This window comes from Frischella japonica, from assembly GCF_014489845.1.
Lineage (GTDB): Bacteria > Pseudomonadota > Gammaproteobacteria > Enterobacterales > Orbaceae > Frischella > Frischella japonica.
In genome coordinates, this window is sequence record NZ_JABURY010000008.1 from 1 (window position 1) to 57,671 (window position 57,671).

At 35.5% G+C, this 57,671-nt stretch carries 61 protein-coding genes, 1 tRNA gene, 1 other RNA gene and 3 pseudogenes (1 of these 66 running past the window's edge); 47 read left to right on the forward strand and 19 right to left on the reverse strand.

What is annotated here, in order from left to right:
- The 9 genes from FcAc13_RS03700 to FcAc13_RS03740 all read left to right on the forward strand — a co-directional run.
- Positions 1-406: ParB/RepB/Spo0J family partition protein (locus tag FcAc13_RS03700; RefSeq protein ID WP_187754866.1), on the forward strand; the 406-nt coding region annotated here is incomplete at its 5' end.
- A gap of 1 nt (position 407) precedes the next feature.
- Positions 408-797: a DUF6896 domain-containing protein gene (locus FcAc13_RS03705; RefSeq protein WP_187754867.1), complete on the forward strand. Its 390-nt coding sequence runs from the start codon at positions 408-410 to the stop codon at positions 795-797.
- A 419-nt stretch (positions 798-1,216) separates the two neighbouring features.
- Positions 1,217-2,017 (forward strand): hypothetical protein, encoded by an 801-nt coding sequence (locus tag FcAc13_RS03710; RefSeq protein ID WP_187754868.1) that lies wholly within the window; start codon positions 1,217-1,219, stop codon positions 2,015-2,017.
- Positions 2,018-2,118: 101 nt separating this feature from the next.
- Positions 2,119-2,194, forward strand: a tRNA-Lys gene (locus FcAc13_RS03715).
- Positions 2,195-2,355: 161 nt separating this feature from the next.
- Positions 2,356-3,582 carry an integrase domain-containing protein gene (locus tag FcAc13_RS03720; RefSeq protein WP_187754869.1) on the forward strand — a complete coding sequence of 409 codons (1,227 nt, stop codon included), beginning with the start codon at positions 2,356-2,358 and terminating at the stop codon, positions 3,580-3,582.
- Between the two features lie 448 nt (positions 3,583-4,030).
- Positions 4,031-4,870: a hypothetical protein gene (locus tag FcAc13_RS03725; RefSeq protein ID WP_187754870.1), complete on the forward strand. Its 840-nt coding sequence runs from the start codon at positions 4,031-4,033 to the stop codon at positions 4,868-4,870.
- A gap of 102 nt (positions 4,871-4,972) precedes the next feature.
- A complete protein-coding gene (locus tag FcAc13_RS03730; protein ID WP_187754871.1) occupies positions 4,973-5,155 on the forward strand; it encodes a helix-turn-helix transcriptional regulator in 183 nt (60 codons plus the stop codon).
- Between the two features lie 11 nt (positions 5,156-5,166).
- Entirely contained in the window at positions 5,167-5,454 is a 288-nt protein-coding gene (locus tag FcAc13_RS03735) for a helix-turn-helix transcriptional regulator (RefSeq protein ID WP_065798220.1), read from the forward strand.
- Positions 5,441-5,980 carry a BRO-N domain-containing protein gene (locus tag FcAc13_RS03740; protein ID WP_187754872.1) on the forward strand — a complete coding sequence of 180 codons (540 nt, stop codon included), beginning with the start codon at positions 5,441-5,443 and terminating at the stop codon, positions 5,978-5,980. Before FcAc13_RS03735 ends, FcAc13_RS03740 begins: the two co-directional genes overlap by 14 nt.
- Before the next feature lie 192 nt (positions 5,981-6,172).
- Here the strand turns inward: FcAc13_RS03740 and FcAc13_RS03745 are convergent, their stop codons facing one another.
- A complete protein-coding gene (locus FcAc13_RS03745) occupies positions 6,173-6,340 on the reverse strand; it encodes a hypothetical protein (RefSeq protein ID WP_187754873.1) in 168 nt (55 codons plus the stop codon).
- 142 nt (positions 6,341-6,482) lie between these two features.
- Between FcAc13_RS03745 and FcAc13_RS12495 the strand changes: the two genes are divergently transcribed.
- From FcAc13_RS12495 to FcAc13_RS03810, 13 genes are all read left to right on the forward strand, one after another.
- Positions 6,483-6,701, forward strand: a complete 219-nt coding sequence (locus FcAc13_RS12495; RefSeq protein ID WP_187754874.1) for a host cell division inhibitor Icd-like protein — start codon at positions 6,483-6,485, stop codon at positions 6,699-6,701.
- Entirely contained in the window at positions 6,694-6,927 is a 234-nt protein-coding gene (locus FcAc13_RS03755; protein WP_187754875.1) for a hypothetical protein, read from the forward strand. Before FcAc13_RS12495 ends, FcAc13_RS03755 begins: the two co-directional genes overlap by 8 nt.
- Positions 6,920-7,141: a hypothetical protein gene (locus FcAc13_RS03760; RefSeq protein WP_187754876.1), complete on the forward strand. Its 222-nt coding sequence runs from the start codon at positions 6,920-6,922 to the stop codon at positions 7,139-7,141. The genes FcAc13_RS03755 and FcAc13_RS03760 overlap by 8 nt, the downstream gene beginning before the upstream one ends.
- Positions 7,128-9,527, forward strand: coding sequence for a phage/plasmid primase, P4 family (locus FcAc13_RS03765; RefSeq protein WP_187754877.1), 2,400 nt, complete (start codon positions 7,128-7,130; stop codon positions 9,525-9,527). The genes FcAc13_RS03760 and FcAc13_RS03765 overlap by 14 nt, the downstream gene beginning before the upstream one ends.
- Before the next feature lie 2 nt (positions 9,528-9,529).
- Positions 9,530-9,862, forward strand: a complete 333-nt coding sequence (locus tag FcAc13_RS03770; protein ID WP_065798214.1) for a hypothetical protein — start codon at positions 9,530-9,532, stop codon at positions 9,860-9,862.
- A 222-nt stretch (positions 9,863-10,084) separates the two neighbouring features.
- Positions 10,085-11,242: a phage major capsid protein gene (locus tag FcAc13_RS03775; protein WP_187754878.1), complete on the forward strand. Its 1,158-nt coding sequence runs from the start codon at positions 10,085-10,087 to the stop codon at positions 11,240-11,242.
- A gap of 32 nt (positions 11,243-11,274) precedes the next feature.
- Complete coding sequence (locus FcAc13_RS03780; RefSeq protein ID WP_065798212.1) at positions 11,275-11,829, forward strand: HK97 family phage prohead protease; 555 nt, start codon at positions 11,275-11,277, stop codon at positions 11,827-11,829.
- Between the two features lie 2 nt (positions 11,830-11,831).
- Positions 11,832-13,031, forward strand: coding sequence for a phage portal protein (locus tag FcAc13_RS03785; RefSeq protein ID WP_187754879.1), 1,200 nt, complete (start codon positions 11,832-11,834; stop codon positions 13,029-13,031).
- A complete protein-coding gene (locus FcAc13_RS03790; protein WP_187754880.1) occupies positions 13,028-13,360 on the forward strand; it encodes a phage head closure protein in 333 nt (110 codons plus the stop codon). The genes FcAc13_RS03785 and FcAc13_RS03790 overlap by 4 nt, the downstream gene beginning before the upstream one ends.
- The gene (locus FcAc13_RS03795) at positions 13,350-13,646 is read left to right on the forward strand and encodes a head-tail connector protein (RefSeq protein WP_065798209.1); all 297 of its coding nucleotides are present in this window, start codon (positions 13,350-13,352) and stop codon (positions 13,644-13,646) included. Before FcAc13_RS03790 ends, FcAc13_RS03795 begins: the two co-directional genes overlap by 11 nt.
- 7 nt (positions 13,647-13,653) lie before the next feature.
- The gene (locus tag FcAc13_RS03800) at positions 13,654-14,022 is read left to right on the forward strand and encodes an HNH endonuclease (RefSeq protein WP_187754881.1); all 369 of its coding nucleotides are present in this window, start codon (positions 13,654-13,656) and stop codon (positions 14,020-14,022) included.
- Between the two features lie 142 nt (positions 14,023-14,164).
- Positions 14,165-14,509 (forward strand): phage terminase small subunit P27 family, encoded by a 345-nt coding sequence (locus FcAc13_RS03805; protein WP_187754882.1) that lies wholly within the window; start codon positions 14,165-14,167, stop codon positions 14,507-14,509.
- Positions 14,493-16,160 carry a terminase large subunit gene (locus FcAc13_RS03810; RefSeq protein ID WP_187754883.1) on the forward strand — a complete coding sequence of 556 codons (1,668 nt, stop codon included), beginning with the start codon at positions 14,493-14,495 and terminating at the stop codon, positions 16,158-16,160. The genes FcAc13_RS03805 and FcAc13_RS03810 overlap by 17 nt, the downstream gene beginning before the upstream one ends.
- On the opposite strand, the gene FcAc13_RS03815 is transcribed toward FcAc13_RS03810, so the two are convergent.
- From FcAc13_RS03815 to FcAc13_RS12365, 5 genes and pseudogenes are all read right to left on the reverse strand, one after another.
- On the reverse strand, positions 16,155-16,448 hold the full coding sequence (locus tag FcAc13_RS03815) for a hypothetical protein (RefSeq protein ID WP_187754884.1): 294 nt from the start codon (positions 16,446-16,448) through the stop codon (positions 16,155-16,157). The two genes, FcAc13_RS03810 and FcAc13_RS03815, sit on opposite strands and share 6 nt — an antisense overlap.
- A gap of 452 nt (positions 16,449-16,900) precedes the next feature.
- On the reverse strand, positions 16,901-17,233 hold the full coding sequence (locus FcAc13_RS03820; RefSeq protein ID WP_187754885.1) for a hypothetical protein: 333 nt from the start codon (positions 17,231-17,233) through the stop codon (positions 16,901-16,903).
- Positions 17,234-17,236: 3 nt separating this feature from the next.
- Positions 17,237-17,434, reverse strand: coding sequence for a hypothetical protein (locus FcAc13_RS03825; protein WP_187754886.1), 198 nt, complete (start codon positions 17,432-17,434; stop codon positions 17,237-17,239).
- On the reverse strand, positions 17,427-17,696 hold the full coding sequence (locus FcAc13_RS03830; RefSeq protein WP_187754887.1) for a hypothetical protein: 270 nt from the start codon (positions 17,694-17,696) through the stop codon (positions 17,427-17,429). The genes FcAc13_RS03825 and FcAc13_RS03830 overlap by 8 nt, the downstream gene beginning before the upstream one ends.
- Positions 17,675-17,836: pseudogene (locus FcAc13_RS12365) on the reverse strand (integrase); the annotation flags it as partial. The pseudogene FcAc13_RS12365 and the gene FcAc13_RS03830, both read right to left, overlap by 22 nt.
- A gap of 198 nt (positions 17,837-18,034) precedes the next feature.
- Here FcAc13_RS12365 and FcAc13_RS12370 point away from each other — a divergent pair.
- The 6 genes and pseudogenes from FcAc13_RS12370 to FcAc13_RS03860 form a co-directional block, all read left to right on the forward strand.
- Positions 18,035-18,703 (forward strand): annotated as a pseudogene (locus FcAc13_RS12370) (phage integrase); the annotation flags it as partial.
- Between the two features lie 666 nt (positions 18,704-19,369).
- Complete coding sequence (locus tag FcAc13_RS03840; protein ID WP_187754888.1) at positions 19,370-21,937, forward strand: type VI secretion system Vgr family protein; 2,568 nt, start codon at positions 19,370-19,372, stop codon at positions 21,935-21,937.
- A 50-nt stretch (positions 21,938-21,987) separates the two neighbouring features.
- Positions 21,988-22,884 carry a hypothetical protein gene (locus FcAc13_RS03845; RefSeq protein WP_187754889.1) on the forward strand — a complete coding sequence of 299 codons (897 nt, stop codon included), beginning with the start codon at positions 21,988-21,990 and terminating at the stop codon, positions 22,882-22,884.
- 37 nt (positions 22,885-22,921) lie between these two features.
- The gene (locus FcAc13_RS03850) at positions 22,922-24,754 is read left to right on the forward strand and encodes a hypothetical protein (RefSeq protein WP_187754890.1); all 1,833 of its coding nucleotides are present in this window, start codon (positions 22,922-22,924) and stop codon (positions 24,752-24,754) included.
- Positions 24,755-24,983: 229 nt separating this feature from the next.
- A complete protein-coding gene (locus FcAc13_RS03855) occupies positions 24,984-25,250 on the forward strand; it encodes a PAAR domain-containing protein (RefSeq protein ID WP_187754891.1) in 267 nt (88 codons plus the stop codon).
- Positions 25,250-26,461 (forward strand): hypothetical protein, encoded by a 1,212-nt coding sequence (locus FcAc13_RS03860; protein ID WP_187754892.1) that lies wholly within the window; start codon positions 25,250-25,252, stop codon positions 26,459-26,461. Before FcAc13_RS03855 ends, FcAc13_RS03860 begins: the two co-directional genes overlap by 1 nt.
- Before the next feature lie 737 nt (positions 26,462-27,198).
- Here the strand turns inward: FcAc13_RS03860 and greB are convergent.
- Positions 27,199-27,675: a transcription elongation factor GreB gene (gene greB, locus FcAc13_RS03865; RefSeq protein WP_187754893.1), complete on the reverse strand. Its 477-nt coding sequence runs from the start codon at positions 27,673-27,675 to the stop codon at positions 27,199-27,201.
- A 54-nt stretch (positions 27,676-27,729) separates the two neighbouring features.
- On the opposite strand from greB, the gene FcAc13_RS03870 reads away from it, so the two are divergent.
- From FcAc13_RS03870 to uvrB, 6 genes are all read left to right on the forward strand, one after another.
- Positions 27,730-30,024 carry a Tex family protein gene (locus FcAc13_RS03870; protein ID WP_187754894.1) on the forward strand — a complete coding sequence of 765 codons (2,295 nt, stop codon included), beginning with the start codon at positions 27,730-27,732 and terminating at the stop codon, positions 30,022-30,024.
- A gap of 12 nt (positions 30,025-30,036) precedes the next feature.
- Positions 30,037-31,053 (forward strand): UDP-N-acetylmuramate dehydrogenase, encoded by a 1,017-nt coding sequence (gene murB, locus FcAc13_RS03875; RefSeq protein ID WP_187754895.1) that lies wholly within the window; start codon positions 30,037-30,039, stop codon positions 31,051-31,053.
- An 89-nt stretch (positions 31,054-31,142) separates the two neighbouring features.
- Positions 31,143-32,285, forward strand: a complete 1,143-nt coding sequence (locus FcAc13_RS03880; RefSeq protein ID WP_187754896.1) for an MFS transporter — start codon at positions 31,143-31,145, stop codon at positions 32,283-32,285.
- On the forward strand, positions 32,278-33,255 hold the full coding sequence (gene birA / locus FcAc13_RS03885) for a bifunctional biotin--[acetyl-CoA-carboxylase] ligase/biotin operon repressor BirA (RefSeq protein ID WP_187754897.1): 978 nt from the start codon (positions 32,278-32,280) through the stop codon (positions 33,253-33,255). The genes FcAc13_RS03880 and birA overlap by 8 nt, the downstream gene beginning before the upstream one ends.
- A 240-nt stretch (positions 33,256-33,495) precedes the next feature.
- A complete protein-coding gene (modF, locus tag FcAc13_RS03890; protein WP_187754898.1) occupies positions 33,496-34,953 on the forward strand; it encodes a molybdate ABC transporter ATP-binding protein ModF in 1,458 nt (485 codons plus the stop codon).
- 417 nt (positions 34,954-35,370) lie between these two features.
- Positions 35,371-37,374, forward strand: a complete 2,004-nt coding sequence (uvrB, locus tag FcAc13_RS03895) for an excinuclease ABC subunit UvrB (protein WP_187754899.1) — start codon at positions 35,371-35,373, stop codon at positions 37,372-37,374.
- Positions 37,375-37,441: 67 nt separating this feature from the next.
- Here uvrB and rdgB read toward each other — a convergent pair whose 3' ends face one another.
- The 3 genes from rdgB to dsbB are packed head-to-tail and all read right to left on the reverse strand — an operon-like array spanning position 37,442 to position 39,324.
- Positions 37,442-38,044 carry an RdgB/HAM1 family non-canonical purine NTP pyrophosphatase gene (gene rdgB, locus FcAc13_RS03900; RefSeq protein WP_187754900.1) on the reverse strand — a complete coding sequence of 201 codons (603 nt, stop codon included), beginning with the start codon at positions 38,042-38,044 and terminating at the stop codon, positions 37,442-37,444.
- Positions 38,045-38,065: 21 nt separating this feature from the next.
- Positions 38,066-38,725 (reverse strand): bifunctional tRNA pseudouridine(32) synthase/23S rRNA pseudouridine(746) synthase RluA, encoded by a 660-nt coding sequence (gene rluA / locus FcAc13_RS03905; RefSeq protein WP_187754933.1) that lies wholly within the window; start codon positions 38,723-38,725, stop codon positions 38,066-38,068.
- Positions 38,726-38,784: 59 nt separating this feature from the next.
- Positions 38,785-39,324, reverse strand: a complete 540-nt coding sequence (gene dsbB, locus FcAc13_RS03910; protein WP_187754901.1) for a disulfide bond formation protein DsbB — start codon at positions 39,322-39,324, stop codon at positions 38,785-38,787.
- Positions 39,325-39,463: 139 nt separating this feature from the next.
- Between dsbB and rluC the strand changes: the two genes are divergently transcribed.
- Positions 39,464-40,441 (forward strand): 23S rRNA pseudouridine(955/2504/2580) synthase RluC, encoded by a 978-nt coding sequence (gene rluC, locus FcAc13_RS03915; protein ID WP_187754902.1) that lies wholly within the window; start codon positions 39,464-39,466, stop codon positions 40,439-40,441.
- Positions 40,442-40,498: 57 nt separating this feature from the next.
- Complete coding sequence (locus FcAc13_RS03920) at positions 40,499-41,149, forward strand: histidine phosphatase family protein (RefSeq protein WP_187754903.1); 651 nt, start codon at positions 40,499-40,501, stop codon at positions 41,147-41,149.
- A 68-nt stretch (positions 41,150-41,217) separates the two neighbouring features.
- On the opposite strand, the gene FcAc13_RS03925 is transcribed toward FcAc13_RS03920, so the two are convergent.
- The gene (locus tag FcAc13_RS03925) at positions 41,218-41,931 is read right to left on the reverse strand and encodes a DUF554 domain-containing protein (RefSeq protein ID WP_187754904.1); all 714 of its coding nucleotides are present in this window, start codon (positions 41,929-41,931) and stop codon (positions 41,218-41,220) included.
- Between the two features lie 21 nt (positions 41,932-41,952).
- Positions 41,953-43,404: a beta-barrel assembly-enhancing protease gene (gene bepA, locus FcAc13_RS03930; protein WP_187754905.1), complete on the reverse strand. Its 1,452-nt coding sequence runs from the start codon at positions 43,402-43,404 to the stop codon at positions 41,953-41,955.
- Between the two features lie 242 nt (positions 43,405-43,646).
- Here bepA and folE point away from each other — a divergent pair, with 242 nt between their 5' ends.
- From folE to ispH, 6 genes are all read left to right on the forward strand, one after another.
- Positions 43,647-44,306 carry a GTP cyclohydrolase I FolE gene (gene folE / locus FcAc13_RS03935; protein WP_187754906.1) on the forward strand — a complete coding sequence of 220 codons (660 nt, stop codon included), beginning with the start codon at positions 43,647-43,649 and terminating at the stop codon, positions 44,304-44,306.
- Between the two features lie 21 nt (positions 44,307-44,327).
- Positions 44,328-44,831, forward strand: coding sequence for a hypothetical protein (locus tag FcAc13_RS03940; protein ID WP_187754907.1), 504 nt, complete (start codon positions 44,328-44,330; stop codon positions 44,829-44,831).
- A gap of 164 nt (positions 44,832-44,995) precedes the next feature.
- A complete protein-coding gene (gene ribF, locus FcAc13_RS03945; RefSeq protein WP_187754908.1) occupies positions 44,996-45,934 on the forward strand; it encodes a bifunctional riboflavin kinase/FAD synthetase in 939 nt (312 codons plus the stop codon).
- Between the two features lie 158 nt (positions 45,935-46,092).
- Positions 46,093-48,900, forward strand: coding sequence for an isoleucine--tRNA ligase (gene ileS / locus FcAc13_RS03950; protein ID WP_187754909.1), 2,808 nt, complete (start codon positions 46,093-46,095; stop codon positions 48,898-48,900).
- Between the two features lie 66 nt (positions 48,901-48,966).
- Positions 48,967-49,479, forward strand: a complete 513-nt coding sequence (gene lspA, locus FcAc13_RS03955) for a signal peptidase II (RefSeq protein ID WP_187754910.1) — start codon at positions 48,967-48,969, stop codon at positions 49,477-49,479.
- Positions 49,460-50,407 carry a 4-hydroxy-3-methylbut-2-enyl diphosphate reductase gene (gene ispH / locus FcAc13_RS03960; RefSeq protein WP_187754911.1) on the forward strand — a complete coding sequence of 316 codons (948 nt, stop codon included), beginning with the start codon at positions 49,460-49,462 and terminating at the stop codon, positions 50,405-50,407. The genes lspA and ispH overlap by 20 nt, the downstream gene beginning before the upstream one ends.
- Here the strand turns inward: ispH and FcAc13_RS03965 are convergent.
- The 6 genes from FcAc13_RS03965 to FcAc13_RS03990 form a co-directional block, all read right to left on the reverse strand.
- On the reverse strand, positions 50,404-50,658 hold the full coding sequence (locus tag FcAc13_RS03965) for a YfhL family 4Fe-4S dicluster ferredoxin (protein WP_187754912.1): 255 nt from the start codon (positions 50,656-50,658) through the stop codon (positions 50,404-50,406). The two genes, ispH and FcAc13_RS03965, sit on opposite strands and share 4 nt — an antisense overlap.
- Positions 50,659-51,206: 548 nt before the next feature.
- Positions 51,207-51,602: a DMT family transporter gene (locus FcAc13_RS03970; RefSeq protein ID WP_187754913.1), complete on the reverse strand. Its 396-nt coding sequence runs from the start codon at positions 51,600-51,602 to the stop codon at positions 51,207-51,209.
- Positions 51,602-51,958 carry an EamA family transporter gene (locus FcAc13_RS03975; protein ID WP_187754914.1) on the reverse strand — a complete coding sequence of 119 codons (357 nt, stop codon included), beginning with the start codon at positions 51,956-51,958 and terminating at the stop codon, positions 51,602-51,604. The genes FcAc13_RS03970 and FcAc13_RS03975 overlap by 1 nt, the downstream gene beginning before the upstream one ends.
- Before the next feature lie 13 nt (positions 51,959-51,971).
- A complete protein-coding gene (gene zur, locus FcAc13_RS03980) occupies positions 51,972-52,457 on the reverse strand; it encodes a zinc uptake transcriptional repressor Zur (RefSeq protein ID WP_187754915.1) in 486 nt (161 codons plus the stop codon).
- Positions 52,441-52,719, reverse strand: coding sequence for an RnfH family protein (locus tag FcAc13_RS03985; RefSeq protein WP_187754916.1), 279 nt, complete (start codon positions 52,717-52,719; stop codon positions 52,441-52,443). The genes zur and FcAc13_RS03985 overlap by 17 nt, the downstream gene beginning before the upstream one ends.
- A gap of 3 nt (positions 52,720-52,722) precedes the next feature.
- Positions 52,723-53,160, reverse strand: coding sequence for a type II toxin-antitoxin system RatA family toxin (locus FcAc13_RS03990; RefSeq protein WP_187754917.1), 438 nt, complete (start codon positions 53,158-53,160; stop codon positions 52,723-52,725).
- 72 nt (positions 53,161-53,232) lie between these two features.
- On the opposite strand from FcAc13_RS03990, the gene smpB reads away from it, so the two are divergent.
- From smpB to FcAc13_RS04015, 5 genes are all read left to right on the forward strand, one after another.
- Positions 53,233-53,715 (forward strand): SsrA-binding protein SmpB, encoded by a 483-nt coding sequence (gene smpB, locus FcAc13_RS03995; RefSeq protein ID WP_187754918.1) that lies wholly within the window; start codon positions 53,233-53,235, stop codon positions 53,713-53,715.
- Between the two features lie 280 nt (positions 53,716-53,995).
- Positions 53,996-54,430 carry an META domain-containing protein gene (locus tag FcAc13_RS04000; RefSeq protein ID WP_187754919.1) on the forward strand — a complete coding sequence of 145 codons (435 nt, stop codon included), beginning with the start codon at positions 53,996-53,998 and terminating at the stop codon, positions 54,428-54,430.
- Between the two features lie 73 nt (positions 54,431-54,503).
- On the forward strand, positions 54,504-54,872 hold the full coding sequence (locus tag FcAc13_RS04005; protein WP_220679144.1) for a DUF488 domain-containing protein: 369 nt from the start codon (positions 54,504-54,506) through the stop codon (positions 54,870-54,872).
- 48 nt (positions 54,873-54,920) lie between these two features.
- Positions 54,921-55,285: a transfer-messenger RNA gene (gene ssrA, locus FcAc13_RS04010) on the forward strand.
- 90 nt (positions 55,286-55,375) lie between these two features.
- On the forward strand, positions 55,376-56,074 hold the full coding sequence (locus FcAc13_RS04015; protein ID WP_187754920.1) for a helix-turn-helix transcriptional regulator: 699 nt from the start codon (positions 55,376-55,378) through the stop codon (positions 56,072-56,074).
- A gap of 484 nt (positions 56,075-56,558) precedes the next feature.
- Here FcAc13_RS04015 and FcAc13_RS04020 read toward each other — a convergent pair.
- A pseudogene (locus FcAc13_RS04020) lies at positions 56,559-57,671 on the reverse strand (IS256 family transposase); it runs 71 nt beyond the window's last position.

Sequence of the window (57,671 nt, forward strand, 5' to 3'; positions counted from 1 at the left end):
GACCGAAGTGACAATATCCATTGACAAAATCAGCTTAAATCAGAAGAATGTGATTGAACTAAAGGAATTTAATGCTGGAAAGGAGGCAAGTGTAATATCTAATACAGAGCAAGCCATTAAAAATGTAGATCCTAAAAGTTTAATTAGTCGGCAAAACTCAAATGAGATTTCAGGCTCAGATATTAAAAGATTAGTAAGGGATATGAAGGCTAATGGATTTGATACCACTCAACCTATCGATGTAGCTATCGTTAATGGTAAGATGATTATTATTGATGGTCATCATAGAGCAGCGGCAGCAGTTAAAGCTGGCATAAAAGATATACCAATTAGAATAAACAAAGTTACAGAAGCCCAAGGTAATCAGCTCTTATTAGAAGCAGCAGAGGCTCGCTCGAGGTACTGATATGAAAGAATATATTGAAGAATTAATTAAATTACAAAATAACTTAATGTCTGTTTTTAAGAGGGTTTATCCAGAAGTTAAGGATTATAATCTGTTATTAGATTGCCCTCGAAAAGGAGAATTAGAGGTTAATGGGCAAAAATGGCTATTTATAAAGCATGGTAAGGGACTAAAATTTATTAGAAATAAGCCTTTACCCCAGCTCGTTGTCAATATTCATAGCTATTTATCAGAGTCAGATGTGTTGGACGAATGGCGATTGGAGCAATATTTTGAATCACTGAAAATATCTTATTCTAAGAGTGATATCAGTAAATGTCTAAATGAATTAACATTAACTCAAGTACTAAAAAAAATATCTGAGCAACAATATAAGTTAAATGGGAGTTAATCACAGGAACATAACTATAGTAAAGATTCTATGTTTTACTCAATTATGGTAATCATTGATCAGCTGTCGCTTGCTGCTCAAAAATACTGTGATACCGGCACTATCAGCTCCAATGATATTCAAAAAAATCTGACTTTAAAGTAACCTAAGTTGTGTTTAGAGGTGGCACTTGGGCTGCCTATGCTACCTTGGATAGCGGAACAAATCAAAAAGCATACCGGTCATGCAAATGAATACTTTAAAAAATTAAGGATAAATCATCTAAGTTGATTCTGGATATTGCTATATAAAAATTAGTTCAGTTGCCGGTGATTAATGGCTATTGTGGCACGGTATCTTATTCTGACGCAATTAAAGCCATGCCAATAGTTAAAAAAGAGCCGACTTTTGAGCCGGATGACAGTTGGTTGGTGGTGGATTTGCTCAATCACCCGCCAGAGCAGATTCAAATCTTTGATGCAGCAAATAACCACATCGTCACAACCACACCAACCAGCGCCGACGAGATTTTTTTAAAACATGGCGAGGTGTTTTCCCCCACTCAGGTTTTACCAAAGGTACATATCGTTTTAGGCGGTTTAGGCGGAAGCGTTGATTTGGCGCTGCGTGGTGATAAACCACTGCGGGTTAAACAACGGGCACAAAGCTGGGTTGATGAATTGTCGAGCCTGCTGGCGTCAGGTAATTCGCCGTTTACCATTGAGCTTGATGAGGCAATGGCAAGTTTGATTAATCAAAAAGCTTTACCGCAACGAGGACTACAAGCCAAACCGGTTGATGAACAAGCCGCTTTTCGTCCGGATGAGACGGTGGGGGTGTTTTTTTATCACATGCTGGCTTTACTTAATCATACGGATTTTATTATTGCAAGGCAGCGTATCGGTAGCTGCGGTGCGGGTGAGGGTGAAGGGGCAATACCGGATGTTAAATGGCTTAAACGCGCCCTGAAAGCCCTGCATGCTATCCGCCACAGTGAAGGTCAGGACAAGCCAGACTATGCGTATCACAGTGATGTGTTATCTCAAACCGCCAGCCACTATTTAGGCAGTCCGGTTGTGATGGATGGCAGTGGTGGTGATAACGATGCGGAATTAGCTTTAGTGAGTCAGGTAAAACAGGCTACGGCGGACGACCAGCTGACGGATATTGCATCGCTCTATCTTAATGCCATTAAACTGCTAAATAATGTCGAATTTATGTTATGCCATATTAAAGACTAAATAATAATGTTTAGGCCTGAATATCAAAGGTGAAAATTGAATAATAATTTAGGTTGAATATTTACAGTAGATCCATTAGAATTAGCAGCGTTCGTTTAAGTGGGTTGTTAGCTCAGTCGGTAGAGCAGTTGACTCTTAATCAATTGGTCGCGGGTTCGATCCCCTCACAACCCACCACTCCTTAATTCATCCAAACTCAAAAACGTTCAAAAAACCTTTATATAACAAGCTTTATAGCTAATTTACTGTTTAACTAAGTTCAAGAAGATTTAGCGAAATTCAAACTTTTATGTTATATATTATGTTATACGCTCAAATATAACTTAAATTCGTATAACATGGTCAAGATTATAAAACCCCTAAATGATACTCAAATCAAGTCAGCCAAGCCAGAGGAAAAGGATTTTACTTTATCAGATGGCAATGGTTTATATTTATTAGTTAAGTCTAATGGCTCTAAAATTTGGCGGTTTAATTATATTAGTCCTGATTCAAAAAAACGTACATTAGTTAGCTTTGGTAGTTATCCAGAAATCACATTACTTAACGCAAGACAAAAAAGAGATGAATATCGTTCTTTGGTATCTCAAGGAGTAGATCCACAACAGCATAAACAATCTATACAAATCCAAACAAAAAAAGAGAAAGATAATACATTTTATAAAGTGGCTGAAAGATGGCTTGAACAACAGAACTCAAGAGATATCACTAGTGGAACAATTAGGCGAATAAAAAATTCATTTGTTAATTATATTTATCCTATCCTTGGCGATATACCCGTCTCACAGCTAAAGGCAAAAGATTTTATTGAAGCTTTAAAGCCTCTTGAATGTGCCGGTAAACTAGATACAGTTAAGAGGATATCACAGCGAATTAATAGAGTAATGACTTATGCTGTTAACAATGATCTGATTGAATATAATCCAACGGGTAAAATAGGGGCTGTGTTTAAAGTCGCCCATAAACAAAATATGCCCTCGTTACCTCCGTCAGAGTTACCAAGAGTTATGAAAGCTATTTCTTTGGCTAGTATTGAATTACAAACAAGATGCTTGATTGAGTGGCAACTACTTACCATAACAAGACCAATTGAGGCAGTATCTGCATTATGGAGCGAAATAGACCTAAAAAATGAATTATGGACGATACCTGCAGAGAAAATGAAAATGAGAAGAGATCATACTATTCCACTAAATAAACAGGCAATAAAGATAATTGAGATAATGAAGCCTATTAGTGGTCATCGTGAATATGTCTTTCCAACATTAAAAGCACCTTTCAATAAACATATGAATAAAGAAACAGTCAATACAGCATTAAAACGAATGGGCTTTAAAGGTGAGTTAGTTGCTCATGGCTTTAGGTCATTAGCATCTACAGCATTAAATGAACATGGCTTTGATTATGATTTGATTGAAGTCTCACTTGCCCACGTCGATAGGAATGCAGTGAGAGCAATTTACAACAGAGCAACCTACCTAGATAAACGTAGAGATATGATGCAATGGTGGGGGGATTTTGTAGAGCAAACTAGCCAAGGAAATATATCCTTGTCAGGTAGTTAATATTAAAACTATAAATTTAATTTTGTCATATTCACATATTTAAGCCAGTCAGTTAGACTGGTTTTTTATTGTCTCTTATATAAGAATTACTTTATATATATTTTTAATAACACTAACAACACTAATAACATAATATAATTGATTTATATATATTTTTTTTAGTGTTATTAAAAGATAATAATAACATATATGACATAAAATTATGCCATTAAATTGATTCCAAATTCGTGCAGTTTCCTAAATGAGATCCTTTCCTTTGGCTAGCTAAATTCCACTAAATAGTGGTATTTAAAATGCATGTAATTTTATCCAGTAGTGGTATAATTATATTCAAACTTATTTAATAGATTAAATTAGTTACGCCTAGGGTAGCTCCCGAACGTTCGTAACCCTAACGGACTGGCGTAACTTCACCGTTAGGGATTTTGTTTAAGGGAAGCAAATAGTAATGTCAAATAAATTGTTTCAATTGAAAAAATATTTATCTATTGATGATACGGCTAAATTATTAAGTATTTCTTTGGGAGAATCTATAACCAATAAAGATATATTAGACTTAATTTTAGATAATCATATTTCTCTTAAAGTTAAAGCTACCCATTCGAAAGTAAAAGCTATTCCATTATCAGTCTGTGAACCATTAGCAACCATGGGTAATCTCATTAAGATATATAAATCTGCAACTGATGACGAAATGATAGACGATGTAAAATGTGGTGAAAATTTTACTCGCAATATCAAATTAAAAGGGGATAAGCATTTTATTGTAGATTTAAGACTTAATGATTATTGGCTCTTTCCGATGATTGGGGGTAATAGATTAGCAATAGAAAACTATAAAAGAAAATTGAATGGTCAAAGCTCAATAGATTCTTTTGATGGTTATATTTATCTGAAGGGAGACAATGATTATTGCAAATTATATACATTAAAGAAAGAAAAAAATCTTATGGAACTAGTTAGCGAACATCTAGATTATGACATAAATAATTATATACCAGCTACAGAAATTAATAATGATATTGAGTTATTTATTGAGGCGGAAGAAATAAAGAAATTTGAACTATCATTATTAGATCATCCACAAGAAAAAAAACAAGATACAGAACCTACCAATCTTCAAATTGAGTTTATTAGAAATTTATTACTGTTGAAATATGGTGACAAAGCTATAGATAACCCAAGAAATTTTATTGAAAATAAGCGAAGTGAACTTGTAAAAGAATTTCAATTAAACGCCTTAAAATACCCGTCAGGTAAAATACTTGAAAGCTGGTTAAAAAAATAATTTCGGAATTTCCGAACTGATTTTGGATATTTCCAAAAACTAAAAAATTCTATCCTAAAATCCTCATTGTATTAAACATTATTAATTCAGTGAGGAAAAACAATGCAATTAAATACAATACAAAAATACTATTCCTTAGATGAACTAGCTTTAATGCTAGGCTGTTCAAAAAACACATTACGCTATAATCCTAAATTCCCTAAAGGTATTCAGTTATCAAAACGTCGAACTGTTTATGATATAACCGAAGTACAAGCCTATTTAGAAAGCAACCGAGTACAGTAAGGGGGCTTTCAATGACTTATTCAATCACTCCAGAACAACACAAAGCAACCAGAGATAAATACGGCATTCAATATGATCGCCTGGTTCGTGAAAATGAAAGATACAAAATTACTAGTATCGCCCGTTCTACTGCTTGGCAACTTGAGAAAGAGGGTAAATATCCATTAAGAAAATCGTTAGGTGCTAACTCTTGCGGTTGGTCATTAGTGGAATTACTTCACTGGATAGATAATCCGCCACCAGTAGAAAAGATTAATCAACCGACTAAACGCCGAGGATTTGCCAATGGGAGCTACTAAGATGATTGTTAAACAAGATGAATTAAGCGTAATTAAATTCGATGGTATCGAAGTGCGAATTATTACTCGATTGGGCGAACCGTGGTTTATAGCAGCTGATGTTTGCAAGGCTTTAGAAATTAAGAATGTTACTAACGCAATTAAAGCACTAGATAAAAATGAGAATACCCTATGTTTAATAAAGGGTATTAAATCGGAAGCTGGTAATCCTATTTTCAATATTGTTTCAGAATCAGGATTTTATAAGCTCATTTCACGAAGTAGAAAAGCAACTCAACAAGGAACATTTGCTTATAAATTTAGTAACTGGGTATTTGGTGAAGTCATTCCAACTATTCGCAAAACTGGTGCTTATGGTGTGCCTTGGGCTTTCTTGAATGATCATGCAAAACGTGAAAAAGAATATCGCATTGAATCAAGCAGAAGAGGACGTAATTTAGAAGCTTGCAAAAAATGGAAAGCTAATTTAACCGCAGAGGAAAGGGCATTATGGGCAAAATACCAACCCGAATTGGCTTTGATATAAATAAAAAAGGCAACCTGTCACAGTTGCCTCTATTCAATCACTCAAATCAATTAACAAGGAATTTTCAATGACAATAAAACTTACTAGATGCATTGAATTTGTGCCAAAGCGTCACGCATTTAAAGCACGTTTTTATAATAGCGCAGAGTTAATAAAGTGGGTAGATTTCGGAAGCGTTCGAAAGGATTTTAGTTATTTATCTAATAATCCTCGTGAAGCTAATTCTTTGCGGAGTATTCTTTTCATCCAGCCAGCAAGCGATTCGTCGCCATCTTCTTTTTGTGCTTTTTCCATGGCAAGCCGTAAATCAGGATCTAATCTAAATTGGAATGGTGGATTTCCTCGTCTTTTTTCTGTCATGTGTATTGACACCTCTATTACGTTAATGGTAATGTATTTATGTGTGATGACATATTACTATCACATGAAAGAAAAAACAATCCCCCGAAGTGGTGGAACACTATCGAGGGATCTAACCCAAGCATTATACGGAGTAATGATTATGGCTAACCGCTATGATAACGCACACCTATGTGCAAGACAATCCAAACTATACAAATTCTATGACCTATCAACGGCTCAAGTAGTACAAACAAAGGCAACAACCGAACGTGAAGCCAGAAAGAATTTAGGTAAGCAATCCCTGATATTTATTTCAAGAATCCGCTTATATCCATTCATTGAAGACACTAGAAGCTTTGGAGGTTATCTTTATGAGTAATAATAATATTCAGATAATAAATAATATCGAAGCTAAATTAGCGCAAACTCAAAGCATGGTTAAGGTGGTCTTGGATAATCATAATTATAAAGATGAGGGATTGGATAAGCCTTTCATGGAACACTGCGATACAGGTAACTTACTTTGGGTTATAGGTGACTTAATCGAAGATGCCTATAAAGAACTATTAAAAATTGATTTCAAAGGAGGTAATAATAATGGCTAATACCTCACTGGATGCGATAGATACAATTAACTCTAAACTCGGTCAAGCCAATGCTATTTCAATTCTCTTAATGATTGAGTGTGATTCTGGAAGTCAGCTAAATGATGAACTACGTTCTTATGCCCTTAGCGCCATATCTGATTTAGTTAGTGATTCTAAAGCCTTATTTAGAAGCGAGACAGAACGTAAGGGGTTGCAAGATGAAAATAAGTGATATTACGACCCAAGCTGTAGGTAAATGGGATTATATTTTGCATTCATTAGGCATTGAAGTAGGTAATGGCAAGCATTGCGCTTGCCCAGTTTGTGGCGGTAAAGATAGATTTAGATTTGATAATCAAAATGGACGAGGTACTTATATTTGTAATCAATGTGGTAGTGGTGACGGCTTAGAACTGATTAAGAACTATTACCATCATAGTACTAAAGAAGCATCAATCAAAGTGGCGGAATGTTTGAATCTGCCTAATCAGAGTAACCAAATACGAGAAAAAACCGTATTTAGAAAAAGAGATTCCGAACAGTTGCATAATAACAACATACCAGAAAATTCCGTATGTAAAAAAGTCGAATATTTACTCTCTAAAACAACATTAGGGCAATCTGAGTACCTCACCAAGAAAGGATTAATCTTTGACTTACCTTTACTGGATAACGGGCGTATTTTTGCGCCTATTCTGAATCTTCATAATGAATATGCAGGCGGTCAGTTTATCGAACCTGACGGCAGTAAACACTTAATGAAAAGCTCAAGCAAAAAAGGGGCTTTTATTTTAGTCGGCTCAATTTTGAGCAAGCCAGAGGAGGTGTGTGCAAAATTGCTCGCACATAATGAAATTATTATCTGTGAGGGTTTAGCCACAGGAATATCGATAGCGGAATTCCGTCATCAGTCTCTTGTTATATCAGCCATTGACGCAGGTAATCTTATTCATGTCGCTAAGTCTATCCGTGAAATAAATTCTACTGCTAAAATCATCATAGCCGGTGATAATGATATTGACCAAAGCCCGAATAAGGGCTTAGCTAAAGCAATGGAAGCAGCTCAAGCAGTCAATGGCTATTACTCGATACCTGAAACGGATTTTAAAGCAGATTGGGATGATTACAGGCAACAATTTGGACTTGAAAAAGCCAAGCAGGATTTTAACAAGAATATTAAAAAATCAATTAAAGAGAGTAAGAAGCATTTTACCGAAGTTAAACAAAAAGCTGTTCCTGACTTATCACAAATGCAAGCTAGCCAGAAAGCTGATGTACTGATAGAGCATTATGATAATAATCTCGCCTTAGATATGTTAACAAATGAAGTTTATTTATATAAGGATAATGTTTGGCAAATAATTTCTGAAATGGATCTAAAGCGTGAATTAGTTCAATTGTTCAGACAATCAAATGCTCACTATTCTGAAAAAGGCATTAAATCGACCATTGACACCATGAAATTACAAATACCGTTGAAAGGAGATCAAGCCAGAAATTTAATAGGATTTAGAAATGGTATCTTTGATTTAAATGATCGTGCATTTAAACCCCATGCCAAAAGACATTGGTTACAGTCAATTAATAATGTTGATTATGTTGATAGTGTAACTAATGAAAACTTGGAACTTCATGCACCTAATTTTTATCAATGGCTATCTCGTTCAGCTAAAAAAGATAAGATAAAAATGGATGCGATAAAGGCAGCGCTATACATGATTTTAGCTAATCGTTATGACTGGCAATTGTTCATAGAGGTTACGGGCGCAGGTGGTAGCGGTAAAAGTGTTTTTGCTGAGATTGCCACCATGCTAGCAGGCAAGAATAATACTGTATCGGCTAATATGGAAGCCTTAGAAAAACCAAGGGAAAGATCGCTTATTGTTGGGCAATCATTGATCATCTTACCAGACCAAGCAAAATATATCGGTGAGGGTAACGGTATCAAGGCAATTACTGGGGGTGATGATGTAGCCATAGATGAAAAATATAAGAAACCTTATTCTGCCAAAATTCAGGGAGTTATATTAGCCATTAACAATAATCCAATGACATTTAGTAATGATGATGGAGGCATTTCCAGACGAAGAGTGATCTTTCACTTTGGCGAGCCTGTCCCTGCTAACGAAAGAGATCCTAATCTTAAAGATAAAATTAGTGCAGAATTATCCGTTATTATTCGACATCTCTTTAACTATTTTGAGGATGATAGCAAGGCTAAATCATTACTAATTAAGCAACAAAAATCATCAGAAGCTATCGAAGTTAAAAGATTGACTAATCCATTAATTGATTTTTGTAGTTATCTCTTTGCAACCGACAAACCAGATGGAATGATGATAGGTAAATACTCAACACCAGTACAGTTTAAGCGGTTTTTATATCATGCTTATATTACTTTTATCGAAAATAATAACTTAAAAAATCCATTATCACTTCGTAACTTTGTTAATGCACTACCTTCAGCAATGAAAGAGTATGATGTAGAAGTCATTATACGAGCTAGACAAAGTGAAGGACGCAGAACTAACTTACATCTTGATTATGATAAATGTAATGACTGGTTTCCTGATGCAGCATTAGAAGAAAATTACATTTCACAACATAGGGGGAAATAAATATGAAAAGACTAGCAGATATTTATAATAGATTGATTGAATTAGGAAAAAAAATAGATGCAAGTTATCCAAAATACAAAAAAGATGATGACATAAAAATGGAATATGCAGATATTAAAAATGATATTAGAAAATTACAATCAGCTTTGCGTAAAAAGGTTAATAAAAACGAAGCAACACGCGAAGAAGAATACATTATTGAGCCTGCACTCAATCAAGCGTATGTTTCTGATTTGAGAGCTCGAATAGGGTGTAATGTAGGACAATCAATGGCTGATTCTGTATATTCTGCACAAAGCACAATCATGCATTATTTACCTGAAAATTTAAAATAATTTTGTTCTGATGCTTTCAGAGGGATTTTACCTAACCAATTGAATTAACAATAGTATTTTTTTTTGTTAGACTGCTTTTTGGGTTAATAGAAAAACCAATAATTAGCGCAGATATGGCAGTCTAAAACCAAAGCGCAGCACCTTTTATAGTTTAATCGCTATCACCTTTCAAAGCCTTTCATATCTCGCTGTAAATAACAATAAATACAGGTAAATAAAGATATGAAAAAACTTATTGAATTACGTCAATTAAAAGCAACCAAAGTAGCTGAAATGCGATCAATGCTTGATAAAGCCGAGCAAGAAAATCGCAGTATGACCCCAGAAGAAAAAACACAATTCGACACCATTAAGGCAAAAGTAGAAGAGTTAAACACCGAAATTACAAACTATGAAACCTTAGCCAACGAAGAGCGTAGCCTTGCGGATAAAGCTAAACCAATTGATAAAAAAATCACTAACGAAGAATTACGCAACTATATCCGTACTGGTGAGGCTCGTTCACTTTCTACTGGCGTTCCTGCTGATGGTGGTTATACGGTTATTCCTGAGTTAGATAAGGAAATCATGCGCCAGTTATCGGATGAATCCGAAATGCGTGCTATCTGTACCGTCAAAAAAATTGGCTCAAATGAGTATAAAAAACTGGTATCGGTAGGTGGTGCAGTAGTTAATCATGGCGAAGAGGGAACAGCTCGAACAGAGACAGCTACCCCTAAACTTGAAGAAGTATCAATCAAATTATACCCAATTTATGCTTATCCTAAAACGACTCAAGAAATCTTAGACTTTAGTGATCTAGATGTTTTAAGTTGGTTAACTGATGAAATCAAGGATACTTTTGTCGAAACTGAGGAATTAGACCTTATCAGTGGTGACGGCACGAAAAAAGCTAAAGGTTTTCTTGCTTATCCGCAAGCAGTAAAAGCAGATAAAGATCGTCCATTTGGTACTCTTGAAAAAATGACAATTACCGCAATCACGGCTGATAGTTTGATTGATTTACTTTTCAAACTTAAAAAGAAATACCGTAAAAATGCTGTATGGGTAATGAACTCAAATACTGCAGCAACATTACAAAAACTAAAAAATGGTAATGGTGATTATATTTGGCGTGACGGATTAAAAGCAGGTGATCCTGATATGCTTTTAGGTAAACCTGTTCATTATTTGGAAAATATGAATGATACAGGCGCAGTCGTTGCCGTTGGTGATTTTAAAAGAGGTTACTACATTGTAGACCACGAAACAGGTGTAAGAACTCGTCCAGATAATATTACAGAACCAGGATTCTATAAAGTTCACACTGATAAGTATTTAGGTGGTGGTTTGGTTGATTCTAATGCTATCAAAATCTTAGAACTATCAGCAAATAAATAATAACAGGGGCTATATGCCCCTTTGAGGTTGATATGGATAAGAAACAATATGAAATAAGAAGCACTGAGATATCACGAGATGATACTAAGCTTGTGGGTTATGTGGTTAAGTGGAATAGCCGATCACAGTTAATATGGGGTGAATTTTATGAGCAATTTTCGCCAAAAGCCTTTAGCCAATCATTAAGCAAAAATCCTGATATTCGCGCTTTATTTGAACATGACCACAAAGCACTATTAGGTCGGACAACATCTAATACATTAATTCTTAATGAGGATGATATCGGGCTAAGATTTGAGCTTACACCACCCGACACACAATTAGGACGTGATTTACTCGTTAGTGTTGATCGTGGTGATATTCGCGGTATGTCGTTTGGTTTTATGGCCACAACTGAATCATGGGATTTTAATCAAGAGCCTTGTATCAGGACTGTAAATACTGCTGAACTATTCGAAGTAACTGTTACAAGTATGCCAGCCTACCAAGAAAGTGATATCCAAATCGCTAAACGCTCAATGCTTGAAGCTAAAGCTAAATTAAAACCAGATTTAAGCAAAGCATGGCTTGACCTTATGGAGTTATAAGCATGGGATTATTTAGCCGTAAGAAGAAAGAAGAGCGAAGTATGACGGTAGACGAGTTAATCTCTTATCTTGGCTTGCCTAATACCAATTCGGGGGAATATGTCTCACCCAGTTCTGCCGAAGCATTGCCTGCAGTGATGAATGCTGTCACGGTAATTAGTGAAGCGGTTGCTTCTATGCCGTGTTATCTCTATAAGCTTAATAAAAAGGGCGAACGTGAACGAGTATCAACTCATCCGGTTGAATATTTGCTTAATGAGATGCCAAATACCAAGCAAACACCATACCAATTTAAGCGGACTATGATGCGACACTGTTTATTAGGGGGTAATGCTTATGCGGTTATTCATTGGGGTAAAGACGGACGACCTAATGGACTTGAAAGCTTTCCACCTTATGCAGTTACCCCAAAACGATTAGGAAATGGACGTTATGCTTACTCGATTGTTGATGAGGACGGCAATGTCACAAATTACTTACAAGATGAAGTATTACATTTGCGTTATGCAAGTGATGACGGTTTTATCGGGCGTTCACCTGTGACAATATGCCGTGAAGCTATAGGATTAGGGCTTGCGCAACAACGGCATGGGTCATCGGTCATGAAAAATGGTTTAATGGCCAGTGGTTATGTTTCAATGGCTGAATGGATGGACGATGCAAAAGGCAAAAAAGCCCTAAACGCATTAGAACGCTACAAAGGTGCAAAGAACGCAGGTAAAACCCCAATTCTTGAGGGTGGCATGAAGTACGAGCAATTAGGTATGAGTAATCAAGATGCTGAGTGGTTGCAGAGCAGACGATTTACAATTGAGGATATCGCTCGAATATTCAATATTAGCCCAATGTTTATACAAGAATATTCGCATAGTTCATACAGTAACTTTTCAGAAGCAACACGCTCATTTTTAACATTAACGCTAAGGCCATGGCTAACTAACTTTGAACAACAATTAAAAGACGCCTTGATGATAGATGTTAGCGAAGATAAAAGCCGTTATTTAATTGAGTTTGATACCTCCGATCTGATGCGGACCAGTCCGATAGATCGCTTTAACAGTTATAACATTGCGATTAAATCAGGGGTAATGAATCCTAATGAAGCAAGGTTAAAAGAGGGATTACTACCTTATGAGGGCGGTGAAGAGTTTAGTCAGGCATGGAAGCAAACCGTAGAAGTTAAAAAGGATAATGCCAAATGATTATAGGACGGTTAAGACAGCGTATTACCTTACAGAAATTCGAGAGCTACCGAGATCCATTTGGCCAAGTTATTAAAGAGTGGAAAGACATAGCAACTGTATGGGCTGAGGTCAAAGCAGTAACAGGTAAAGAGCTTATGTTATCTCAGCGAGAAATGAGCAGTACTACTATAAGAATTTATATTCGCTACCGTAAGGATATTGATACCACTTGGCGGATTAAGCACCTGATAGTTGGCTCACAATATTTAAATATCAAAGCAGTATTACCTGATGCCAGAAAGACTTATTTAGAATTGTTATGTGAAGGTGGTTTAAATGATAACTAATATTACCTTACAAGAAGTTAAGTTACATTGTCGCATTGATGAAAGTGACACCTTAGAAGATAGTTTACTTCAAGTCTATATAGATGCAGCCCTTGAAGCTTGTCAAAAGCATATCGGTAAATCATTTGATAAACAGGAGTTTACTCCAGCAATCAAAGCAGGTTGCCTTATGTATATTGCTCACCTATATGAGAACAGAGAAATGGTTACCACTAATGCAGTAAACGAAGTACCGTTAGCCATATCTTCACTATGGAGTGTTTACCGTGACCCAGCTATCTATTAGGTGAGTAATGCCAATACAGCCATTAAGACGTTGCTCATATCCTAACTGTCGTAACCGTGTTAAATCGGGACGATGTAACGAGCATAGAGCAGGTAAAGAACAGGATAAGGCACGAGGAACTGCAGCACAGAGAGGCTATAACCACAGATGGCAAATATATCGAGCTGAGTATCTCAAGCATAACCCATTATGCAAGATGTGTAAGGATAAAGGATTACTAACTCCTGCTACTCTGATAGACCATATCAAACCTGTTGAGTATGGGCAAAGAGATCCTTTCTTTTGGCAAGCAAGTAATCATCAACCATTATGCCGTGATTGCCATAGCTATAAGACAAGAGTAATCGATAAACGAGGATTTGGGTCATCTTCATAATAAAGACAACTGATAGCAGTCCTCAGATATGATGAGTGGGTAGGGGGGAATGTTCAAAGAAATTCAAAAAGCTAAAAGACCACCCCCCTCCTCAAATTTTTACGCACGGTGATTTTTTAGAAAGTAGAGGAAAAACAAATAAATGAAAGCACCAAAATATTTAGATAAATTAGCCAAAGAGCAATGGAAACTTAGAGCCGACCACTTAGCACAGCGTGATGATATTCAACCGGCCGATTGGACTAACTTAGAATTGTATTGCGTTAATTATTCAATGTATCGCAAAGCTATGGAAGACATTGCAAAGCGTGGGTTTTCAATCGTTAATTCACAAGGCACAGAAAGCCGTAATCCTGCATTAAGTGCTAAGTCAGAAGCTGAAAAAATTATGATTAAAATGGCTTCATTACTTGGATTTGACCCAGTAAGCCGTCGTAAAAATCCTGTAGAAGCCGAAGAGGAAGACGAGCTTGACCGCTTGGCATAATTACGCATTATCCGTTAAAAATGGGGATATTCCTGCTTGCAAACGCTTAAAACAAGCGATTAACCGCTATTTTATTGATTTAGATAATCCTATTTATTACTTTGATAGTGAAGTTGTCAGCAAGTTTATTTCTTTTTCTAAAGTCTGCCCACATGTCAAAGGTCATCTAAGAGCTAAACCTATTGAGCTTGAGCCTTGGCAACAATTTTTATTCGCCAATCTGCTAGGATTTAAGCACGTTAAAACTGGACTTAGAAAGTATCGTAGTGCCTATGTACAAGTACCGAGAAAGAACGCTAAATCAACAACAGCGGCAATACTGGCTAACTGGTTTTTAGTTATGGAGAAAGGGCAACAAGATATCTATACTGCAGCCGTTAGCCGTGACCAAGCCCGAATCGTATTTGATGATGCTAGGCAAATGGCAATACTTAGCAAGCCAATAAAGAAAAGGGTCACCATTCAACAGCATAAAGTGATCAACCCTAAGCAAAATAGCCTATTACGACCTTTAGCATCAAAAGCAGCAACTATTGAGGGGACTAACCCTAGTTTATCCATTGTAGATGAATACCATTTACACCCCGATAACAGCGTATATTCAGCCCTTGAGCTAGGTATGGGGGCTAGACCTGAGGGCATTTTATTTGCTATTACCACCGCAGGTAGTAACACAATATCAGCGTGTAAACAGCATTATGATTATTGTTGCCAGATTCTAGAGGGTGATGAAGTTAACGAATCACAATTAGTGCTTATTTATGAATTAGACGACGAGAACGAGATTGATAACCCTGATTTATGGATTAAAGCCAATCCTAACCTCGATATTTCAGTGGATAGGGTAGCCTTAGAGGACACTATTAAGAAAGCCAGAGGTATACCCTCCCAGTGGGTTGAAATGCTCACTAAACGCTTTAATATTTGGTGTAATGGGGCTACACCTTGGGTAAATATTGGAAGTTGGGCAGAGTGTAAGGCTGATTATTCGGAAGATGATTTAAACGGCTTAGATTGTTATGCCGGATTAGATTTATCATCCACCAGTGATATTACTAGCGTCTGTTATTCATTTCCGTTTGAAACTGAGGTTAGATTATTAACCAGGCATTATATTCCTGAATTTCAGCTTAATAATGTGGCTAACAAAAATAGGGAAATGTACCGTAAATGGGTTAATCAGGGTTGGATTCGAGTAACCAAAGGCGATTGTATCGATTATGACCAAATTCGAGATGATATTTTAAAAGACAGTGAGCAGTTTAATATTAAGTTAATAGGCTTTGACGTGTGGAACGCCACACAATTAAGAACCCAATTACAGAACATCGGCTTAGATGTTGAGCCATTTCCCCAAACTTATGCACGTTATAGCCCAACTTCAAAAACGGCCGAGGTATTTATTAGCCGTAAACGCATTAATCACAATGGTGATCCGGTACTCTCTTGGGCGGTAGGTAATGTGGTTATGGAAACGGATGCTAATGCCAACATTAAACCAAATAAAAAGAAAGCAGCCAACAAGATAGATCCTGCTGTTGCTTTCCTCATGTCATTTGGTACTTACTTGCTTGAGTACGGCGAGGTCGATATCAACCTATCGGATGAACAAAAACAAGCGTTAGATGAGTTTAAGGGTATTGAGTTATGACAGTGATATTGTTGCTAATAATAGCATAAAAATTATCCATGCAATAGCGATAAAAACTACTATTCTTGTTATTTTATCATCATCTTCTGATACGATTTTTTTTACATGGGGTATCGCCCATATACCCCATAGAAAAATATTAGTTCCAATAAGAGTGATTGCAGTATCTAACAATGGTTTTTTATCATATAGGACGATACTAGCAACAGTAAACAAAACAAAGGGCGTTGCATTGTTTACACTTTCAACCATTAATTCACAAAATTTAGTTATTCCTATTTTTTTCATTTTATCACCTTTCGATTTATAATAATTTATTAAATACTACCATGTTATTAATAACATACAACACTATAATAACACGAGGTTAATTTATTGATTATTTTATATAAATTTTGTTAGTGTTGTTAGTGCTGTAAAATCACAAAAATAAACTTTTCCTTTTAATCTTTCAGTTAGTCATTGGTGAATATTACTAATAATTTGATAATGATTTTAATATATTAAAACGATTTTATGTTATATGATATGTTATACGGAAAATTATAAATTTATGAATATGAATTTAAATTAATTAGTTAATTTGATAATTCGATCCCCTCACAACCCACCATTACTACCATTTAAAATCAATAAGTTACACGATTTTTTCTTGCGCTGAAATTGTTAAAAAAGACCAAGTGGCGGTGAATTTTATGTTGCCCGCTAATAAAAAAGGCTGGTAATCCAGCTTTAGGTTTTCAAAGAAAGTCAATCCCACACATTGAAGCAGCACGCAAAAAACGGATAATATTTCTGTCAGGAACACATGACAATTTTTCATATTCATCCGCAGTTAATTCAACAATGCGAGTTCCGCGAATTTTCAGACTATCTTTTTTCGCAACTAGCCTATAAATTGATTCATCTTTATTACAATATACTGCGTTTGAAATACCGTTAAGCGCCATTCTTGAAATGAAATGTGATAATTTTTCATAATTGTTTACCTTTTTAGTAATTCCGGTGTCTGCTGGGTCAGTAGAGTTGTTTCTTAACTCTGGGTATATATAATGACGCGCGCCATTAGTCAACAATTATTTTACTTTTTTTAATTTTTCTTTTAAAAGTTTTAGACCTTCAAATATTGCCGTTTTCTGCGTGCCGCAAATTTTACCCAGTTCTTTTAATAGTGCGCTTTCATCCTCTGTTAAATATGTGCCCGGTAACCGCGGACGACCGGCGTTTCTGGCTCTATATGCTTGTTCATTTTTGCGTTGTTTTTCTCTATTCATAATTTAACTCCGAATTTTTACAAATATAGCGATCGTCACCAGCTTTTGACTGAAAGCGATACACGTTAATTTTTTTACTATTACACGTCATTAGTAACAAATGTTTATTATCGTAATTCTGATCGTACAATTGCCAAAATGCGATTTTAGCAATTTCAAAATTAGTTGTGTTTGTTCGTGTGTCGAGCAATACCTCACTTCCGCCGCGACGTTGTTTTATCACATAAACTCTGTATGTTTTTAAATTCTCAGGTGATGCCATTCTCTGCCCCTTAGGTCATTGTATAAATCAGTTGTGCTACGATATTTGTGTCCGAGTAGTATTTGCGTATTAACACCTTGCTCCCGGTACAATCGTTCTGCTAGTAAACGTATTTCAAAAAAACTGGGCGGGTTATAGTCCTCTCAATGCTTTTTCGGAAATATTGTATCACCTAATTGACAAAAATCATGATTAAGTCGCCAATACTGAACCGGTTGGCCGTTCTGCTCGATAAAGTTTTCATTGCCTGAGCAACTCAAAATCGCATTTTCAATGCTCATATTAACTACATTTAATGTCAAATTTAGCAGTAACGCAATTTTTGCTCCGTGTTTGACCAATTTTCGCCGTATGTTGTCGTCACATACCGAGTTCAAGTGGTTTCAAAAAGAACTCTGAACTTAGAGTTAATCTACATTAACGGAATGTTTAACGAACTGATCAGGCTTGGGGAGTGGATGTTGAAAAAACCAATTAAGCGCATCCGACAATTTAGAATTGACGAGTAGGAAATGACGTGTCTAACACCCGATCAAATCAAAAAACTGTTAACGTCAGCAAAAAAAGTAAAGCCAAGGATCTGTTAACAATTATTAAAATATGTATAGCAACCGGCGCGCGCTGGAATGAAGCCGAATCGTTGCAAGGCAAACAACTAAAAAACCAGTCTATTACATATTTAAAAATTAAGGGAAAGCGAAACCGAACAATACCGATTGATAAAGCATTGTTTGATGAAATTGAAATAAAAAAGGATATTCGTTCACTCCGGGTTACTCTGTTTTCCGCTCAGCAATTAAGCGCGCAGAAATAGAATTACCAAAGGCCAACTATCCCACGTTTTGCGTCACACATTTACCAGCCATTTTATGATGAACGGAGGCAATATTTTAGTATTACAAAAAATACTGGGTCACACAGATATAAAAATGACAATGCGTTATGCACATTTTGCTCCTGAACATTTTGAAGATGCAATCAAATTAAATCCTTTCAACAATATTTAAATGGCGGTTGAGTTAATTAATATAGCATTTTATTAGCGTTTATTAGTTTTATAACTTATTGATAAATTTGTAAGTTATTGTTTTTTATGGCGTGTTCAGGGCACTCTTAATCAATTGGTCGCGGGTTCGATCCCCTCACACCCACCATTTCTTTTAATTAAAATCAAATAATTGTACCCATTCTTTTTACTATACCTTTTCGGCTATTATTATCAATTAAGATTAATTTCGGGTTTCTGTAGTTTTTAAACTTAGCTAATGCAAGATCTTTTATTAAAAAATATATATAGCCTTTTTGACTAGTCTTAAAATATTCATAACACTGTTATAAACACTAATGCTAAAGAAAATTTTGAAAAACTTCTTAATTTTATTTATAGCGTTAGATTAAATATGATCTATTTTTCTAAAATTCAAGACCACTTTGACTGTATTAAGTTAAATAAAATATATTATGTTTAATATTTACTTTTTCTTGGTAAGGATTAAGTGGTGATGTAACAAAGATACAGTGTAGTAGGTTGGTGAAAAATAAATACTTGCTTACAAGTTAACTATGAAAATTGATTTACTTTTATCTTTTGTGTGTATATTATTCAGATAATATATTTTATGTAACATCAACATAAAATATATTAGAAAGAATAATAATAAAGGGTAAATCAAATGGGAAATAACCACATTGATGAAAGTGTCAATTTACTTGATAAATTAGCCGGTTCAAATCAATATACCTTGTTTATTCCAGAATTAACTGCACCAATTTCCATTGTAACTATTCGAGGATATGAAAAGCTGAATGAACCTTGGTATTATGAAATCACTTTTACCTCACCTAATAAATCAATAACCGTTGATTCCATCCTCAGTCGCCGAGCAAGTTTATCTTTTCATCCTCCGTCACTTTCAGCAATCATTTCTCATCTTAGTTCACTTAATAAACCTGCTCAGCACAGAACGCTATATGGGATTATTACTGAGTTTTGTCAGTTATCTATCAGTAACGATGAGGTACGTTATGTTGTCATGCTTAAATCTCGTTTATCTTTACTCGGGCTACATCATTATAGTGCGATTTATCAAAATCAAAGTGTGGTGAATGTTGTTGAGAGTGTACTTCGTAAACATGGTTGGACAGGTATCGATTATCGATTTGATCTCAATGACGATTATCCTGCTAGAGAGTTAATTACCCAATGGGAAGAGAGTGATCTTGCTTTTATTCAGCGTATTTTAGCTGATGTTGGGATTTGGTTTCGATTTGAAAGTCATGAAAAACATCATTGTGATGTTCTGGTTATGAGCGACTATGAACAAGGTTATCATGATGCTGGGGCAATAATTTATCAAGCGCCAAGTGGTACACTTGATGGTGGTCGTTATTCTATATGGGATGTGATGTTACAAAGTAAAACTGTTGAATCATCTGTTAAAGTTAACGACTATAATTATCGTCAGGCAAGTAATAATATGCTGAGTGAAATAAATACCCAGCAAAAAGATGTGACAACACATGGCATAGATTATCTTTATGGTGAGCACTACAAAGAAAGTGGTAATATCGATCTTGTTGAAAGTGGTGCATGGTATGCCAAAATCCGTCATCAGGCAAAGCTTAGCGAACAAGTTATTATTATTGGTAAAACAAATCAATATCATTTATCGACTGGTCAACATATTTATATTGATGGTCATCCTTTAGCGAAAACTTTTACAGAAGGCTTTATTATTCTAAGTGTTGAAGGGCAAGGTGATAGAGCAAATAACTATGAAGCAAGGTTTACTGCAATACCTTTTGATGTATTAAAACCCTACAGACCGAACTCTATTCGCTGGCCTTGTGTATCTGGCACGGTTTCAGCTAGAATAACGAGTCCTGACCATGATACTTATGGTTATATAGACACTCAAGGGCGTTACCGCGTTAAATTTAATTTTGACTTAACCCATTGGCGAAATGGTGAAGAGAGTTTATGGGTCCGTCTTGCAACGCCCTATGCCGGTGAGACTTATGGCTTTCACTTTCCGTTAATTGATGGAACCGAAGTGGCTATTGCTTTTATGGATGGCAATCCTGATAGGCCGTATATTTCACATGCTATGCATGACATTAATCATCCTAACCATGTTACAACCGCAAACAAACACCGCAATGTCATTAGAACGCCGGCTAACAATAAATTGCGGATGGATGATCAGCGTGGACAGGAACATATTAAACTTGCGACCGAATATGGTAAAACACAGCTGAATTTAGGACACTTAGTTGATGATAAGAAGAAACAGCGTGGTGAAGGATTTGAGCTGCGAACAGATGAATATGGTGCTATTCGTGCTGGTAAAGGGCTATATATTAGCTCATATAAAAGAGCAGAAAAAACAGGTGTTAACAAAAAAACACTAGATGCAGATGAAACAATTACCTTGCTTAATACGGGTGTTAGTGTCTCTTATCGGCAATCAAAGCGCTCTGAAAGTCATTTAGCAGGTGAGTTGAAAGGGGTAAAGAGTTTCTCTACATTTGTCAATTACACCGCATCGGATCCAACAAATTTATCTTTTACTGAACCCAGTATGGTTATATCTAGTCCCAAAGGTATCGCTACGGTAACACCTGATAACATCTATCAATATGCCGAGCAGAATATCTTATTAACAAGCAAACAAGATACCAATATTGCTGCAAATAACTCCATGAATGTGAGTGCTGGGAATCTATATTCAGTGTTTGCTAAACAAGATATCAAACTTTTTAGTGGTGAAAGTAAGATACAGTTACAAGCACATAATGGTGATATTGAAGTGATTGCAGATAAGTCTCTTAAGATTGTGAGTAATCAAGATAAAATCGATATCAATGCTAACAAAGAAATTACTATCGCATGTGGTGGTGCTTATATTCGCATTGCTGATGGCAATATTGAACTTTATGCGCCAGGTATGGTAAAGCATGGTGCGCAAGGTTTTCCATTTTCTGGTCCTAAGTCAATGCAGCCAACCTTATATTCTTTTCCAAAACAGCAACCACTACCTCCTTGTGTTAAACAATTTGTTTTACTGGAAGAGGGGTCGAATAATCCAATTATTAATCGAGAATATCAGATTTTAAATAAAGATAACCACGTCCTTGCTGAAGGAAAAACTGATGCAGATGGTAGAACTGAGATAGTTAGTACGGGCTATGAGGAAGAAGAGGTTGTATTTAGATATAAATCAGATAACGAATTGTTATAAAACGATAATTTACGGTTATACTGTGTATATAGGATAATTAAGGATAAAAAATGGGTTGGGAATCATGGCAAATACCGCAGGGATGGATAGATGCAGTGGGTCAAACAAAAGCTCAATTTGAGAATACGGCTAATCGCCAAATAGTAGAGCCACAAGTTGTCAAAGCTCAAATTAGAAAATTAAAGAATATTATCATACGAAGAATTCCCAAAAAAGGTCTGGTGGCTGGCCATTATTGGATTGAGATTATTCATCGCGATGAAGATGAAACGGATGATTTCATGAAACAAGCAAGAAAAAATAAGTTAACCGAAGCAAATATCACTTCTCTACCAATAAAAGCATGCACTAAAGCTAATGGTTTTCGAGAAAGTTATGGTTGGTATCCTGATAGTGGTGCATTTCATGTAGAAAATACATTTAACTCCAAAAGATGGATATCAGCAAAGGGCTATTTAAATGGTGATTGTGAGATCAGGAAAGCGAAAGATAAAAAACTTGATTTGACCTATCAACGTGATCGTGAAGCAGGAAGAAAGAAACAAAATAACGAACTATCAAGCCGACCATTTGATCCGCACCAGAATGGTCGACTGCATCCGGAGAAAATTGATTTTACGACTCATCCTTATATATTGTCAAATGATTCAAGGACTGAATTAGCAATCATCAATGATATTAGAAAGTTTGCAAAGGATTTTAAAGATGAGTGGAGCTGGAATGGTGATGGATATGATGAAACCAACTGCCATACTTTTTTGTTTTTATTATTGGCTCACTGTCAATTAGCCGATCCTGATTGTATCGGAAAGCGGTATGATAAACATTTCGAAGATTATAAAAAATCTTTGGATAGAAAAAAGCAAATTAAAGATGAAAAATTTGCTAAAAGAAAAATTTTGATCCAAAAATTATCGGATATGTCGAATCTGACTAAATCGGGATAATATTAACATTATGACAATATATAATAGTATGAAATCTATGAATAATATTATAAAAACGTGCTTGTTGGTGTGTTTAGTCTGGATATCCAATGCACAATCTATTTTTGCGGAGCTAACAGTGAATAACACAACAGAAATTATCAAACGTTTAAAGGAACAAGCAATCGAACCAAACAAAATCTATTTTCAATATGATTTTAATAATTTTATTAATAAAGATGACAGTTATCCTCAAAAAAATCTATTTTCATCATTAACAGCTTTAGAATCCAAGCCAGATATGCACTCTTTAGCCATTCAAAATATTTCTGAGATAACATTGAATGAAAATTACCAATATAGTGATGTATTAGAACGAGATCGAAATATTATCGAAATATTATATCCAACAGATCTTTTTCAGTTACTTGATGATGGAGTCTATTTTTATATTTTTAATGAGCATAATCAATTAATAAAAAAAGACACTTTTGCCGAGGTATTTGAGTTACCTTGTTATGTGCGAGTTGAGAAAAAAAATGGCATGGTTGTGAGTATTCAAAAAAGACCTTTACGTTCAATTACGCATTATACTTATGATTATTGGACCAATAACAATATAAAACGCGCTATATTGGAAATGTATGATAATCATCATCAGGTTATTTATTTTGATGAGGTGTTTTTTGATGAAGCAGGAAGAAGAGTAAAAGGGGCAGAAAAAAATATTAACACAGGTAACACGGTTATCTACTCTTATATCAGGCAAGATGGTATTGAAAGGATTGAGGAGTATTTTGATGCTAAAGGGATTAAGACTAATCATGTAACTTATTATGAAAAATCACATCGTCCAGAAAACAAACGCCTAAATGAAAAAGGGGAGATAATTGAAATCACCCAGCAAAGACCAGCGGATATATTTGACTTTCAAAAAGATTTAGATGAATCCGTGCCTTATAATACACTTATAATGGATATCGAAAAAAGTGATGGTACGTTGACAAGAGCATTGTTTAAACGTGTTTTTGAATCAGATATGACATTGTGGGATCATGAAGCGATAAACCGAGCGAAATTTTTAGGAATTAAACCAAAGCAAGTTTATTATCATAAATTACCTTTTCCTGCATTCTTAGATGAACGTTATAAAAATTTCCCGCACCAAATGCCGTTAACATTAATTGAAGCAGAAAATCAAACCCCACAAACAGAATACAGCGAATTAATCAAAGTTGAGATTAGTGATAATTATCAATATAAAAAAATTATTAAAGAAAAGTGGCAACAATCACCGATTTCATTACCTGTGGAACAGTTTAAGTCATTAGAGAATGGGCTCTCTTTTTTTGTAATGGATGAGTCGGGTAAATTAAGTGAATTAAGTAGTGTAGAGCAAGCAATTGAATTACCGCGCTATATTCGCATTGAAAAGGTTATGGGGAAAATTGTATCAATATTACAAAAAACATATATACAGCGACTAATAACTGAATTCGAATACAACGGTAATGAGCAAATAGGGAGTAAATTATTCACATTTAACCGTGATGTTATGCCTGATTTAATCATAGAAACGACATATGAGAAAGGAAATTATGTTCCGTTATCTCAAATAATAAAAAATGGAGAACATACTACAATTAGAACATTCATGCACCATAAGGATGATGATATGTTTGGTATTATAGAAAAGTTTAGCAATCAAGGTGTTAAAACAAACCATATTGAAGTATCTCAAAATGGAGCGGTAAAAAATCAATATTTGGGTGCTGACGGGAAAGTTTTGAACATTACGGATAGCTTTGATGACGAAAATAATCAGGGATCTTATGATGATTTATTATTTTATTCCGATGATTTCGAAATGGTCCGGCTAAGTAGCTTTTAATGATAGAAAAAATGGAACAAGGCTTTATGAGGAAAAGCGTTATGTGTTATGGAAAAATGCTTTAGCGATTAATGAGATCCTTAAATAAAAAGCGTTAATTGAAATGTAAAAAATTTATCATCACTTTCCAGTTGATGGTAATGTTAGTTGCTGGAGATCTGAAGTGATCGAGGATATTGAACATTCTCTGCTGTACTAATATTCAAACTAATTTATCAAGGACATATAGATGAAAGGTGTTATTCGACTTGGTGATTCAACGACGCATGGCGGTAAAGTGCTCTCAGCATCATCAACCCTTATTGTTTTTAATAAGGGAGTTGCTAGGGTTGGCGATATGGTAACTTGTCCTTATAAAGGTCATGGCGTTAACCCGATTATTGAAGGTGATCCTTTATTTAATGATCAAGGAAAACCAATTGCCTTTCACGGACATAAAACAGCATGTGGCTGTAAACTAATTTCGTCATTATCTAATTTTGGTATCAAAAAATAATGGCAATAGATTTTAAATTATTACCGGATGAAATACATTTGAAGAAACCGTTTCCTTGGTGGGGCTGGGGGATCGTTTTACTTATTTTCATGTTAGTTGGATTGATTGTCTTTATCTTGTTACAGTTAGATTCACAACTAGAACTCAGAGATGTGATAATGTGGGGTATGATTTTCCCGTTCATCAGTTGGCTATTAGTTGTTTTTTGTTGGATATTTGTTCGTGGTTTTAAAGAAGTCTATACCGAAAGATGTAATAAATTGCGTCAAGAACGCAAGGAAATGCTAATTGCTTATGGACAGCGCCCATTATATATCATTCATAATGAAATCAATTCTGAATTTGGAGTATTGCAGCATGCAGTAAAACTTACTGAGCAATTGGTTGCGTTAGAAGCTAGAATTCCATATAAGGGCGGTAATCCTATTTTCCATTCAAGATTACCATTACCTATCAATATATCTCCAAACCAGTTTGAAGAAAGAATCAAACTGATTTTTGACCATTTGAAGTCAACATCTTCTATGTTTTTAACAACACCGTTTGAGATTTTTCCTTTCCATGTGCGTTTATTTGTTGATGTCCCTATTTCATCTGAGAATATAGAGAAAATGTGGAATGATATTATTGAAAATACAGAAAATTTCGCAAGTTGGCAAATTATTGACCCAAGACAAGGTACTACTTTTTTGGATAGTTGGTTAGATAATAGTGAGCATGATGATGAATTGCTTTGGTGTATTAGCCTACATTTATTTGAACATCCTAAACCTTATTATTCAGAGGCGATGACAAGCCTCATTTGCCTTGGGGGGAATATAATTAAAAATCAAAACATTATTAAATATATTACAATGAATAAAATTGAACTTGTTTCATTACATCGGACTGAAGAAGGTGATGATTTATCTAATGTATTAGAGCATGCGCAAATATGGGGGAAAGCAGATAATACAGAATTATTTTCCTCTTTATGGTTAAATCAGCTATCTCCAGATAATCATGTCAATCTATTAGCAAAATATGGCGAGCAACAAGTATTAATGGAGCACATTTATGATATTGATAGATTATTTGGTATTGCTGGTAATAACAATTATTGGCTTTCTTTGGCATTAGCGGCTGAATATTGTAATGAGGCTAAAAATAAGCAGTTAATTGTTGGGCAAGAAGGAAATCGCTTTAATGCGACAATAGTTGCAAAATTATAAACTGTTTTTTATTCATCACTTTAATCTATTTTGTTACGTGTTCTGACAATTTCAGATATTCGACATATCAAATATTGTTGAAAAGTACATTATGTTAGCAACATTTTTTAAAGCGATAAAATTCATAATCTGTTTTAATAATATCGCGATGGTGTACTTGCTTATCGAGTAAGGCTATTATCATTTTTGATTGGTAAATAAAGTCGCCCGTTCTAAAAATACTAAATTTTGTTCCATGATAATATTAACGTGTTCATCTAGTTGGTTAATCAGCTCAAATAGCAATGCTGTCCTTTTTAGGAGAGAAATTTAAAAGATAATATAATTAATAGGTTATAATAACGATAAAAAGGGTTTTGAAAATAAAATACCCGTTTATCTTGTTGCCAACAAAGTTTATTGTATATTGCGGTATCGTTTACTGCCGTGTTGGTAGTTAAATTAAAATCAGCGCTTATTACGTCGAGTGATTTTCGATTTTTAGCCTGGGTGTGATCCTCAGGGATTCTCTATAAAACTACTGGATTGCCTTGATACACTGTTCTGCATCTTTCTTAGATAATTTGGTGGCTAACTAGGTAGCAAAATGAAAAATATCGATTATCAAATAAAATGTTACATGCCCTTAAACAGGCACGCAGACATGTATAGCACGATATGAATAAAAGCCGATATCTTTAATATCAATTAAAATAAATCTTATCTAAAAGTAGAAACTAAAATTTATATCATAACACTCATTCATAATAACGTATCCCTAATACAGTATAATAAACTTGTCCATTGGGTGTCATGACGGTGATTTCGTCGTCAACTTTGTGACCAATTAGACTGCGAGCGACAGGACTATTAATTGAGATCCAGTTTTTTTTCGGGTCGAATTCATCAGCCCCGACGATACGATATACTTTTTCATTACCCTCATCATCCAATAGGGTTACCCAAGCACCAAAGAAGATTCTGCCTTCTTGCATGGGATTAGGGTTAACAATGGTAAGTTGGTCTAGACGTTTAGATAAAAAGCGGACACGGCGATCGATTTCTCGTAAGCGTCTTTTGCCATATATATACTCAGCGTTTTCACTGCGATCGCCCATGGCAGCAGCTTCAGAAACCGCTTGGGTGACTTTTGGTCGTTCTTCTTTCCAAAGATATTTTAATTCACGATCGAGTGCCAAATAGCCCTCTCTTGTTATATAATGACAGCTTGCCATAGTAATTTTATAACCTATTGATATTATTAAATTGAACAATTAAGAAATGCATTTATGATAAATACGCAAATCAGCCATATTATAGCGGGTGAACTGACCGTAAAACCAGAACAAGTTTTAGCTGCTATTACTTTATTAGATGAAGGCAGTACTGTCCCTTTTATTGCACGTTACCGTAAAGAGGTTACGGGTGGACTCGATGATACGCAATTGCGTACGTTAGATAGTCGTTTAAGTTATTTACGTGAATTAAATGATCGCAAACAAACTATTCTTAAATCAATTGTTGAGCAAGGTAAATTAACGCCAGAATTGGAAAAAACTATTACTAATACTCTAAACAAAACTGAACTCGAAGATCTGTATTTACCTTTTAAACCGAAACGTCGTACCCGTGGGCAAATCGCGATTGAAGCCGGTTTAACACCTTTAGCTGAGCGTTTATGGCAACAACCTAATTTGGATCCCGATACCGAGGCCTCTCAATATATTGATGCAGATAAAGGGATTACCGATACTAAAACTGCTTTAGATGGGGCACGTTATATTCTAATGGAACGTTTTGCGGAAGATGCTGCATTATTGGCAAAAATTCGCCACTATTTATGGAATAACGCGCATTTAGTATCGCAACTAATCACCGGTAAAGCGGAAGAAGGTGCGAAATTCCAAGATTATTTTGATCATCATGAGCGCATTGCCAAAGTACCATCGCATCGTGCGTTAGCTATGTTTCGAGGACGTAACGAAGGCATTTTACAACTGTCGTTAAATGCCGATCCGCTTTCCGAAGAGCCACCAAAAGAGAGCTATTGTGAGCAGATAATAACTGATCATCTAAACATCCATTTTAATGATCAACCTGCTGATAAATGGCGTAAAGCAGTGATCAGTTGGACATGGCGCATTAAGATTTTAATGCACATGGAGACCGATTTAATGACAACATTACGTGAACAAGCGGAAGAGGAAGCGATTAATGTGTTCGCAGCTAATTTGCATGATATGTTAATGGCTGCGCCAGCAGGTATGAAAGTGACTATGGGAATGGATCCGGGGTTACGTACCGGCGTTAAAATTGCTGTGGTTGATCAAACTGGCAAATTAGTAGCGACGGACACCATCTACCCTCACACTGGACAAACCGATAAAGCGGCTATGGTGATAGCTGCATTATGTATCAAATATCAGGTCGAATTGGTGGCAATTGGCAATGGTACCGCTTCACGCGAAACAGAACGGTTTTATTTGGATGTACAAAAACGTTACCCTGAGGTTAAAGCTCAAAAGGTGATTGTGAGTGAAGCTGGAGCATCGGTATATTCGGCATCAGAATTAGCAGCACAAGAATTTCCTGATCTTGATGTTTCGTTACGTGGTGCTGTATCAATTGCACGTCGCTTACAAGATCCACTGGCTGAGCTAGTTAAAATCGATCCAAAATCGATTGGGGTTGGGCAATACCAACATGATGTTAGTCAAAGTCAGTTAGCCAAAAAGTTAGATGCTGTAGTTGAAGACGGGGTAAATGCGGTTGGAGTAAATTTAAACACCGCATCAGTTATGCTACTCTCGCGCATTGCTGGTTTAAATAAAGTGATTGCGCAAAATATTGTTGATTATCGTAATGATAATGGACAATTTGCTGATCGTAAACAGTTATTAAAAGTCGCACGATTAGGACCAAAAGCATTTGAACAGTGTGCAGGATTTTTACGTATTATGGATGGTAAGAATCCGCTTGATGCTTCAGCAGTACATCCAGAAGCATATCCAGTGGTTGAAAGAATTTTAACCACCGTGCATAAACCCTTAAAAGAAGTCATGGGTGATGCGGTTTTGTTGCGGTCATTAAAAGCGGTTGATTTTACGGATGAGCACTTTGGTGTACCCACAGTAACCGATATAATTAAAGAGCTTGATAAGCCAGGACGCGATCCAAGACCAGAATTTAAAACCGCCCAATTTACCGAAAATGTGGAAACCCTAAATGATCTTAAAGTTGGTATGGTTATGGAAGGTGCCGTGACTAACGTGACCAACTTTGGGGCATTTGTCGATATCGGTGTACACCAAGATGGATTAGTACATATTTCTGCTTTAGCGGATCAATTTGTTGAGGATCCCCGTTCAGTGGTGAAAACCGGCGATATTGTCAAAGTTAAAGTAATGGAAGTCGATATTGCACGTAAACGGATTGGTTTATCAATGCGCTTAAATGATCAAGCTGTAGCAAATAAAAACAGTGATCAGCCACGCAAACCAGCGCAATCTAAACCGGTTAAATCGACTTCAGTGACCAATAGTGCCATGGGTAATGCGTTTGCTGAGGCATTTAAAAACAAATAAAAGGGCAGAATAATGAAATATCTGATTCCCAATACTTTTCATTTGCCAGTTTATGCTAAAGCTGTGGTAACAATTGACAGTACTGAACAGCTTTTAGCACATTATCAAACTGCGCAACAGCAAAATTGGCCTTTTTTAGTGATAGGTCAGGGGAGTAATACTCTATTTACAGAAAATTTTGCAGGTATGGTGATTATCAATCGAATTCGAGGTTACACCATTGAAGAACATGCAGATGCTTGGCGAGTTACTGTTGGTGCCGGTATGATTTGGCATGATCTTGTCAAAATGACAGTTGAACAAGCTATGCCAGGTTTAGAAAATTTAGCGATGATTCCTGGGTGTGTTGGTTCGGCAGCGATTCAAAATATTGGTGCTTATGGTGTCGAGTTTCAAAAGTTTGCTGATTATGTTGATCTGCTTGAATTATCGACCGGCAAATTAATTCGTGTTACCGATGGTCAATATGGTTATCGGGATAGTGTATTTAAATCACAGTATCTTCATGGTTATGTGGTCGTTAATGTAGGTATTAAGTTAGCTAAAGATTGGCAACCCGTATTAAGTTATGGAGAGTTAACTCAGTTCGATCCCGTTCAAGTCACAGCAAACATGATTTTAGAGAAAGTATGTGCAATTCGGTCGGCCAAATTACCAGATCCGCAGGTGCTAGGTAATGGGGGTAGTTTCTTCAAAAATCCAGTGATTGAAACTGCTCAAGCGCAAGCTATGTTACAAAATTATCCAAACATGCCATATTATCCACAAGCGAATGGTCAAGTTAAGTTAGCTGCCGGTTGGCTAATTGATCAGTGCGGTTTGAAAGGGTATCAATTGGGTGGAGCCGCGGTGCATGATAAACAAGCTTTAGTGTTAGTCAATAAACATCAAGCTACGTCACAAGATGTGATAGATTTAGCTCGTTTAGTGAGAAATCATGTTCAGCAAAAATTTGCAGTGGTCTTATCGCCAGAAATTCGTTTTATTGGTGCTTTGGCTGAATTAGATGCAGACCAATTACTTGGTTAATAATGAGAATGCTGTAACCCCATAATGAAGAGTGATATTGAACCTACAATTATGGATTTTGATAATTGTTATGTTTTAGAGATATACACATGGGCCATCGATCCTATTCTTTTCCTCTTTTATTGATAAGTCTAGTATTTTTCACTATCTCTTTATCAACTTTGAATACTCAAGTTCCATTATGGTTAAAGCATAATGATTTTTCAATGTCGCAAATTGGTATTGTGGGGTCCAGTTATTTCATCGGTAACTTAGTTGGTGCAATGCTAGCAAATTGGTTAATCGGCAAATTTAATGCCAAAAAAACATATAGTGCAGTATGTGGCTTATTTATTGTTGCTACACTCGGTTTAAGTCTATCTATGGATGTGTATAGTTGGTCATTTTGGCGATTGATTATCGGGATAGCTTGTGCAATCACTTGGGTAATAGTGGAAAGCTGCATTTTAGTCACCGGTAGCATTCATAATCGTGGTAAAATGCTCGCAGCGTATATGACGACTTACTATTTAGGTACGGTGTTTGGGCAAGCATTGTTACGTTATTTCCCCAAAAATATACTCTATTTTGGCTTAGTCATTATGACATTAATGATGCTAGCTGTTTTTTTCATCTTATTGACGTATTACAAGTTGCCACATAGGAAAAGAAATAGTTTTAATCTGTTACCAATGATTTTACATAAACCGGCTCGTTTCGGATTAGTTGGCTGTGTGATTGCCGGTATGATTATTGGATCAATTTATTCGTTACTACCGGCTTATTATTCTTACTTAGGGTATAATGATCAAATGGTGGCAAATTGGATTATTTTATTGATTATATCCGGTGTAATAGCACAAACTCCCGTAGGTTGGTGTGCCGATAAATTTGGTAAAGCACGACTATTGTTGGTGGAAATGCTTATCGCTATAGTGGCTTGTTTATTATTAATTAGCCATCATTTTACCATTTTAGCCACGATATTTTTTGGTGCTGCGATATATACGGTCTATCCAATTGCAATGGCATGGGCATGCCAAACGGTGAAAAAACAAGATATTGTTGCTATGAATCAAGCCATGTTATTAGTTAATACCTTAGGGAGTCTGATCGCGCCAGCGGTTATTGCATTAGCTATGGATTGGTTAGGCATTCAATATTTATTTATCAGTTTTATGATAATTTCATTATATTTTGCTTGGTTATTGGCATGGAATTTATTAAAAAGTAAACGGAGTGACTATGCGTGATTTATCCAACCCACTTAAACTAATTACCCTATTATCTGATGGTGAATTTCATTCTGGTGAAGAGCTTGCAATTGAATTTGGCATCACGCGAGCAGGCATAAATAAGTATATTAAGTTAATTAAACAATGGGGATTAGAGATTACTTCGACCCAAGGAAAAGGTTATCAATTAGCTTATCCTATTGATTTGTTAATGATTGATAAAATTGAACAATATTATAGAACCTTCTCGCATTCTGCACTCGATTTTGAAATATTACCAGTAATTGATTCTACGAATCAGTATTTATTAGACAAAATTGGTGAATTGCAATCGGGTTTTGCTTGTGCAGCTGAATATCAACAAGCGGGTAGAGGTCGGCGCGGACGCCAGTGGTTCTCACCTTTTGGTAGTAATCTTTATTTCTCAATGTACTGGCGCCTTGAGCAGGGCCCTGCAGCAGCGATGGGACTGAGCTTAGTTATTGGAATTGTTATTGCTAATGTGTTGCGTCAATTGTCAGGTCAAGAAATTAAGGTTAAGTGGCCGAATGATCTTTATCTGAATGATAAAAAGCTAGCGGGTATATTAGTTGAATTAGCTGGTAAAACCGGTGATGTTGCACATGTCGTGATGGGATCGGGAATTAATTTAATGATGCATAACCCAGATCACGATATTGTCAATCAAGCTTGGGCTAATCTAGGATATATTGATCGCAATTTACTAGTCGCCAATTTATTAAATCAACTTCGAGAAGCAATGTGCTGTTTTGAACAGCAAGGGTTGCATGCATTTATTAATGAATGGATGCTGTTAGATAATTTTGTTGGGCGCCCTGTTAAGTTACTGATTGGTGACAAAATTATTAAAGGGATTGCGCGAGGGATTAATGATCAAGGTGCTTTACTCTTAGAACAAGATGGTCATATAACACCATATATTGGTGGCGAGATATCATTACGGGCAGATCATGTATCAAAGGACTGATTTTCAAATTGCTTTATGCGATTGTTCTTATCAGTAGGCAAAAATTTGTTTACTGAACATAGGATTAATGTTACTAACTTATCTTCAATGTTTATAGATCACTTTATAATCTGACTTAATGAACAAACTCAATATCCATCTTTTAACACCTACTTGATAGTATATTTGTGTATTTTAAGGTCGGATAAAGCGTAAAATGTTAAGTCATTTTAGAGAAGATCTCTGCCAAGGAACTTAATAATGATAAAGATCAATAATGCCATTTATAAAATTAATGATTATAAAACGTTTTCTATTCCGCAATTAGAGATAAATCGTGGAGAAAGTTGGGCGTTTGTTGGTAGTAATGGCAGTGGTAAATCAACATTAGTGCGAGCCTTAGCTGATGAACAAACTTTACTTACCGGTGAAGTAGTCAAGCAATTTAGCCGTATTGAGCATATTTCATTTGAACAATTACAAAAGTTGGTCGAACAACAATGGCACCGTAATAATACTGATATGCTTAGTGCTGATGAGGATGATACTGGTTTAACGACAGCGCAGATAATTCAAGAAAATATCCGTGATCCGGCGTTATGTTTGAAATTAGCACAACAATTTGGTATTGGTCATCTGCTCGACCGGCGGTTTAAATATCTTTCAACCGGTGAAACGCGCAAAACCTTGCTTTGTCGGATTTTAATGGCTGAGCCCGAGTTATTAGTATTAGATGAACCATTTGATGGATTAGATATGCAATCTCGTTCACTGTTTGCTAATTTATTAGCTCAGTTGTCTCAACAATCAATCAGTATAGTGCTAGTACTTAATCGCTTTAATGATATTCCTAATTTTGTAACCCATGTTGGTGTGTTGGCTGAATGTCAATTAGTAAAAACCGGATTACGGCAAACGATGTTGCAAACTGAAGTAGTAAAAAGCTTAACAAACATTGAATTATTAAGTTGTGAGCATTTACCTGAACCTGATGTTCCTCCAACCGTTTTAGCTGATGATTTACCTCGGATTATCTTGAACAATTGTCTTGTGTATTATAATGATCAAACGATTATTAATGGTTTAACTTGGCAAGTCAATGCTAATGAACATTGGCAAATTGTTGGGCCAAATGGTGCAGGTAAATCCACATTACTAAGCTTGATTACAGGTGATCATCCGCAAGGTTATAGTAATGATTTGACGTTATTTGGTCGACGTCGCGGTAGTGGTGAAACGATCTGGGATATAAAAAAACATATTGGTTATGTTAGCAGTAGCTTGCATATGGATTACCGGGTCAGTTCAAGTGTGAAAAATGTCCTACTTTCCGGTTATTTTGATTCGATAGGAATTTATAGTGCTATTAGTGATAAGCAGCAACAATTAGCAGATAAATGGTTGGCATTACTTAATTTAACACAACAGGCTAATCAACCGTTCCGATCTTTATCGTGGGGTCAACAACGCTTAGTGTTAATTGCTCGAGCATTAGTTAAACATCCAACATTATTAATTTTGGATGAGCCCTTACAAGGACTCGATCAATTAAATCGTGAATGGGTTAAACGTTGGATTGATCGATTGATCCATAAGGGACATAGTCAATTATTATTCGTATCACATCATATTGAAGATGCACCAAATTGTATAACTAATCGCTTAACTTTCGTGCAAACGGATCGTAATAATTTTCAATATCGATTTGAACAATTATAGTGCATTCGGTATTCACTATTGATCTTAATGAAATAAATAGATAAAAAATTTAATTAAATTAAATGGTTACATTGAATTTATTTGGATCTTTTTTGTCAAAAGTCTTGAAAATAAAGTGTTTGACCCAATTTATAATTTTATCCCCTTTACCTGTGGATAACTCTGTGAACAGTTTATTGATAAATGCGCTAACCTATAGAAATTGTTAGCTTTGCGTTAATTTGTTTAGAATCTAGACATAAAATAAAAAATACTTATAAATCAATTAGTTACAATAAATCAAGAGGTTCATTACAGCTTTGTAATACTTGTTTTTCAGATTTTTAACACAGATATATATAAATTAAAAAGGTCAAGTCCTTTTGGGGATAATTTTTTATTAATAGGTTTTATTGATAGTAAGTTAAGGTAAACGATATGCGAAATTTTAAATTGTGTTCTGATTTTAAACCGGCCGGTGATCAACCAGAAGCAATTAAGCGATTAAATCAGAATTTAGAAGACGGAATTGCTCATCAAACATTACTGGGCGTAACCGGTTCGGGAAAAACGTTCACTATGGCTAATGTTATTGCGACGCATAATCGACCTACGGTAATTTTGGCACCAAATAAAACGTTAGCAGCACAATTATATGGTGAAATGAAAGCTTTCTTTCCAGAGAATGCGGTGGAATATTTTGTCTCTTATTATGATTATTATCAGCCAGAGTCCTATGTACCAACCACCGATACTTTTATTGAAAAAGATGCGTCGATCAATGAGCATATTGAACAAATGCGTTTGTCAGCAACACGATCATTACTAGAAAGACGTGATGTGGTGATCGTTGCTTCTGTGTCGGCGATTTATGGTTTAGGCGCACCAGAAACCTATATGGCGATGATCTTACATCTTTCAAAGGGAACAATAACCGATCAACGGGCGATCTTAAATCGATTGGCAGATATGCAATATAAACGTAATGATACTGGTTTTAGTCGTGGTACATTTCGGGTCCGTGGTGATGTGATTGATATTTTCCCTGCGGATTCCGATACGTTAGCCGTGCGGGTTGAGTTGTTTGATGATGAGGTAGAAAGGATAGCTTTATTTGATCCTTTGACGGGAAGTATTGTTAACGAACTACCGCGTATTACAGTACATCCCAAAACCCATTATGCTACCCCACGCAACATTTTAGATAATGCAGTAGCAGAGATAAAACAAGAGTTAACGGATCGACAAAAGATCTTATTAGCGGAAAATCGTTTACTTGAGGAGCAACGTTTAACTCAGCGCACATTATTTGATATTGAGATGATGACAGAATTGGGTTATTGTTCAGGAATTGAAAACTATTCACGTTATTTAGCTCAACGTAGAGCTGGGGAACCCCCGGCGACACTCTTTGATTATTTACCAGCCGATGGTTTATTATTTATAGATGAATCACATGTGGGAATTCCGCAATTAGGTGCTATGTATAATGGTGATCGTTCTCGTAAATTAACTTTAGTCGAATATGGCTTTCGATTACCGTCGGCGTTAGATAATCGGCCGTTAAAATTTACTGAGTTTGAGAAGATCATGCCTCAAACGATTTATGTTTCAGCTACACCAGGAAAATATGAATTAGAAAAATCGGGTAGTGAAGTGATCGATCAAGTCGTGCGTCCGACAGGGTTACTTGATCCGATTATAGAAGTACGTCCTGTTGCCACTCAGGTTGATGATCTCTTATCAGAAATTAAACAGCGGATGGCAAAACATGAGCGAGTATTAGTTACTACATTAACTAAGAAAATGGCAGAGAATTTAACGGATTATCTGTCAGAACATGGCGTTAAAGTAAAATATTTACATTCTGATATTAATACCGTCGAGCGTATGGAAATAATCCGTGATTTGCGGTTAGGTGAAATTGATGTCTTAGTTGGGATTAACTTGTTGCGTGAAGGATTAGATATTCCAGAAGTATCGTTAGTCGCAATATTAGATGCTGATCGGGAGGGATTTTTACGTTCAACTAGCTCATTGATCCAGACAGTTGGTCGTGCTGCACGTAATCAACATGGTAAAGCTATTCTTTATGCTGATAAAATTACACCAGCGATGGAAAAAACAATGGAAGAAACCTCACGTCGCCGCCAAAAACAGCAAGATTTTAATACCCAACATGGTATTACACCGACATCAGTAAAAAAAGAGATTTTTGATGTATTAGAAGCTGGCTTAAGTACTAAAAAATCGACCAGCAAGATTCAAGCGTTTGAACCAGGTAAAAATTATGATTATATATCTGCGAAAGATGTTCAAGCTCGCATTAGTGAATTAGAGGCGATGATGTATGAAGCGGCTAAAAACTTAGAATTTGAACGGGCAGGGGTACTACGCGATGAAATCAAACAGCTGAGAAGTAGTTTTATTTCATTGTCTTAATAGTGATATTAATTATAATGATGAAGAGGGCGGCGTTATGCCGCCGAATTTTTGACATAAATGTTTGTTAAGCAAACGATGTTATGTTTAATTGTGTCAATAGTTGTTGTAACGCTTGGCCGCGATGTGAAATATGACTTTTCTGTTCACGAGATATTTCGGCAGCTGAGCAACCTAATTCTGGCACATAAAATACCGGATCATAACCAAATCCACCTTGACCTTGTTCGCTACGTAAAATTTTACCTACCCACTTACCTAAGCAGATTATTGGTGTTGGGTCGTTAGCGTGGCGCATAAACACTAAAGCACAATAAAAGTAGGCATTGCGCTTCTCATCAGGTACATCTTTTAAAGCATCGAGTAATTTTTCAATATTCTGTTTATCGTTACCATGCTCGCCAGCATAACGTGCAGAATAAATGCCAGGGGCACCTCCTAATGCGTCAACTGCTAACCCAGAATCATCAGCAATTGCTGGTAGTCCAGTAAGTTTTGCCGTATGGCGAGCTTTGATAATCGCATTTTCGACAAAGCTGAGTCCAGTTTCATCAGCATCAGGGACATTGAATTCACTTTGTGCGATGACATCGAAGCCTGAATCGAGTAAAAGATTATGTAATTCTTTTACCTTGCCTTGGTTATTTGTACCCAGTACGATTTTTTTCATCAAATATTTCCTAGTTAATCGTTAAAATTCGGGTTCGCAGCTAAAAGTCATGCTTTCCTCTGTTTTGGGATGATTAATCATTAACATTTGTGCATGCAATAGTAAACGTTGTGCCATAGCAAAGGCTTGAGGGGTAGCATAAAATTTATCCCCTAAAATGGGATGACCAATCGCTTGCATATGAACACGTAATTGGTGCGAACGTCCGGTATAAGGTAATAATTCTACCCTTGTCGTATTATCTTCATGACGACTCAGCACATGATAATGGGTTAAAGCTTTTTTACCATTTTCATAATCGACCATTTGCCGAGGGCGATTTGGCCAGTCACAAATTAATGGAATATTAATTTCACCGCTATCATGCTCGATATGTCCCCAAACTTTAGCAATATAACGTTTTTTCGGAGTGCGTTCCCGAAATTGTTTTTTAATTTCGCGATCGGCTAATTTTGACAACGCTGCAACCATAATCCCGCTTGTTGCCATATCTAAGCGATGTACAGATTCGACATAACCAAATTTTTGTTGCAATCGATAGATAATACTATCCTGAAATTGCGGTTTATTACCAGAAACCGAGAGGATTCCTGGTTGCTTATTTACCACAACAATATGGTCATCTTGATACAAAATGGTTAACCACGGATCAGTGGGTGGGAAATATTCCAATAACATGATTTATCACTTATTTTCAAAATCATCCACTATAATCGATAATTTAACAATTTACTATTTGTTTAATTTTTCCAGATAGTGTTAGTGTTTGGTGGACTCACCATTTGAGATAACATAACCAGCGTACCAATTATTAGATAACAGCAAAAAATAATCATCATCCATTGTGACATTTCTAGCGTTAAGAATGACCAAACCTTTTTGCTACAGGGTTGGTCTGTGGCTTTAAATATTATTGGCAACCATTCATCAAGCGGTAAAAATTTAGGATAACGCACACCTAATGAGCAGCTATCTGAGATACGTGGTGCAAATTGTAAACGAGCTTGTAAGTATGCCAGATCGAAACCTTTATATGCACTGAAAAGCCATCCTAATATTGCAACGTTACGAAAGAATAAATTTTTACTACCTATAAAACCAACTATGCCAGAAAATAGAATACCAATCAGAGCAATTCGTTGATAAATACATAACGAACAAGGTTCAAGATAAAGAGTAATTTGGAAATATACTGCCACAGCTTGGAGAATAACCACTGAAAAAACTAATAAATACCAAGCAACTTTACCTTTAGAATATTGGTTAAGTAAATAAAACATACTCTTCTATTTCCTCGTTATTCGGTTATAATTAAACTCTATTATAAGTAAGATTATACTTATTAAGTTCTATAAATAAGCTAGTTTAGTTTATTTTGGAACAAAGTAAATTATTATCTCGATGGAATTATAAGAAATTATGGCCTTGACAGAACCAATCTCTCAATTAAAAGTGCAATTCGTTATCATTTCAGATGAAAATGAAGGTCAACGTATTGATAACTTTCTTATTACTTATTTAAAAGGTGTACCTAAGAGTTTGATTTATCGTATTTTACGCAAAGGTGAAGTGCGTGTAAATAAAAAACGTGTTAAGCCTGAATATAAATTAAAAGTTGCTGATCAATTGCGCATACCTCCTATACGAACGGCAGAAAAAACGCAAGTAAATTTTTCACCGAAATTACAAAAAATTGCTAATTTAGAGAAGGCCATTTTGTATGAAGATGATGCATTATTAGTTATCAATAAACCATCAGGAATTGCGGTACATGGTGGTAGTGGCTTGAGTTTTGGAGTGATTGAAGCATTTCGTACACTGCGCCCATATGCAAAATTCTTAGAACTGGTTCATCGTATTGACCGTGAAACATCAGGAGTATTGATGATTGCTAAAAAGCGTTCAGCTTTAAAAGCCTTACATGAACAATTAAGAGCTAAACAAATGCAAAAAGATTACTTAGCTTTAATTAAAGGGGATTGGCCTTCAGAATGTAAAGTGGTACAAGCACCATTACTGAAGAATTTGTTAAAAAGCGGTGAACGGATAGTTAAGGTGAATCAAGAAGGTAAACCTGCTGAAACTCGGTTCAAAGTCGAAGAACGATTTGGTTTTGCCACGTTAATAAAAGCTAGCCCGGTAACGGGACGTACACATCAAATTCGTGTGCATACCCAGTATACCGGCCATCCTATTGCATTTGATAATCGTTATGGTGATCAAGCTTTTGATTACCAGTTGAACCAAACCGATTTAAATCGATTATTTTTGCATGCAAGTCACGTACGATTTATTCATCCTAAAACGCTAGAAGTCATGCAATTGAGTGCACCATTAGATGATACTTTACAACAATGTTTGACTTTTTTACGGGCGCATAAAAGTTCATTTAAATAGTTAAGATTCCTATCTCAATCAATAAGCCATATAACAGGACATTTAAGAGACACAAAAATGAAAAATTTGAATTTATATTTAGTTCGACATGGACAAACTCAATGGAATATTGCTGACAGAATGCAAGGTTCATGTAACTCCCCTTTGACTGAGAATGGGGTTTTAGGGGCTAAAATAACTGGAAAATATTTGAAAGATACACCGTTTATTGCTGCTTATTCTAGTCCTTTGCCTCGGGCGATAGATACCCGTGATTATATTTTAGCTGAGAATCTTGTTGACACGCCAACTAATACCTTAGCCGGTTTAAGTGAAATGGATTTTGGCAGTTGGGAAGGGCAACACGTGCCAGAATTATCAAAATTAGCGGAGTTTCAGCAGTATTTATCTGATCCTGAGCATTATCAAGGTCTAAGTAATCAGGGTGAAAAATATTTGGATGTATTAAATCGTATGCAACAAAGTTTAGATGAAATTGTTAAGCATGCGCCACAAGATAATGGTAATATTTTAGTTGTATCACATGCTACAGCATTACGTATTTTGCTATGTGTTTTAAACGGTGGCGATTGGCGTAAGCATCGGGATGACCAGCATTTTCCACGTATTTTGAATACCAGCATTAGTTTAGTCAATTATCAAGGTGATGGCGAGAAAGGTCGATATCATGTTAAATATTATAATGATGTGACCCATATGGCAGGTTGAATTTAATGTTTTAGTAATAAATAAAAGGTGCTGTTTTATATTGCACCTTTTTGTATTGTTGCATTTATTTAAATAAAATCTAACCATATTGCTGATATTGGCATGACAATAATAAGCGCAAATAGCATATTGGCAACTGGAAATAGTTTAATATTACAGATTCTAAAACCGGTCGCTAACATGATGATTCCGCCACAGGCTGAAAAATCAGCAAACATTGAATCTGAGATAAGTGGTTGAATGACGCTAGCTAATAAGAAGAGAGCTGCTTGAATTAAAAATTGTGGAATTGCGATCAGTGATACCGCATAACCTAATGTAATTGCAAAAATGATAGCCGTGAAAAAATCAAGAAACGCCTTAGCAATTAATAAAGAGGGATCGGCGGAAATACCTTCAGTTAATGCGCCAAAAATCCCCATACCACTTGCGCAAAATAATACCACTAAAGCAACATATTTTTCGATAAAATCTTCATGTGAAGTAATAAGCGGTTGCTTAGCATTTGGTTTATCAAAAAACAGTCGTAACTTCAAAGATAATTTTTCAATACCGCGCTCCAACTGTAATAGTTCGCCAATCAATGAACCTATTAATAAAGCTAATACCACGGCAGGTATGGTGTGTATTTTGGTGATTAATGCCACTCCAATGCCAATTGCCGCACAACCGAAAGTCATTGGTAAGGCTTCACGCACGCGAGCAGGAATGGTTTTGCCAACAGAGGCACCAATTAAACCGCCAACTATAATAGCGGCGCCGTTAATAATAGGTCCAATCATGGTAGTTTACTCAAAAATAGTTTAGTGTTGATAATTAGCATAACGTTTTTGTAATTGCTGTAATTCACTGATGCGAGCATCAATTCGGGCATTGCTCATAGCATTGCCTTGAGTGATATTTTTGGCATTTTGTAATAACCGTATAGCTTGGTCAAATTGACCTTGTAATGCTAAAATTTCTGCTCTGGCTGACATCTCTTGTGCACGCTGTCGTTGCCCTCTGTAAGCAAGTTCAAGTAATTCCCAGCCAACAATATCGTCAGCGTTTTTTAGGGTATAACGATGTAATAAGCTAATTGCTTTAGTATTTTGCTTAGCTGCAATATAACTGTTGGCAAGATTAATCTGTAATGACTTATTATTCGGATAAGTTTTCAACGCTTTTGTAATGCGTTCAATAGCTACAGAGCTATTATTTGATTCTAAATCAATGTCCGTCATGAGATCAACAAACCATGGATTATTGGGTTCACTATTGAGTAATGGTTGTAGTTTATTTTTAGCGCTCGTCAATTTAGCCATTTTTAAATCCCATAAAGCATCGGCATATATGAGTGCAATTTGAGTTTGTGGATTATTTCGTTTTTGATAATCTTGGATAAGTAATTGCATGGCATTTTTGTTATTACCTAATAAAATGACTAGGCGCGCTTTGGCTAAATAATAATTTAATGAAGATGCAACGGATTTGGGTGCAAATTGATTTGAGCGATTGCGAATATCAGATAGTCGACTATCTGGTAATGGGTGGGTTAATAACATTTCAGGGGGTTTGGACATAAAACGCGTTTCATCGGCCAATTTCTGTAAAAAATCAGCCGATGCATGAGGATCAAAACCTGCACGCGTCAATGTTCTAATACCAACGCGATCTGCTTCTTGTTCATTGCTTTGAGTGAAACTAATTTGACTTTGTGCTGATCCCGCCATTGTTCCCGTGATGGCAGCCATTCCTGCGTCAGGATTGGCTAATGCTAACAAAATCGCTCCTAAAGTTGCTCCCCATATATAAGGGCTATTTTGACTGCGCGCTTCCATTGCTCTGGCTAAATGTCGCTGTGTAACATGACCAATTTCATGTGCCATTACTGATGCTAATTCACTTTCGGTATCGGTATCTATAATCAACTTTGAATGAATAACTACATTGCCACCAAAGTAGGCAAATGCATTAAGAACATTACTTTTCATTACATAAAAATGAAATGGTGTTTGTACCGAATCCGCTTTAGCAACTAATTTATTACCTAATGAATTAATATATTCATTAATCATTGGATCCTCGATAATAGGTGTGCTAGCCTGTAACATACGAGTGTAATAATCGCCCATTTCAATTTCTTGACCAATGCTTAAGGTAGCAACAGCTGCAGTACCAATATCAGGTAGATTAATATTATTGCTCGCAGCCAAAGAAATGGTTGATTGCAACGCTATCAAACCAGATAAAACGAGAGTGGAAATTTTCTTCATAGCAGAGATCTCTAGGTAATATTGGTGTTAATTTTATACGAAAAATTGTCAAATGGCGACCAGACTGTAATCAATAGTTGTTGTTTGCTATATGTCATTAAGGAATAATTTTATCCCATAATTTCATTCTAATGTTCATGTAAATAGTGTTATAAAATCTAGAAAATTAGCGAACAGCATTTTGCAACTTTTCCGTGTATCGGTATATAATAGTGCAAATCTTCGTTCAATTTGGTAATTTTATGTGTGAATTAAGTGTTGAAGCACAAAAAGTCAAGGCTGCTTTAGCAATGAGAAATCTTGAAACACCAATGTGTAGTAATGAAATGGCGAACAGTGAGCGTAAAGCGAAGATAGAAAGCCATTTTCGTGCAATTATGAATTTGATGCAATTAAATTTGTCAGATGATAGTTTGCAAGAAACCCCACATCGTGTTGCAAAGATGTATGTTGATGAAATTTTTTCTGGACTTGATTATCACAATTTCCCTAAGATCACGTTAATTGCCAATAAAATGCAAGTTGATGAAATGATTACTGTGAGGGATATAACCTTAACCAGTGTTTGTGAGCATCATTTTGTTACCATCGATGGTAAAGCAACAGTGTCTTATATACCGAAAGATAAAGTGATTGGTTTATCTAAGATTAATCGTATCGTCGAATTTTTTTCGCAACGCCCACAGGTTCAGGAAAGACTGACACAACAAATTTTAGTGGCATTACAAACTTTATTGGGAACTGTCAATGTGGCAGTGTCAATCGACGCTACTCATTATTGTGTAAAAGCACGAGGTATTAAAGATTCAAATAGTATAACAACGACTACAGCGCTTGGTGGCGGTTTTAAAACCAACCCCAGTACTCGGCAAGAGTTTTTACGTGCTCTAAATCATAACTAAAAATAAAGATCAGGAAATATGATGCGCTATTTAATCTCGATTTTGTTAGCATTGTTAATCACAGCGTGTTCTGCTAGCGATAATGATTATGATAATTTTATTGGTTTTTGGGTGGAAGGAACACCACAGTTTAGAAGCGTTGCAACTAGAGCCAATATTGTCGAAATTAATAAGCAGGGTGATTCTTTTTTTATTAATGAAAATTATGTATATGGTGATGGTAATACTATTCCTATGAAAAAATTAACTGAGTCACAGGATTTAATTAACGGACTAAGTTATAATTCAGAAATGTTACTTGGCATATCTAATCGAGTGAAATTTCATGATGATGAAGGTTATTCATCAATTGGTATATTTAACACTGTTTTTTATCGAATTTCAAAAGAAGAAGCAGAACAAATTAAAAATGCGGTTGAAGAGTGTGATGAGATAGAAAGAAACAGATTTTTTATTCCAAAAGAACAAAATGAAAAATATAAACAACGAGCAAAAGAGCTACCTTATTGTAGAATTTTTTGGTAATAATAGAGATATATGTAAATTTTGTCATTCTTAATTCAAAAAACACCAGCATTTTTATTGATTAAAAATCAAGACTAAACACTATAAAGCTTGTTTTATGTTGTGTGCATCTTTGCCAAAGATTGGTATAATCTTTGGCTACTTGGGTTTAATAACACATATTCATGAAAATCATTCGCGGTTTCGCTAATTTAAATAATCAATTTACGCAGTGTGTATTGACATTGGGCAATTTTGATGGCTTACATTTAGGGCACCAACAGTTAATTAATCAACTAGTAACACAAGGTAAAAAATTAAATTTACCAACGGTAGTTATGCTATTTGAACCTCAGCCATTAGAATTTTTCGGTTCTGATAAAGCACCGCCACGCTTAACCTCTTTTCGTGAAAAATATTTATTGCTGCAATCATTTAATATTGATTATCTTTTAGTAATTCCGTTTAATCAACATTTTGCCAATATGGGGGCGGTTGAATTTATTGAACAAGGAATAATTAGACAGTTGAATGCCAAGTATGTGATCGTGGGTGATGATTTTTGTTTTGGGATACATCGACAAGGTAATGTTGCGTTATTGCAAGACTATGCCGAAAAAGCATTTTTTGAGTTGGTATGTATGTCAACTTATATTATTGATCAGCTACGTGTTAGTAGCACTGCAGTGCGTAAGGCATTAGCTAATGATGATTTTAATTTGGCCTCACGATTACTCGGTCGTCCTTATGTTATTCAAGGTTATGTCGTGCATGGTAATCAATTAGCCAGACAATTAGGTTTTCCCACGGCAAATATTTGGTTAAATCGCAGAAAACCGGCTGTACATGGGGTTTATTTTGTTAAGATTAGCGATCATTATTCGCGGCAGCAATATTATGGCATTGCTAATATCGGTATTCGACCTACGGTTAATGGCACTACAGCAATACTTGAAGTGAATATTTTTGATTTTAGTGGAAATATTTATGGTCATTGCTTAGCTATTGAGTTTATCGAAAAGATTCGTAACGAGTTTAAATTTGACTCTCTAACAGCATTACAAAGACAAATTGCACAAGATATTTGCATCGCTAAACAGATTCAGGCAAAATTTATGCAATAATTTTGTTAGACAGTATATGATGCCTTTGGGGCATACTTTTGATCACTTAAAATGTGATCAAAGCAGATATTAATCGTAAACAGTGTTCCAATGGGCAACAACCATTTTAACCTAGTTTAATTTATTCATTCAGTCATAATAATTTGGAATTAAATAACATGACAGACTATAAAAATACATTGAATTTACCGGAAACCGGCTTTCCAATGCGCGGTGATCTGGCTAAACGTGAACCGGCGATGTTGCAAAATTGGTACGATAAGGCACTCTACCGTAAAATTCGCCAAGTAAAAAAAGGTAAAAAAGCCTTTATTTTGCATGATGGTCCTCCTTACGCAAACGGTAAACTTCATATAGGTCATGCAGTTAATAAAATTATTAAAGATATCATTATCAAATCAAAGACCTTAACTGGTTATGATTCGCCTTTTATTCCAGGTTGGGATTGCCATGGATTACCGATTGAACAAAAAGTAGAAGAACAAGTTGGTAAACCAGGTGAGAAGGTAACTGCTGCCGAATTTCGCAATATTTGCCGTGAGTATGCTGCATCGCAAGTTGCCATTCAAAAAGCCGATTTTATTCGTATGGGGGTTATTGGTGAGTGGGATAATCCGTATTTAACCATGAACTATGACACTGAGGCCAATATTATTCGCGCATTGGGTAGAGTTGTGGCGAACGGTCATGTAGTAAAAGGGGCTAAACCTGTATATTGGTGTACTGATTGTATGTCATCTTTGGCTGAAGCTGAAGTTGAGTATTATGATAAATCTTCACCTGCAATAGATGTTAAATTCAAGGCAGTGGATAATCAAGCTGTGGCAAGCAAATTTGATATTCAAACCAATTTACCGATTTATGCTGTGATTTGGACAACTACGCCTTGGACATTACCCGCTAGCCGCGGTATTGCATTAAATGCTGAAGTTGAATACCAATTAGTTGAAGTCAATGGTCAAGAATGTTTAATTTTGGCCGCAGATTTAGTAACGGCTGTAATGCAAAGAGCTGCGATCAGCGACTGGAAAATTTTAGCGAGCTGTAAAGGTAATGCATTAGAATTGCTACGTTTCAAACATCCATTCCTTGATTTTGACGAACCTGCTATTCTTGGTGATCACGTTACGGTTGATGCGGGTACCGGCGCAGTGCATACAGCGCCGGGCCATGGTGTAGAAGATTTCATCGTTGGTCAAAAATACGGTCTTGAAGTGGCCAATCCGGTTGGAGGCAATGGATGTTATTTACCGGGTACTGGGGCTGGTTTAGATGGTTTATTTGTATTTAAAGCCAATAAAGTGGTTATTGAAATTCTTCAACAACATCAGGCATTATTGCATTTTGAGAATATCGAACATAGCTATCCATGCTGTTGGCGTCATAAAACCCCAATCATTTTCCGAGCTACTCCACAATGGTTTATCAGCATGGACAAACAAGGTTTACGGCAACAATCATTAGGGGAAATTAAACAAGTACGTTGGATTCCTGATTGGGGACAAGCACGTATTGAGTCAATGGTGGTAAATCGACCAGATTGGTGTATTTCTCGTCAGCGTACCTGGGGGGTTCCGATGACATTATTCGTTCATAAAGTAACGGATGAATTACACCCTGATACGTTGTCATTAATTGAAAAAGTTGCCGAATTAGTTGAAAAAGGTGGTATTCAAGCATGGTGGGATGCCGATATTAAAGATCTGTTAGGCCCAGATGCCGATGATTATCGCAAAATTCCTGATACATTAGATGTGTGGTTTGATTCAGGATCTACATTCTTTTCAGTGGTTAATGTTCGTCCAGAATTTAATGGTAATGCGCCGGATTTGTATTTGGAAGGTTCCGATCAACATCGAGGTTGGTTTATGTCATCATTGATGTTGTCAACAGCAATAGATAAGAAAGCACCTTATAAGCAAGTTCTTACTCATGGATTTGTTGTCGATGGTCAGGGGCGCAAGATGTCTAAATCATTAGGCAATATTGTCACACCTCAAGAAGTCATGGGTAAATTAGGGGCAGATATCTTACGATTATGGATTGCTTCGACCGATTATTCAGGTGAAATTGCTTATTCTGAAGAGATCATAAAACGTTCCGCTGATAGTTATCGACGTATACGTAATACGGCACGATTTTTACTTGCAAACCTTAATGGTTTTGATCCTAAGACGGATTTAGTTAATGCAGAAGATATGGTAGTATTAGATCGGTGGGCTGTGAGTGCGGCCAAAGAAGCACAAGCCGAAATTATTGAAGCCTATGAAAATTATGACTTCCATAAAGTGGTACAACGTATCATGCAGTTCTGTTCTATTGAGATGGGATCATTCTATTTAGATATCATTAAAGACCGTCAGTATACAGCCAAGAGTGATAGTGTAGCACGTCATAGTTGTCAAACAGCGTTGTATCATATTGCGCAAGCTCTAGTACGTTGGATTGCCCCAGTATTATCTTTCACGGCTGACGAAATTTGGCAGTATTTACCTGGTGATAATGCAAATGAATTTGTTTTTGCCGACGAATGGTATTCAGGTTTATTCTCACTTGCAGACAGTGAAAAAATGAATAGCCAATATTGGAATCAAATTCTTAATATTCGTAGTGAAGTTAATAAGGTGTTAGAACAAGGACGTAATGATAAAGTAATTGGTGGATCATTGGAAGCTGCTGTAACATTGTATGCTAATGATCAACTGTTTTCCGCACTCGAATCGTTACAAAATGAATTACGTTTTGTTTTATTGACTTCACAAGCACAGGTTGAACCATTAACTGAGGCTCCAGCTAATAGTTTAGCAACGGAAATTGACGGTTTAAAAATTGTTTTGACAAAAGCTGAAGGGGATAAATGTCCACGTTGTTGGCATTATACCGTTAATAACGATCCGGTGACGCATTTATGTCAACGTTGTGATATTAATATTCACGGTATTGGTGAAGTTCGTAAATTTGCTTAAGTGTTAATTGAATTATTGTTATTCAGGCAAGGTTGACCTTGCCTTTTTTATTCAGAGAGATAGGGTATGAATCAAAATCAAAAAAATGCATCTGGTTTAGCTTGGCTATTATTATCCCTTGTTATATTTATCATAGATATATCGAGTAAATTTTTGATTCATAATAATTTTCGACTTTATGAGTCAATCAATGTATTGCCTTTCTTTTCTATTACATATGCGCAAAATATTGGTGCGGCATTTAGTATTCTTGAAGGGCAACGAACATTTTTAGCAGCAATTGCTATTATAATAAGTAGTTATATTACTTATGTATTATATAAAAATGGTAATCATAAAAAATCAGAGAGTTTTGCGCTAGCTTTAATTTTAGGTGGTGCTATAGGTAACTTATTTGATCGCCTATATCATGGCTTTGTGATTGATTTTCTCGATGTTAGTTTTGGGTCATGGCATTATCCAACTTTCAATTTTGCTGATTGTGCGATTTGCCTAGGTATAGCGATATATATTTTTATCACTGTCCGCTTTAAAAATCGTGATAAATCAGGAGATAATGATGAAAGTCATTCTTGCTAACCCTCGTGGTTTTTGTGCAGGAGTTCATCGTGCAATCAGTATCGTTGAACAAGCAATAGCTTTATTTGGTAAGCCAATCTATGTAAGACATGAAGTGGTTCATAATCGTTATGTGGTTAATCGGTTAAAAGAGTTGGGTGCGATTTTTATTGAAGATCTCAAAGATGTGCCTGAGCAATCTATATTGATTTTTTCTGCTCATGGTGTCTCTAAAGCAATTCAAGCAGAAGCCAAACAGCGTGGATTGAAAGTTTTTGATGCTACTTGTCCGTTAGTCACCAAAGTCCACATGGAAGTTGCGAGAGCGAGTAATCGTGGTGAAGAGGTGATTCTAATCGGTCATGCTGGACATATAGAAGTTGAAGGTACTATGGGGCAGTATAGTAATAGTGAAGGTGGAATCTATCTTATTGAATCGGTTGATGATGTCAACTCGCTAAATGTTAAAAATGAAGGATTTCTCTGCTTTACAACTCAAACGACATTGTCAGTCGATGATACGGCTGAAATTATTGCAGCACTATATCGCCGTTTTCCTGCGATACGTGGTCCGCGTAAAAATGATATCTGTTATGCAACAACTAATCGGCAAATGGTAGTGCATGAATTAGCTCAGCAGGCGGATATTGTATTAGTTGTTGGCTCAAAGAATTCATCAAACTCTAATCGATTAGCTGAACTAGCTAGTCGTGAAGGTAAGTCCGCTTATCTAATTGACTTTAGTTCGGATATTAAAACAGAATGGTTTGACAATGTAAAAGTAGTCGGTGTCACCGCAGGTGCTTCCGCACCTGAAGTGCTTGTTAATGATGTGATTGTTCATTTAAATCAATTAGGTTTTAACACATTAATTGAAATGAATGGTATTGTTGAAAATGTCGTCTTTGAAATTCCTAAAGAGCTACGTATCGCTGTAAAAGAATGTTAATTGGTTTTTTTTAATTGCTCAAATTTTTTCAGCAATTCTTCATGTGTTTCAATGTGTTGAGGATCAACAATAATCGCATGATTAATAGGGCAAACCCTTTGGCAAGTTGAGTGTGAATAATAACCAACACACTCAGTACATTTTGCCGGATCAATTTCATAGGTATCAAATCCCATGGAAATTGCATCATTTGGGCATTCTGGTTCGCACATATCACAATTTATGCATTTTGATGTAATTTTTAATGCCATATCAATATCTTACCTAACTTTAATAACAAAAAACAATCACTAAATTAACCCAACTCAACTATTCTGCACCCGAACTAACATAGGGGCTATCTATACCGTAATATACCTTGATAGTATAATTTAGTAATGCACAAAACGGTAACTTAAAGGTTTATTTAACTCAATAAAAGCCCATAGGTTTGAAATTGTTTATACGGCAGATAATTAAGAACGGAAAAGGGTAACACAAAAGAAAAATAACGCAACTAATGAACGATCTAGGCTACACAGAAAATAATGCGAGAGATAATGTACATGCAATTTTAAACGCAGATGAAAACGCATAGAGGAGTTAATTAATATAAGATTAGACGTAACAGTTAGTTGTTCATCAGTTCATAGCTTCGTTAGGCATTATCAGATTAAATAGTGATAATTTTACAATAATAAAAAATATAAGAACCTGAAAAGGCAATCAATGTGATGTTGCTGTTTTTACATTATAATTTCATAGGTATAAACAAATCAACATAATTACTCATTAACAAGTATTTTGCTTATAAATCAAGTTAATCTATTTGTTCTTTATTTTTAGCCAGTTTTTTTTCGGCTAAGGCTAAAAAAAAGACGCCACAGAGAATAACAATAGCGCCTAAAATATGATTTAGCTTTGGTGGTTCGTTAAAAATATAATGTGAAACAAACATCACAGTAATAATTTGTAATCGTGATGCTGCAAAGGCTGGCCCTACTGGTACTTTTTTTAGAAGAATCATCCAGGTTAAAAATGCCCCGAGGTAACTAATGCAAGTCATATATATCCATTTATTGGTCAATATACGCATAACCCAAGCGAAAGAGTAATTTACAGGCTCAGCATAATTAGCGCTGAATTTAAAGCCAGTTTGTCCTAAGGTATCAAAAAAGAGTAAAAACAGAAAACCGATCGGATAGTATTTTTTCATTAACCAATTCCTACAATAATGACACCAGCAGTAATTAACCCCACTCCAAGTACCCGGAAAAAAGTAAGCTTTTCTTTGAATAAGATGTGACCAAAAATCATAATGGTAATGATGTTTGCTGAACCAAGTAAGATTGCTTGTGACAATGGTATATAACTGAGAAAGGCAATCCATAATAAAAATCCGATAGCATAAGATGTTATCCCAAGCCATAGCCAGCGATTAAACAGTAATATTCGCCAATAATCAAAATCAATCCGATTATGTGATGAAATAGCAGCATATTTAAAAGCAATTTGGCCAATCGTATCACAACATAAATTAGCTAGCCATAATAAGATAATTAATATTGTCATAAAAATTCAGTAGTTATTGTGTGATTAATTTGCATGTATGACATAAACCATGAATTTCTATTACACTATGTTTGATCTGAAATTGTTGTTGTTTGGCTAATGCTTTAAGTGTATCGGCTACTTGTTCACTGTTGCTTTCAGTGATTTGTTTGCAATTATCGCAAATGATTAGGATTGAAATGTGATCTAATTGATTGAAGTGTGGGCATATTACATAACTATTTGATGACTCAACTTTATGAATAAAATCCTGTTCTAATAAAAACTCAAGAACGCGATAAATAGTAGGTGGTTTAGCGTGCGGTTCTTCTATTTTTAGTAAGTCTAAAAGCTCATAAGCACTCATTGCTTTTTCAGATTTTAACATAATAGCTAACACAATTTTTCGTTGTGATGTAAGTTTGATATTCCGTTTTTTACAAACCGCTTCTATTCCATCAATAATTGATTGATGTTGTTGGGATAGTTCCATTTTTAATTCACTATATTTTACTGGCATTAGCTCGCTTACGCCTTATTTCTTTAGGATCATTAATTAATGGTCGATAAATCTCAATGCGATCACCATCATTTAATATATAGTTTAAATCAACCAGGTTACCATATATACCAATTTTATGATTTTCTAAAGTGATATGGCAAGTTTCCAGAATGTTAGATTCGGTAATTGCTTGTAAAACATTTGCTCCTTTAGTCATTTGACAATCAATTATTGTAGGACACTCAGGCAGAGCGTAGATAAGCTGGATATTAATCATCATCGTTCATTTTTTGCCATAAAGTTGTTTAGCACGATCGGTAAAAGCGACCACCATATTTTTCATAATCTCTTTAAAAACTGGGGTAAAAGTAACATCGAGTAATTTATTTTTAAATTCAAAAGTTAAATCAAACGTTATTTTACATTGTCCAACAGAAATTGGGGTAAAAGTCCAAGTTCCAACTAAATGTTTGAATGGTCCGTCAATTAAAGAAATCTCAATTCGATTTGGCGCATCGAGTCGATTTATGGTAGTGAATTGCTTTTTAAAACCCATTTTTTCAATTTCAATATAAGCGAGTATAAGATTGTTTTCACGTTGGAGAATACCCGTGTCAATACAGTCTGGAACAAATTGAGGATATGCATTAATATCATTAACTAATTCAAACATCTGCGCAGCAGAATAAGGTTCATTGATTTCTTGATAAACACGAGTCATAAATTTAAAAATATTAATTAGCTTTAAAAAGTTGTAGCATATAGTAGCATGTAAATTTATAATACGTATATTATGGCAAAGAAAAAATTTTATAAGTCGGGTTCGGCTACAATTGCACTAAATAAACGCGCTCGCCACGAATATTTCATTGAAGAAGAAATAGAAGCAGGGTTATCCTTACAAGGCTGGGAAGTAAAATCGCTACGAGCTGGTAAAGTAAATATTAGTGACAGTTATGTATTACTTAAAGAGGGTGAAGCATGGCTTTTTGGTGCAACAATAACGCCTTTGAGTGTTGCATCTAGTCATGTGGTTTGTGATCCTACTCGAACGCGTAAATTGTTATTAAATCAAAAAGAGTTAAGTTCTTTATTCGGTAGAATCAATCGCGAAGGATATACTGTGGTTGCTTTATCCTTATATTGGAAAAATGCGTGGGCTAAAATAAAAATTGGTGTTGCCAAAGGGAAAAAACAATTTGATAAGCGCGCTGATGAAAAAGATCGTGAGTGGCAGGTTAATAAAGCACGTATTATGAAGAATGCTAATCGTTAACGCTATTTTTATCCTTTTTTAATGACTTCTTGAACCAGAGTAACTGGCATCAGTTACTCATACATCTTATTCATCATCCCTATAATGAGTTATTTTGGTAAGTATCCTAATGTTTATAATTATAGAAAAACCTTCAATTATTTTAAATTATTGATAGTTAATAACATTATATCAAATAGATACAGATTATCCGATTTATGTTAAGTTATTAATATTGATTTAATTACTTGATTAAATTCAATATTTTAAATTTAATGGGTTAAATGATAAGGGGTATTAAATGAAAAAGTTAGCGACAATTTGTGCAGTATTAGGTACCACGGCACTATTATCGGCTTGTACTAGTAATAAAACCTATACGGACGATTTAGCGGGACATCGTTTTGTATTAACGACTGCAACATCAAATGTATTAACCGTGACAGCTCCACCAGTAATTGAATTCTATCCACAAGCTCAAAGTGACAGACTTAAAGTGGTCGGAAAGATGTGTAATAACTTTAATGGTATCGCGACTTACCGTAATGGTATTTTACATGCTGATAACCTAGTTATGACGCGGGCAATTTGTAGTGAAACAGCTTTAAATATGTTAGATGCTGAAATCAGTAGAATGTTTATTCGTGGTATTAAGGTTGATAAACGAGGTGATCAATTAGTTTTAAGATCCGGTAATACCACTTTAATTTATACGCAAGAAGATATTAAACGCTAATATTTTTGGTACGAATCAAACCGCATTCAATTATTATTAAGATGCGGTTTTTTTATGACACAGTATTTATATAATGATGCATTCACAAATTAGATTACAACGCGTTTACGATCCAATCCCATTATCCAATATATATTGTTATCTAGTGGATCGATTATGGCCACGAGGTATTACCAAACAACGTTTACAAGGGATAATTTGGTTAAAAGATATTGCTCCAAGCCATGAGCTACGCCGCTGGTATCATGCCAATTCTGATCAATGGCAGCTTTTTTATCATAAATATTGGCAAGAGCTTGAAAAAAAGCCGGTTGTATCGACATTAATTACATTATTAAAACGACGTAAAACGATTATGTTACTTTATAGCAGTCCAGATCATGAACATAATCATGCGATCATTTTACGTGACTTTTTGTTGAATAAATTAAATAATCAATAATTATCTAGTTTAAAACGCTAAAATTGAGTATAATGAGTTTACCATTTTGGGGCTGATTCTGGATTCGACGGGATTTGCGAAACCCAAGGTGCATGCCGAGGTGCGGTAGGCCTCGTAAATAAACCGCAAAAAAATAGTCGCAAACGACGAAAACTACGCACTAGCAGCTTAATAACCTGCATAGAGCCTTCTCTCCCTAGCCTCCGCTCGTAGGACGGGGATCAAGAGGAGTCAAACCCAAACGAGATCGTGTGGAAGCCTTGCTTGGGGCGGAAGCATTAAACTTAATCAAGCTAGTCTATCGGTAGCGTGTTTGTCCGCAGCAGGTAGGCGAAATTTAAAGACAAACTACGCATGTAGTACCGAGGATGTAGAGATTTCGGACGCGGGTTCAACTCCCGCCAGCTCCACCACCAATTATAATTCCCACCTATACTTAATGACTTGTATTTTGTGTAATTTATACCCATAATTATATATATTTGAATAATAATTTTATTTTTATGGAAAAACTTAAAATATTAAGAAAACAATGTAACTATACACAAAAAGATTTAGCTTATATGTTGGGCGTAACAACCAAAGATGTCCAAAACTGGGAATTAAATAAAGCTCAACCTGAATTAAAAATAATACGAGATCTTGCAATTATTTTTGGTACAAGCGTTTACGATATTTTAAGTGATGAGTCAATTGCAACTACAGATTATAGTCCATGGAACTTCAACGAAACTATTGATTATTTTTGGGGACATATAGGTATTCTTTTATATAATTCTAATATAATTAAATGGTATCCTATAACTAATTCTACATTTGATAGAGTTGAAACAATCTTAAGTAATGATGAACCAAGTAAAGAAAATAATATCTTATCTTTTGACACATTAAATAATCGATTACTTCTCATCAATAAAAATATAGTAAAAAAAATTTCACTCCTCGACGATGCTTCAGATATGCCAAAAGACTGGGAGATTCCGTGGGATGGATATCAGGGACTAGGATCTGAAGAATTTTATAACTTGATAGATGAATACTTTTTTGACTATGAACATATAGAAATTCAAAGAATAAAAATTCATAATCGGAAAAAAATCTTACAAGAATTAGATTTAATCAATATTAATGAAAGTAAAGTTTTTCCTGATATAGAAAGCTCAGCGAGATACATATCTTATAAAAATAGTTCAATAATCTGAATAATATATCATTTAATCACATTAACTTAATGTATCATAATCTCTTCTATTTACATTAACTAATCTATCAATAAATGAACGCTATTATTAAACTTAGCAAACTAGAAATACCATGTTTTGAAGAATTAAAAATGGGAGAAATGAATAAACTTAGAATAAATATTATCAAATTAAAATTATATTGTTTTATTTTTTTAATTCTTAACTTCAATTGTTTATACAAATCAATTGATATCCACAGTACAGTCTGTACGATCAAAAATATTGTGGATATGCTACCAGTAAATACTAAATTAAAATTATCGTAAAACATGCATAGTTGATTTGTACTCACCCATATAACGCAAAAACCTATAACCATTGGCACTATATTACCAAAAGTTTCATAGCTCAAAGCAATACTTTTTAGCCTTAATTAAACAATCGGCTATCCCAATTAGGTGATCTATTTTTGACCCTATCCTAGATTTTGTGTATTTGCCAGTTAGAGGTGACGAGTCATTCTGTCACCAAATTCTATAATAAATCGATTCATCGCACTCTTCCAGTTTTGAATTGGCATTGTCCATTTTTTAGATGCTTGTTGTATCGCTAAATAGATGACCTTTTTAACTGAGTCATCCGTCGGGAATACCTTATGTTTCTTGATAGCATGACGAATAACACTATTCAAAGACTCTATTGCATTGGTGGTATAAATCGCTTTGCGAATATCCTTAGTATTAACAAAGAAGGTGCTGAGATTTTCCCAATGCCTGCGCTAGGATTGACCAATATACGGGTACTTATCATCCCAAATCTCCTCAAAATGAGCGAGTGCCTATAATGCCTGTTCTTCGGTTGAAGCCTGATAAATCATCTTTAAATCTTTGGTGAGTTCTTTGTAATCTTTCCAACTCACAAATTTCAGATTACTGCGCACCATATGGATGATACAAAGTTGAATTTTAGTATCTGGATACACTCCGTTAATCGCATCTGCAAAGCCCTTTAACCCATTTATACAAGCGATTAAGATATCTTCGATACCTAGATTTTTAAGTTCTGTGAGTACTGACAGCCAGAATTTAGCACCTTCATTTTCTGCCATCCATAAGCCAGGCAGTTCCTTTTTACCTTCCACATTGATGGCTAGCGCAAGAAAAACGGATTTATTGATGATACTTCCATCTTGTTTCACTTTGACCACTATGCAGTCCAAATAAACAATTGGATACAGATTCTCAAGCGGACGATTTTGGCATTCGACCACTTGCTCTTTTACTGAATCTGTCACTTTAGAAATCAGAGTTGGAGAGATATCAACATCATACATCTCTTTGAATGTGTTGGTAATTTCCTTTGTCGTCATGCCGTTGGCATATAAAAAGAGAATTTGATGATTAATTTTATCAATGCGTGTTTGATGCTTTTTAACCAGCTGAGGTTCAAAACTGCTTCCTCTGTCTCGTGGAATGGCAAGCTCTAACTCGCCATCATCACTTATAACAGTTTTTTACTATAACCGTTACGAGTATTGATACCTCGTTTTTTCTGATGTTTTTCATGACCTAAATGCTGCGCCATTTCTTCATTTAACGCCGTTTCAATCACCTGA

What these genes read in the sequence shown, in the direction of transcription:
- FcAc13_RS03705 (WP_187754867.1), top strand. Translation starts at nt 408, where the DNA reads ATGAAAGAATATATTGAAGAATTAATTAAATTACAAAATAACTTAATG.
- FcAc13_RS03720 (WP_187754869.1), top strand. Translation starts at nt 2,356, where the DNA reads ATGGTCAAGATTATAAAACCCCTAAATGATACTCAAATCAAGTCAGCC.
- FcAc13_RS03725 (WP_187754870.1), top strand. Translation starts at nt 4,031, where the DNA reads ATGTCAAATAAATTGTTTCAATTGAAAAAATATTTATCTATTGATGAT.
- FcAc13_RS03730 (WP_187754871.1), top strand. Translation starts at nt 4,973, where the DNA reads ATGCAATTAAATACAATACAAAAATACTATTCCTTAGATGAACTAGCT.
- FcAc13_RS03735 (WP_065798220.1), top strand. Translation starts at nt 5,167, where the DNA reads ATGACTTATTCAATCACTCCAGAACAACACAAAGCAACCAGAGATAAA.
- FcAc13_RS03740 (WP_187754872.1), top strand. Translation starts at nt 5,441, where the DNA reads ATGGGAGCTACTAAGATGATTGTTAAACAAGATGAATTAAGCGTAATT.
- FcAc13_RS03745 (WP_187754873.1), bottom strand. Translation starts at nt 6,340, where the DNA reads ATGACAGAAAAAAGACGAGGAAATCCACCATTCCAATTTAGATTAGAT.
- FcAc13_RS12495 (WP_187754874.1), top strand. Translation starts at nt 6,483, where the DNA reads ATGGCTAACCGCTATGATAACGCACACCTATGTGCAAGACAATCCAAA.
- FcAc13_RS03755 (WP_187754875.1), top strand. Translation starts at nt 6,694, where the DNA reads ATGAGTAATAATAATATTCAGATAATAAATAATATCGAAGCTAAATTA.
- FcAc13_RS03760 (WP_187754876.1), top strand. Translation starts at nt 6,920, where the DNA reads ATGGCTAATACCTCACTGGATGCGATAGATACAATTAACTCTAAACTC.
- FcAc13_RS03765 (WP_187754877.1), top strand. Translation starts at nt 7,128, where the DNA reads ATGAAAATAAGTGATATTACGACCCAAGCTGTAGGTAAATGGGATTAT.
- FcAc13_RS03770 (WP_065798214.1), top strand. Translation starts at nt 9,530, where the DNA reads ATGAAAAGACTAGCAGATATTTATAATAGATTGATTGAATTAGGAAAA.
- FcAc13_RS03775 (WP_187754878.1), top strand. Translation starts at nt 10,085, where the DNA reads ATGAAAAAACTTATTGAATTACGTCAATTAAAAGCAACCAAAGTAGCT.
- FcAc13_RS03780 (WP_065798212.1), top strand. Translation starts at nt 11,275, where the DNA reads ATGGATAAGAAACAATATGAAATAAGAAGCACTGAGATATCACGAGAT.
- FcAc13_RS03785 (WP_187754879.1), top strand. Translation starts at nt 11,832, where the DNA reads ATGGGATTATTTAGCCGTAAGAAGAAAGAAGAGCGAAGTATGACGGTA.
- FcAc13_RS03790 (WP_187754880.1), top strand. Translation starts at nt 13,028, where the DNA reads ATGATTATAGGACGGTTAAGACAGCGTATTACCTTACAGAAATTCGAG.
- FcAc13_RS03795 (WP_065798209.1), top strand. Translation starts at nt 13,350, where the DNA reads ATGATAACTAATATTACCTTACAAGAAGTTAAGTTACATTGTCGCATT.
- FcAc13_RS03800 (WP_187754881.1), top strand. Translation starts at nt 13,654, where the DNA reads ATGCCAATACAGCCATTAAGACGTTGCTCATATCCTAACTGTCGTAAC.
- FcAc13_RS03805 (WP_187754882.1), top strand. Translation starts at nt 14,165, where the DNA reads ATGAAAGCACCAAAATATTTAGATAAATTAGCCAAAGAGCAATGGAAA.
- FcAc13_RS03815 (WP_187754884.1), bottom strand. Translation starts at nt 16,448, where the DNA reads ATGAAAAAAATAGGAATAACTAAATTTTGTGAATTAATGGTTGAAAGT.
- FcAc13_RS03825 (WP_187754886.1), bottom strand. Translation starts at nt 17,434, where the DNA reads ATGAATAGAGAAAAACAACGCAAAAATGAACAAGCATATAGAGCCAGA.
- FcAc13_RS03830 (WP_187754887.1), bottom strand. Translation starts at nt 17,696, where the DNA reads ATGGCATCACCTGAGAATTTAAAAACATACAGAGTTTATGTGATAAAA.
- FcAc13_RS03840 (WP_187754888.1), top strand. Translation starts at nt 19,370, where the DNA reads ATGGGAAATAACCACATTGATGAAAGTGTCAATTTACTTGATAAATTA.
- FcAc13_RS03845 (WP_187754889.1), top strand. Translation starts at nt 21,988, where the DNA reads ATGGGTTGGGAATCATGGCAAATACCGCAGGGATGGATAGATGCAGTG.
- FcAc13_RS03850 (WP_187754890.1), top strand. Translation starts at nt 22,922, where the DNA reads ATGAATAATATTATAAAAACGTGCTTGTTGGTGTGTTTAGTCTGGATA.
- FcAc13_RS03855 (WP_187754891.1), top strand. Translation starts at nt 24,984, where the DNA reads ATGAAAGGTGTTATTCGACTTGGTGATTCAACGACGCATGGCGGTAAA.
- FcAc13_RS03860 (WP_187754892.1), top strand. Translation starts at nt 25,250, where the DNA reads ATGGCAATAGATTTTAAATTATTACCGGATGAAATACATTTGAAGAAA.
- greB (WP_187754893.1), bottom strand. Translation starts at nt 27,675, where the DNA reads ATGGCAAGCTGTCATTATATAACAAGAGAGGGCTATTTGGCACTCGAT.
- FcAc13_RS03870 (WP_187754894.1), top strand. Translation starts at nt 27,730, where the DNA reads ATGATAAATACGCAAATCAGCCATATTATAGCGGGTGAACTGACCGTA.
- murB (WP_187754895.1), top strand. Translation starts at nt 30,037, where the DNA reads ATGAAATATCTGATTCCCAATACTTTTCATTTGCCAGTTTATGCTAAA.
- FcAc13_RS03880 (WP_187754896.1), top strand. Translation starts at nt 31,143, where the DNA reads ATGGGCCATCGATCCTATTCTTTTCCTCTTTTATTGATAAGTCTAGTA.
- birA (WP_187754897.1), top strand. Translation starts at nt 32,278, where the DNA reads ATGCGTGATTTATCCAACCCACTTAAACTAATTACCCTATTATCTGAT.
- modF (WP_187754898.1), top strand. Translation starts at nt 33,496, where the DNA reads ATGATAAAGATCAATAATGCCATTTATAAAATTAATGATTATAAAACG.
- uvrB (WP_187754899.1), top strand. Translation starts at nt 35,371, where the DNA reads ATGCGAAATTTTAAATTGTGTTCTGATTTTAAACCGGCCGGTGATCAA.
- rdgB (WP_187754900.1), bottom strand. Translation starts at nt 38,044, where the DNA reads ATGAAAAAAATCGTACTGGGTACAAATAACCAAGGCAAGGTAAAAGAA.
- dsbB (WP_187754901.1), bottom strand. Translation starts at nt 39,324, where the DNA reads ATGTTTTATTTACTTAACCAATATTCTAAAGGTAAAGTTGCTTGGTAT.
- rluC (WP_187754902.1), top strand. Translation starts at nt 39,464, where the DNA reads ATGGCCTTGACAGAACCAATCTCTCAATTAAAAGTGCAATTCGTTATC.
- FcAc13_RS03920 (WP_187754903.1), top strand. Translation starts at nt 40,499, where the DNA reads ATGAAAAATTTGAATTTATATTTAGTTCGACATGGACAAACTCAATGG.
- FcAc13_RS03925 (WP_187754904.1), bottom strand. Translation starts at nt 41,931, where the DNA reads ATGATTGGACCTATTATTAACGGCGCCGCTATTATAGTTGGCGGTTTA.
- bepA (WP_187754905.1), bottom strand. Translation starts at nt 43,404, where the DNA reads ATGAAGAAAATTTCCACTCTCGTTTTATCTGGTTTGATAGCGTTGCAA.
- folE (WP_187754906.1), top strand. Translation starts at nt 43,647, where the DNA reads ATGTGTGAATTAAGTGTTGAAGCACAAAAAGTCAAGGCTGCTTTAGCA.
- FcAc13_RS03940 (WP_187754907.1), top strand. Translation starts at nt 44,328, where the DNA reads ATGCGCTATTTAATCTCGATTTTGTTAGCATTGTTAATCACAGCGTGT.
- ribF (WP_187754908.1), top strand. Translation starts at nt 44,996, where the DNA reads ATGAAAATCATTCGCGGTTTCGCTAATTTAAATAATCAATTTACGCAG.
- ileS (WP_187754909.1), top strand. Translation starts at nt 46,093, where the DNA reads ATGACAGACTATAAAAATACATTGAATTTACCGGAAACCGGCTTTCCA.
- lspA (WP_187754910.1), top strand. Translation starts at nt 48,967, where the DNA reads ATGAATCAAAATCAAAAAAATGCATCTGGTTTAGCTTGGCTATTATTA.
- ispH (WP_187754911.1), top strand. Translation starts at nt 49,460, where the DNA reads ATGAAAGTCATTCTTGCTAACCCTCGTGGTTTTTGTGCAGGAGTTCAT.
- FcAc13_RS03965 (WP_187754912.1), bottom strand. Translation starts at nt 50,658, where the DNA reads ATGGCATTAAAAATTACATCAAAATGCATAAATTGTGATATGTGCGAA.
- FcAc13_RS03970 (WP_187754913.1), bottom strand. Translation starts at nt 51,602, where the DNA reads ATGAAAAAATACTATCCGATCGGTTTTCTGTTTTTACTCTTTTTTGAT.
- FcAc13_RS03975 (WP_187754914.1), bottom strand. Translation starts at nt 51,958, where the DNA reads ATGACAATATTAATTATCTTATTATGGCTAGCTAATTTATGTTGTGAT.
- zur (WP_187754915.1), bottom strand. Translation starts at nt 52,457, where the DNA reads ATGCCAGTAAAATATAGTGAATTAAAAATGGAACTATCCCAACAACAT.
- FcAc13_RS03985 (WP_187754916.1), bottom strand. Translation starts at nt 52,719, where the DNA reads ATGATGATTAATATCCAGCTTATCTACGCTCTGCCTGAGTGTCCTACA.
- FcAc13_RS03990 (WP_187754917.1), bottom strand. Translation starts at nt 53,160, where the DNA reads ATGACTCGTGTTTATCAAGAAATCAATGAACCTTATTCTGCTGCGCAG.
- smpB (WP_187754918.1), top strand. Translation starts at nt 53,233, where the DNA reads ATGGCAAAGAAAAAATTTTATAAGTCGGGTTCGGCTACAATTGCACTA.
- FcAc13_RS04000 (WP_187754919.1), top strand. Translation starts at nt 53,996, where the DNA reads ATGAAAAAGTTAGCGACAATTTGTGCAGTATTAGGTACCACGGCACTA.
- FcAc13_RS04005 (WP_220679144.1), top strand. Translation starts at nt 54,504, where the DNA reads ATGATGCATTCACAAATTAGATTACAACGCGTTTACGATCCAATCCCA.
- FcAc13_RS04015 (WP_187754920.1), top strand. Translation starts at nt 55,376, where the DNA reads ATGGAAAAACTTAAAATATTAAGAAAACAATGTAACTATACACAAAAA.